We start from the raw sequence: 57,671 nt of genomic DNA, 5'->3' as shown, positions 1-57,671 counted from the left end.
GATCATGGCGGCATTTTCGAGATCGCGCGGAATGCCCTCGAAGAAGGAGACGAGCATCAGCGTGCAGACCGGCAGCGACAGCACCGTATAGGGCAGGATCAGCGCAATCCAGGTGTTGAGCAGGTTCAGCGCGCGCATGATCTCGAACAGCGGCACCAGCAGCGTGACCAGCGGGAAGGTGGACACCGCGATGATGGCGGACAGGATCAGGCCGCGATATTTCAGGTTGAGGCGCGCGAGAGCGTAAGCCGCAAGCACCGAAACCAGCAGGGTCAGGCAGGTGGAGAGAAGCGCCACCATGAAGCTGTTGAACAGGAAGACATGCAGCGGCTGATCGGAAAAGGCCTGCATGTAGTTGGCAACCGTCGGCGCATGCGGGAACCAGGTGATCGGCTTCACCGTCAGTTCGGCTTCGGTCTTCAGCGAGGTGAACAGGATCCACAGCGCCGGGAACATGCCGTTGACCAGAAGAATGGTGGCGGCGATGAAGCGCAGCGGCTTGCCGGCAAAGAAGGAGGCGGGACCTTCCGCAGTAACGTGGCTCATGGCTTACCCCTTGGTCCGGATGATGCGCAGATAGACGACGGTGACGCACATGGAGAGCAGGAACATCACCACGGCGAGTGCCGAACCGTAGCCGAGGTCGAGGAAGGACACCGTGTTCTGGTGGATGTACATGGCAAGCGTCGACGTCGAGGTGCCGGGGCCACCACCGGTCATCATGTAGGGAATGTCGAAGGTCTGCAGCGCGGTGATGGTGCGGAAGATGAGCGCCACGACGATGGCCGGCTTCAAAAGCGGCAGCGTGATCTCGAAGAACTGTCGCAGGCGCCCCGCACCATCCACGTCGGCCGCCTCGTAAAGCGAGCGGGGAATGGTCTGCAGACCGGCCAGAATGATCAGCGCCATGAAGGACGAGGTCTTCCAGATGATGGTGAGACAGATCGCGGCAAAGGCGAGATTGGGCGAGTTGAACCAGATGACGCCCGGAATGCCGAAGCGGTTCAGAACATCGTTCACCACGCCATATTCGGAGTGGAAGAACCAGGCGAAGATCAGGCCCGCGAATGAGAGCGGCAGCGCCCAGGGGATCAGCAGCGACAGTCGCACCGGCCATTGCGTGCGGAAGGGCAGGTTGGCAAGCAGCGCCAGAGCCATGCCGACCACCAGCGCGCCGGGAACCGTGATCAAGGTGATCAACACCGTATTCCAGGTGGTTTCCCAGAAAATCGGATCGTCGATCATCAGCTTGTAGTTCTCGAGACCGACGAATTCGGCCGGCAGGCCAGACGTCAGGGACAGCGAGAAGAAGCTGGTATAGGCCAGCCGCGCCACGGGATAGACGATGATCAGCGACAGCAGGATCGCGGCAGGCGCGAGAAGCAGCACGGCCAGCGCCCGGTCGCTCAGGTCCAGCATCCTGGTCCAGGCGGGCGGCTCTTTTTCGATCCGTTGGGTGGTGGTGAGGGTGGAGGTGGTCACCGTCGCAACTCCGGCGCTAGGGTCATCAGTCAACAGACATCCGCCGCCGCGGCCGAAAACGCCGCGTCGTCCGATGTCCAGGAGGGAAAGGGCAGGGAGTTTTCCGCGCCCCTTCCGGTTATGGTTCAGGCAGCAGCGGTCAGCGCAGGATGCGCTTCAGGCGGCTTTCGATCTGCGTCGCGCCATCTTCCGGGGTCATGACGCCGGCGAGAACGGCATTGACCGTGGTGCGGATCGTTTCGCTGACCTCGTTGTAGCGCGGCGTGACCGGGCGCGGCTTGGCGGTTTCGACGACCTGCTTGGCATCGGCGAACCACGGCGCGGCCTTCACCACATCGGCATCCTGATAGAGCGAGGCATAGGTCGGCAGCAGCGAACCGTTGATCGCCATGAACTTGGAGCTTTCCGGGCTGGAGAGGAACTGCACCAGCTTCTTGGCGGCATCCTGGTTCTTGGAATAGGCCGACACGCCCCACTCCCAGCCGCCGAGGCAGGTCGCCTGATCACCGCCGGTCATCGCGGGCAGACGCGTCACGCCGACCTTGCCGACCACGGCGGAATCCTTGCCCTGCGACTGTGCCCAGGCATAGGACCAGTTGACGGCGAAGACGACGTTGCCGGCCTGGAATTCCTTGCGGGTATCGTCGGTCGCCACTTCCGCAATGTTCTTCTTGGAAACGCCTTCATCGACGAAGCTCTTCCACAGCTTCAGCGACTTGACGGCGGCATCCTTGTCGAAGGTCAGCTTGCCGTTCTGGACGAGTGACTTGCCCTGGCTCCAGTAGGGCAGCAGGAAGGTGCAGACCGCGCCTTCGATCGCCTTGCCCTGGAAGGAGAGACCCTGCAGGTCGGCATTGTTCTCGCCGCCATTGATCTTCTTGACGGCAGCCTTCAGCTCGTCCCAGGTTTTGGGCGGCTGGATGCCGTATTTTTCCAGGAGATCCTTGCGGTAGTACAGGAACATGGAGTCGGCGAAGGCCGGCAGCGCCACGACCTTGCCATCCACCGTATTGGCTTCGGCATAGGCAGGCAGGTAGACCGACATGTCCTTGCCCTCGAACGGGCTCGTCCAGCCGGCCGCCGCGAACTGGGCCGGGCGGATGACGTCGAGGATCAGCACGTCGAGCGAGGAATCCTTCGCCGACATGATGGTGTTCAGATACTGGGCCTGCGCTTCAGAGGTATTGCCGCCGGTTTCGATGGTCACCTTGGTGCCGGGATTTGCCGCTTCGTACTTGTCGAGCACCTGGCGCCAGACCTGCGGCTGATGCTGGCTGGAAATATAGACCTTCAGTTCTTCGGCAAAGGCCGGAGCCGACAGGGCAAGCATGCTGGCGGACAGCAGCAGGCCGGTGATCATTGTCTTTTTCATGGTACCTCCCAGATTTGGCAGCCTTGGCGCGGGCTCCAACTCCCCCGCGTGCGGAGCATTGACGAGATCAGGCGCAGGCCGGGCACTTGACGCCCGGCCTGACGTGATTTCAGTGGATGGCGCGTTCGGTCGCGGCATCGAACAGGTGAACCTTCGACGGATCAAGACCGAGATGCAGAACCGCGCCCGGCTCGGGGCGCATGTCCGGCGGCAGGCGCGCCGTCAGCATGTCCGAACCGATCAGGAAATGCACGAGCGTATCGGAGCCCAGTGGCTCGACGACCTGAACCTTGGCGGTCAGCGTCATGGCCGGATCCGCCACGGTGACGAAATGCTCCGGGCGGATGCCGACGATCAGGTCGCGACCGTCCATGGCGCCCTGCCGGCCGCGCGCAAGCTTCGCCAGCGGCAGGCGATCGCCATTGGCGAAGGAGAGCGCATCGCCCTCGACCCTGGCCCTGGCGAAATTCATCGCCGGCGAACCGACGAAACCGCCGACAAACACGCTCTGCGGCTGGTTGTAGACCTCATCCGGCGTGCCGACCTGTTCGATATCGCCGCCGCGCAGGATGACGATGCGGTCCGCCAGCGTCATGGCCTCGACCTGGTCATGCGTGACATAGATGATGGTGGTACCGATCTGCTGATGCAGGCGCTTGATTTCGGTGCGCACCTGGCCGCGCAGCTTGGCATCGAGGTTGGACAGCGGCTCATCGAACAGGAAGACCTGCGGGCGACGCACGATGGCGCGCCCCATGGCCACGCGCTGGCGCTGGCCGCCGGAGAGCTGGCCGGGACGACGGTCGAGCAGGTGGCCGATGCCGAGCATGTCGGCCGCCTCGTTGATGCGGCCTTCCGCATCCTTCATCGAGACGCCGCGCACCTTCAGGCTGAACCCCATGTTCTCGCGCACGGTCTTGTGCGGATAGAGCGCATAATCCTGGAACACCATGGCAATGTCGCGCTCGCGCGGGGCAAGCTTGTTGACGACGCGCTCGCCGATGCGGATTTCGCCGCCGCTGATCGATTCGAGACCTGCGACCATGCGCAGCGTGGTGGACTTGCCGCAGCCGGACGGGCCGACGAACACGACGAATTCGCCATCCTGGATCTCCAGGTCGATGCCCTTGACGATTTTCAGCGAGCCGTAGCTCTTTTCAAGTTTGCGAAGGCTGACAGACGCCATTCGTTCCTCCCCTACGCAAAGGGCAAACTTCCCCCTGCCGCATTCCGATGGCGCGGATCATAGCGCTACGATTGATAAATGCAATGCCCAATCTGCTTTTCGACAAACAGCTGACAGAATGGCATAGTCGCGGTCAAAATTACCGTTATTTTTCATCAAATACGTGACATAGTGGGGAAAATTCGATTGCTGCCGCCTGACGAAGTGAGTAGATTTTGCCATCGCAGCGCTGCGTGGAGGAGACATGGCAGACCAGATCAGGCCGGAGCGGGAGCGACCGGTGCGCCGCCGGCGCAAGATGCAGAGCATCACCATGGCCGACGTGGCGGAACTCGCCAAGGTCTCGCCTTCAACCGTTTCGCTCTACCTCCGGCGGCCTGAAGCGGTGTCTGCCAGCGCCGGCAGCGCGATTGCGCGCGCCATCGACAAACTGAATTACGTGCCGAACCTTGTGGCAGGCGGGCTTGCCGCAGCCTCTTCGCGCGCGGTCTCCATCATCGTGCCTTCCGTGCGCAATGCCTTCTTTGCCGAAACGGTCTCCGCCATGCAGGCGGCGCTGCGCAAGGAGCGGCTGCAGGTGATTCTCGGCCATACGGAGTATGACGAGCGCGAGGAGGAGGATCTGGTGCGCACGGCGCTCTCCTGGGCGCCGGCGGCGATCGTGCTGACGGGCCTCTCGCACAGCGACGCCACGCGGCGCATGCTGAGCAAGACCACCGTGCCTGTCATCGAGATCTGGGAACTCGGCGGGCCGCAGATCGATACGGCCATCGGCTTCCATCACCAGCAGGTCGGAGCAGCGTCCGCCCGCCACCTGATCCAGCAGGGCCGGCGGCATCTTGCCTATCTCGGCGCGCGCATGCACGAGGACCGGCGCGCGCGGCTGCGCTGCGATGGCTTCGTGGCCGCCGCACAGGAGGCCGGCGTATCGGTCGAGGTGATACAGCACCCGGCCCCCGCCTCGGCCGAGGTCGGCGCCATGCTGATTTCTGAAACGCTGCAGCAGCATGCGTCCACCGACGGCGTGGCCTGCTCGAACGACCATGTGGCGCTCGGCGTGCTGTTCGAATGCGAGCGGCTCGGCCTTGCCGTGCCGGACAGGCTCGCCGTGGTCGGCTTCGGCGATCTGAGTTTCAGCGCCGCCTGCAATCCGCCGTTGACGACGATCCGCCCTTCCGGCGACCTGATCGGCAAGGAGGCGGCGCGGCTGATCATCGAGCATCTGGCCGGGCACGACATGCCCGAGCATGCAACGATCGACACCCGCTTCACGCTGCTGCATCGCCGCAGCAGCTGAAACGAACATTTGGCCGGCGATTGGCCGAACAGCAGGTCACGGCCGAGCAGCAAGCTCGTCGATCGTGACCAGCAACACGCTGCCGCTGCCATCGAACGAAACGGCATCGTCGTCCCCGTCCAGCAGCACGCAGTCCCAGGTTTCCAGTTCCATGCGGGTCGTTCCGTCTGCCAGCCATACCTGTCCCGTTACGCAGAACAGCACGCGCCGTGAGCATGACGGCGCGAGATCAAGTGGCAGCGCCATACGCTCGACGCGGTGGCTTGCCGAGACGCGGCGTGTCATCACATTGAGATCGATCACCGTGCCGTCCAGCAGCACCGCGAAGCTTGGCAGGTCTGCCGCGAAGGCGTGCGGCGGCGAGCTGCGCGTGAGCGACACGGATGCCTTGCCCTCGGTATCCAGAACGATACCCCGACCGGAGAGAATGGTCAGCGTGCGGTCGATACCCGGAAAGGCCGAAAAGGGACCGTCCGTGGCGACCGTTGCCATGCTGATGCGCCAGTCGAAACTGTCGAGCCCGGCAGCGGGCGGAAAGACGGCGATTTCCGCCGTCTCGCCCCCGCCGTTCTTCCAGGGCATGCGCCTGTAATCTTGCGCCCTCAGGATCTGCATCGTCAGTTGCCGAGAATGCCGGGCAGGCGCAGGCCCTTGTCCTTCGCGCAGTCGAGCGCGATGTCGTAGCCCGCATCGGCATGGCGCATGACGCCGGTGGCCGGATCGTTCCACAGCACGCGCTCCAGCCGGCGGGCGGCATCGTCGGTGCCGTCAGCGCAGATCACCATGCCGGAATGCTGGGAAAAGCCCATGCCGACGCCACCGCCGTGATGCAGCGACACCCAGGTGGCACCCGAGGCGCAGTTCAGAAGCGCGTTGAGGAGCGGCCAGTCGGACACAGCGTCCGAGCCGTCCTTCATCGCTTCCGTCTCGCGGTTGGGCGAGGCAACGGAGCCTGAATCGAGGTGGTCGCGACCAATCACCACTGGCGCCTTCAGTTCGCCGTTCCTGACCATCTCGTTGAAGGCGAGGCCGAGCTTGTGACGATCACCAAGGCCCACCCAGCAGATGCGGGCGGGAAGCCCCTGGAAGGCAATGCGCTCGCGCGCCATGTCCAGCCAGTTGTGCAGGTGCTTGTTATCAGGCAGCAGTTCCTTCACCTTGGCATCGGTTTTGTAGATGTCTTCCGGATCGCCGGAGAGAGCTGCCCAGCGGAAGGGGCCGACGCCACGGCAGAACAGCGGGCGGATATAGGCCGGCACGAAGCCCGGGAAGGCAAAGGCGTTCTCGAACCCTTCTTCCTTGGCGACCTGACGGATGTTGTTGCCGTAATCCAGCGTCGGAATGCCCATGTTCCAGAAGTCGACCATGGCCTGCACATGCACCTTCATCGAGGCGCGGGCGGCGGCTTCCACCGCCTTCGGGTCGCTTTCCTGCCTGGCGCGCCATTCGGCCACCGTCCAGTCGGAGGGCAGATAGCCATGGATCGGATCATGCGCCGAGGTCTGGTCGGTGACGATATCGGGCTTCACGCCGCGACGGACGAGTTCCGGGAAGATGTCCGCGGCATTGCCGACCAGCCCGACGGATTTTGCTTCGCCCGCCTTCGTCCACTGGTCGATCAGGGCGAGCGCCTCGTCCAGCGTATGGGCCTTGGCATCGACATAACGGGTGCGCAGGCGGAAATCGATGCGGGTCTCGTCGCATTCGACGGCAAGGCAGCAGGCGCCGGCCATGACGGCGGCAAGCGGCTGCGCGCCGCCCATGCCGCCGAGGCCGCCGGTCAGGATCCACTTACCCTTCAGATTGCCGTTATAGTGCTGGCGCCCGGCTTCCACGAAGGTTTCGTAGGTGCCCTGCACGATGCCCTGCGTGCCGATATAGATCCACGAACCGGCGGTCATCTGGCCGTACATGGCCAGCCCCTTCTTATCCAGCTCGTTGAAATGGTCCCAGGTGGCCCAGTGCGGCACGAGGTTGGAATTGGCGATCAGCACGCGCGGCGCATCCTTGTGGGTGCGGAACACGCCGACCGGCTTGCCGGACTGGACGATGAGGGTTTCTTCCTCCGTCAGCGTCTTCAGCGTCTCGACGATCGTGTCGAAATCGTTCCAGGTGCGGGCAGCGCGGCCGATGCCGCCATAGACCACCAGCTCGTGCGGGCGCTCCGCAACGTCAGGATCGAGATTGTTCATCAGCATGCGCAGAGGCGCTTCCGTCATCCAGCTCTTGGCCGTCAGTTCGGTGCCCTGCGGCGCGCGGACCTCGCGAATATTGTGGCGTGGATTGGTCATGGGTCGTCTCCCCTCAGCGTGTCAGATTAAGCGCGATCGCTTCGATGCGCTCCAGAATGGTCTTGAGATGGGCCCGAAGTTCACCGGCCTTCCCTTCATCATAGGCAAAGGGCGGTGCTTCGGTGGCTAGATGGCTGATCTGCGCGAGTTCCATCTGGATCGCGTGAACGCCCGCCTGCGGCGTGCCGTAATGGCGCGTCGTCCAGCCGCCCTTGAAGCGGCCGTTGAGAATGCTGCTATAGCCTTCGGCCCGGGCGGCAATGTCGGCCGTCGCCTGCTCGATCGCCGCATCGCAACTTTCGCCGGAATTGGTGCCGATGTTGAAATCCGGCAGCCGACCTTCGAACAGGAAGGGGATCAGCGAACGGATCGAGTGGCAGTCATAGAGCACCGCGACGCCATGCAGCGCCTTCACCCGCTCGATTTCGGCGGCAAGCGCGGCATGATAGGGGGCGTGGAAACCCGCCAGCCGTTCGGCGATATCCGCCTCCGTCGGCTGCTGTCCATCCTTCCAGATCGGCTGACCATCAAAATCCGTCTCCGGAATGAGGCCGGTGGTGTTCTGGCCCGGATAGAGGCTCGTTCCCGACGGATCGCGATTGGCATCGATCACGTAACGATGGAAAGTGGCGCGCACCGTCGTGGCATTCGGCAACAGGCCGGCATAGAGGTGATGGATGTGCCAGTCGGTATCGGCAAGCAGCTTGCCGTTGTCGTTCAGCCGATCCCAGATGGCCGGCGGAACCTCGGTTCCCGTATGCGGGAAGGCGAGGATGACGGGCGAGGTGCCGCGGGTGATTTCGAAGGTGCTGCTCATCAACGCTCTCCAGTCTTGTTACCGGGGATACCCCCCTCTGTCCTGCCGGACATCTCCCCCTCAAGGGGGGAGATCCGCAGACGGTGAGGGCCACGCACAAACGCATGGGACTGCAAATGACGGTCCACGGGCAGGAAACGCGGCGTGCGCACAGTATTGCCGCTGCCCCGTCGGCTCGCCCCGAATGCGTCTGACGGGCAAAGAGGGCGCTTCTTGCCGATCTCCCCCCGTGAGGGGGAGATGCCCGGCAGGGCAGAGGGGGGTAGGCCACGAGCGGTGCACATCATGACCTCACCCCTCCAGCCCCGGCAAAATACCGGCGGAGACGCTGGACACCAGCACGCCCTCTGCCACCATCCGGCCGGCGGCCTCCAGATCCGGGGCCATGTAGCGATCCTCTTCCAGCGTCGGGACGCTGGCGCGCAGGGCGGCCATGGCCTTCTGCAGTTCCGGGCTGGTTGTCAGCGGGCTACGAAATTCCACACCCTGCGCCGCCGTCAGCGCCTCGATGCCGATGATGGAAAACAGGTTATCGGTCATCTGCAGCAGACGCCGCGCACCGTGGCAGGCCATGGATACGTGGTCTTCCTGATTGGCGGAGGTGGGCGTCGAATCGACCGAGGCCGGATGCGCCATCTGCTTGTTTTCGCTCATCAGGGCTGCCGAGGTGACTTCCGCGATCATCAGGCCGGAATTCAACCCGGGCTTCTTCGCAAGGAAGGCCGGCAGGCCATAGGAGAGGGCGGGATCGACAAGAAGCGCGATGCGGCGCTGGGCAATCGCGCCGATTTCGCAGACGGCAATGGCGATCTGGTCAGCCGCGAAGGCGACGGGTTCCGCATGGAAATTGCCGCCGGAAACGACGCTCATGTCGGAGAGCACCAGCGGATTGTCGGTCACCGCATTGGCTTCGATTTCGAGCGTGCGGCCGGCCATGCGCAACAGATCGAGACACGCGCCATCCACCTGCGGCTGGCAGCGGATGCAATAGGGGTCCTGCACGCGCTCGTCCCCTTCCAGATGGCTCTGGCGGATGACGGAACCCTCCAGCAGGCCGCGCAGCGCCGCCGCCGTATCGATCTGGCCCTTGTGGCCACGCAGCGTATGGATGTCTTCGGTGAACGGCGCAGACGAGCCCATCGCCGCATCGGTCGAGAGCGCGCCGGTGATCAGCGCCGCCTTCGCGGCCCGGTGAGCGCGGAACAGACCGGCGAGCGCAAGCGCGGTGGAAGCCTGCGTGCCGTTGATCAGCGCCAGCCCTTCCTTGGCCGCCAGCACGACGGGCGTAAGGCCGGCCCGGCGCAAGGCCTCGGCACCGGACAGACGTTCGCCCTGATAAAAGGCTTCTGCCTCACCCATCATCACGGCGGCCATATGGGCGAGCGGAGCGAGGTCACCGGAAGCGCCGACCGAGCCCTTTTCCGGGATGAGCGGCGTCACCCCCTTGTCCAGCATGCCCTCGATCAGCCGCACCAGATCCAGCCGCACGCCGGAGGCGCCGCGGCCGAGCGACACGAGCTTCAACGCCATGATGAGACGCACGATGGAGTCCGGCAGCGGCTGCCCGACGCCGCAGCAATGCGACAGGATGAGATTGCGCTGGAGGGTCGCGGTATCGGCGGCATCGATCTTGATCGAGGCGAGCTTTCCGAAGCCGGTGTTGATGCCATAGACGGGCGCATTGCCAGCCGCGATCTGGGCAATGCGGGCGGCAGCCTTCTCGATGCCGGCATCGAAGCTGCGGTCCAACACGGCGGCTTCGCCGGTCCAGTAGATCTGCGCAAGCTCGGCCAGCGTCACACGGCCGGGATGAAGGGTGATGGTCATGCAAGAACTCCGGCAGAGGAAAAGGTCGTACGGCCGTTCCACACACGCTGGACGAGCGGGTTGAAGCCGATGCGGTAGACGAGTTCGGCGGGGCGCTCGATATCCCAGAGCGTGAAGTCGGCGGCCTTGCCGGCCTCCAGCGTGCCGGTTTCGTCTTGCAGCCCCAAGGCCTTCGCCGCCTCGCGCGTGACACCCGCCAGGCATTCCTCGACGGTGAGGCCAAACAGCGTGGCGCCCATGTTCATGGTCATCAGAAGCGAGGTCAGCGGCGAGGTGCCGGGATTGCTGTCGGTCGCAAGCGCAATCGACGCTCCCGCCGCCCGCAGCGCCTTCACGGGCGGGTGCTGCTTTTCGCGCAACGTGTAGAAAGCGCCGGGCAGCAGCACGGCGACGGTTCCGGCCTCAGCCAGTGCTGCAGCGTCCTCATCCGCCAGATATTCCAGATGATCGGCCGAGAGCGCCCCATAGGCGGCGGCAAGCCTCGCGCCCTTCAGGTCCGACAGCTGTTCGGCATGCAGCTTGACCGGCAGGCCAAGCGCCTTTGCCTCTTCGAACACACGGGCGATTTCGGCCGGCGAAAAGGCAATGCCTTCGCAGAAACCATCGACCGCATCGACAAGGCCTTCGGCATGGGCGGCCCGCAGGCCGGGGATCACGATCTCGCTGATGTAATCGCCATTGCGGCCCTTGTATTCGGGCGGCGTCGCGTGAGCGGCAAGCCATGTGGTGAGAATGCGCACGGGGCGGATCTCCCCCAGCCTGCGGGCCGCGCGCAGCATGTTCAGCTCACCCTCGATGCTGAGCGCATAGCCGGACTTGATCTCGACGGTGGAGGCACCCTCCGCGATCAACGTATCGAGACGGGGCAGGGCAGCGGCCACGAGCTGATCGACCGTCAGCGCATTGGTGGCCTTGACGGAGGAGACGATGCCGCCACCGGCGCGGGCGATCTCTTCATAGGTGGAGCCCGCGAGCCGCATCTCGAACTCCATGGCGCGGTTGCCGCCATAGACGAGATGCGTGTGGCAATCGATGAAAGAGGGCAGCAGCCAGCGCCCCTTGCAATCCATCGGTGTCGTACCCTCCGCCAGAGGGGCGGGAAGCCCGGCGAGCGGGCCGGCATAGGCAATGCGCCCATCGCGCACCAGAACCGCGCCATCCTCGACGAGCCCCAGCCCATCGCCCGCCTTCAGCGTTGCAAGACGGGCATTGCGCCACAGCGTAACCTGCAGCGCATCCTGTGATTTCGGTGAAAAATCGTCCCCGGCCATCGGTCTTTCGCCTTCTCTTGTGGCAAAAACATGTATATACATTATCGCCATCTCGCAAGGGAAATTTTGGAGCGAAACGCGGAAGGAAAGACAGGCATGCAGGCGATCCACGCGAAAAGCGCTTTGTTGCCAGAGGGTTGGAAAAGCGATGTACGGCTGACAATCGAAGACGGGCAGATTGCCTCCCTGGCAGCCGGCGTGCCGGCCGAGGCCGGCGACGAGCGCCAGGCCGTGCTGGTGCCGGCAATGCCCAACCTGCACAGCCACGCCTTCCAGCGCGCCATGGCAGGCCTCGCCGAGGTGCGGGGGCCGGGGGCCGACAGTTTCTGGAGCTGGCGCACGCTGATGTATCGTTTCGCGCTCTCCATGACGCCGGACCAGGTGGAGGCGGTGGCCGCCCAGCTCTATATGGAGATGCTGGAGGCTGGCTTCGGCCGGGTCGGCGAATTCCACTACCTGCATCACGACAAGGATGGCGGGCTCTACGCCAATATCGCGGAAATGGCCGAACGCATCGCAGCGGCAAGCCAGGAGACCGGTATCGGTCTGACGCTGCTGCCGGTCTTCTACGCGCATTCCGGCTTCGGCGGTGCGGCCCCCAATGAGGGACAACGTCGCTTCATTCACTCGCTGGACGAATTTTCACGCCAGATGGAAGCCTGCCGCGGCCTGACCGGGCGCCTCTCCGGCGCCCGGCTCGGGATCGCCCCCCACAGCCTGCGCGCCGTCACGGCCGCGGAGCTTTCGATGATTCTGCCTCTGGCGGGCGATGGACCCGTGCACATTCATGTCGCCGAACAGGTGAAGGAGGTCGAGGATTGCCTCGCCGCCACCGGCCGCCGCCCCGTTGAATGGCTACTGGACGAGGCACCGGTCGATCGCCGCTGGTGCCTGATCCATGCCACCCACATGACGACAAGGGAAACAGCACGCATGGCCGCCTCCGGCGCGGTGGCAGGGCTTTGCCCGATCACCGAAGCCAATCTCGGCGACGGCATCTTCAATGGTGAAACCTATCTCTCCGCCGGCGGCGCGCTGGGCATCGGCTCGGATTCGAACATCCGAATTTCCGTGGCCGAGGAATTGCGCCAGCTGGAATACTCGCAGCGTCTCGGCCTGAAAGCGCGCAACGTGGTGGCCGATACCGATGGCTCGACCGGGCGCAAGCTGTTCGAACGGACGCTGGCGGGCGGTGCGCAGGCGCTCGATGCGCCGGCCGGTCTCGCCCCGGGCGCCAGTGCCGATCTCGTTTCGCTCGATGTCGCCGGAATTCCCTATCTCGGCGAAGACCAGATTCTCGACCACTGGATCTTCGCCGGTGGCGTCGGGGTCGACAGCACCTGGATTTCCGGCAGGAAGCTGGTGGAAAAGGGTCGCCATTTCAGACGCGACGCGATAAGCCGCCGCTTCGAGACGGTGATGCGGGAACTGCTGGCCCAATGAACACGGACAAAGAGAAGACGCTGCACGGCCGCATTCTTGGTGATCTGGAGCGGCGCATTCTCTCGGGCGAATGGCCGCCGGGCTATCGTCTGCCGTTCGAGGTGGATCTTGCCATCCAGTATGGCTGTTCCCGCATGACCGCGAACAAGGTACTGACACAGCTCGCGCGGGCGGGCCTGATCGAGCGGCGCAAGAAATCCGGCAGCTTCGTCGCCCAGCCCGTGGCACAGTCCGCCGTGCTGGAAATCCATGATATCGAGACGGAGGTACGGTCCCTCAATCTGTCCTATGGCTACCGACTGGAGACGCGCAATCGCCGCATGGCGACCCGGCAGGATTGCACGCTGATGGAGCTTGCGGATGGCAGTGCCGTGCTGGAATGCGTGGCCGTGCATCTGGCCGGCGGCCGCCCCTTCTGCCTCGAATACCGGCTGATCAATCTTGCCACGGTTCCGGAGGCGGAGAGCGAGGATTTCAGCCTGATTGCGCCCGGGGCCTTCCTGATCAGCCGCGTGCCCTGGAATGCCGCCGAACACCGGATCCAGGCCGTCACCGCCGCTGCAGACGTGGCGACGAAGCTGGAGATCGCCCGCCACAGTGCCTGCCTCGTCATCGAACGTCGCACCTGGGGCGCGGGTGGCCCCGTCACCTTCGTGCGTTTCACCTATCCTGGCGATCGTCATGCCCTGGTGGCGCGCTTCCAGCCGGGCGGCTGAACGCGCACCCGAGCCAGCCTCCGCCTCAGCGCTTGCCCAGCAACAGCCGCGGCTCGAAGTGGTGCATGCTGTCGAAATCGGACAATTCCACCGGGCCAAGCTCGAGCTCGCCGATCAGCGGCGCGTACAGTTCCGTCTGCGCCCGGCTGAAGTCGACGATTTCGAGCGCCAGCGGCTCGGACACCCAGTCGATGAGATAGGCAAGCGAAATATGGAAGACATACTGCTCGAAATCCGCCTGCGGCATGCGGGTTGCGTCTGAGAGCGTGCGACGGGTCGTCCGCAGCGCCTCTTCCGCAGCAGGCGTCGCGCCGGCCACCGTCAGGCTGTGCGCGGCAAACAGATCGATGACGCGGATGGTCCGGCGGAGCGGCAGGTCTAGATCCCGCACGCGTTCGCCCAACGCCGCCGTCACCGCATCGCGGTCCAGCGGCCAGTCCAGCCCGTCCGGCCAGCCGGCGCCCGGGCATGTGAGAGGCGAGGTGCCCTGGAAGACCGTCATGTGGAAACTCGATGGCGGGAGGAAGGTGAAGAAGCGGTTGAACGCGCTGCGCTTGATCTCCTCCTGCAGGGCGCGGATCGCCTCGAAGGCCGCCGAGGTGCGGTCGATGTGGCAGATGAAGGTATTGCCCGGCCATTGCTGCACGCTGCCATCGGAATGGAATTTTCCGCCGCCGCCCGGAAGGGAGATGCCGCCGGGGCGAGGGGCGCTGGTCAGCCGTCCGGTGAGATAGGCGATGGGGTCGGGGCGCGAGGGGGCCATGATGCTGCTTTCGGATGTCGGCACGAAATGTGTTCCCAGCGTTGAAGACATGAAGCGCGACAACCCGTTTTCTGTGGCAAGGTGAGGGGTCTGCGTCATGAAAGGCGCGGCGGGTATGCCAAGCCTTCGCGACAAGGACTACACGTCCGGTGTGACAGGGATGTGCCGGGTGACGGGGGGCAAGGCCCGGCTTCCGCGATGCCGACGGCCGGCCGGTCAGTTCACCTCGTGCCGCGGCGCAGCCGTCAGGCTCGCATACATGCCGCTCGTGCGGAAATCGCTGGGATTGGTACCGTAGAGACGGCGGAAGACTTTCGAGAAGTAGTTGGGGTCATCGAAGCCGCACAGTGCCGCGACCTCCTTCACAGGCATGTCGGCCGTCTTCGTCAGCAGTTTCGCCGCACGACGCAGACGCTTCTGCAGCACGAATTCTGCCGGCGGCAGGCCTTCGCTCGCCGCAAAGATGCGGGAAAAATGCGCACGGCTGAGGCCCGCAACATCGGCAAGATCAGCCACCGTCAGCCGCTGGTCGAGATGGCCCTCGATATGTTCGAGCACGTGCTGGAGTGCACGATATTCCTGCGCATAGGTGGGATGGGAGCCGAAGACGTCGTCATAGAGCACCATGGCCGCCTCATAGGCGATGGCCGAAGCCGCGCCCGGCGTCTCGCCGCCGGTGACGAGCCGGTGGCAGCAGGAGGCCAGCCGGTCGATCGTCACGGGCTGCAGGTGCAGCACGGGGCCGGTGATCGCCAGGATCGAACGGTGAATGCGCAGTGCCTCCTCACCGTTCATCGACATCCAGAAGAATTCCCAGCGATCGCCCTTTTCCAGCCAGTAGCGATGGTTGTGCGGGATCAGCAGCAGCAGCGTCTCGCCAGGTTTCAACTGCATCGTCCGGGTCTCGTAGCGCAGATTGCCACGCCCCCCGATCGTGTGCTGCAGCACGGTGAAGGGGGCAAGGCCACGCCGGCGTCCGTCCCAGTCATAGCTGACGTCCGCGCGGATTTCATAGCCGGCGCTGGTCGGCATGGTGTGCAGCGTCTGGCGTCCGCGCGGCAGCGAAACGGTGCGCATGATCGGGCCTGCCGCCATCAGATCCTGGAGCACAAAATTACCCATGAAAGCATAATCCTTCTCTGTCCCCTCCGGAAAATATACGCATAATCAGTTTCCGAGGAGAAGCCAGAGGACAGCACGGATCGGAACTTTGACGCAGAATCCCGGTTTTCCGGCGGTTTTGTGTGAAAGCCTGTGCATGTCCGCACGGAGCGTGACCCGCCATCGTGACGGCTTGGATTTCGCAAGGAGGATGCGAGGGATGAGTTTCAAAATCGCTATCATCGGCGCCGGCAGCGTCGGGTTCACCAAGAAGCTGTTCACTGACATTCTGTGCGTGCCGGAATTCCGCGATGTCGAATTCGCGCTGACAGACATCAGCGAGCACAATCTCGGCATGATCCGCGAAATCCTGGAACGCATCGTGGAGGCGAACGGCCTGCCGACCCGGGTGACCGCCACCACGGACCGCCGCCGGGCGCTGGAAGGTGCGCGTTACATCATAAGCTGCGTGCGTGTCGGCGGGCTTGAGGCCTATGCGGAGGATATCCGCATTCCGCTCAAATACGGGATCGACCAATGCGTCGGTGATACGATCTGTGCGGGCGGCATTCTCTACGGCCAGCGCAACATCCCGGTCATCCTCGATTTCTGCAAGGATATCCGGGAGGTTGCGGCACCGGACGCAAAATTCCTGAACTATGCCAACCCGATGGCGATGAACACCTGGGCCGCCATAGAATACGGCAAGGTGGATACGATCGGCCTTTGCCACGGCGTGCAGCACGGTGCGGAACAGATTGCCGAGGTGCTGGGTGCAGCCTCGATCCGGGAACTGGACTATGTCTGCTCCGGCATCAACCACCAGACCTGGTTCGTCGATCTCAGGCTGAACGGCCGCAGGATCGGCAAGGACGAGCTGATTGCCGCCTTCGAGGCGCATCCGGTCTATTCGCAGCAGGAAAAGCTGCGCATCGACGTGCTGAAGCGTTTCGGCGTCTACTCGACCGAAAGCAACGGGCACCTCTCGGAATATCTGCCGTGGTATCGCAAGCGCCCGGAAGAAATCACCCGCTGGATCGACATGTCCGACTGGATTCATGGCGAAACCGGCGGTTACCTCCGGCACTCCACCGAAACCCGCAACTGGTTCGAGACGGAGTTCCCGCAATTCCTGGAGCAGGCGAAGAAGCCGATCGATCCCGCCCGCCGCTCCAACGAGCATGCCAGCCATATCCTGGAAGCGCTGGAGACCGGCCGTGTCTATCGCGGGCATTTCAACGTCAGGAATACAGGCGTGATCACCAACCTGCCGGCGGATGCGATCATCGAATCGCCCGGCTTCGTCGATCGCTTCGGCATCAACATGGTGTCGGGCATCACGCTGCCGGAAGCCTGCGCCGCCACCTGCATGGCCTCGATCAACGTACAGCGCATGTCGGTACACGCGGCCGTCACGGGTGACATCGACCTGCTGAAGCTTGCCGTGCTGCACGATCCGCTGGTCGGCGCCGTCGCGACGCCCGAGGAGGTCTGGCAGATGGTGGACGAGATGGTGGTCGCCGAGGCCCGCTGGCTGCCGCAATATGCTGATGCGGTTCCGGCCGCACGCGAGCGGCTGGCACAGGCGAAGGTCAAGACGCGCGACTGGGCGGGAGCTGCCCGCCGGCAGGTCCGGTCCATCGAGGAGTTGCGGGTTGAAAAGGCCACGATGAAGGCTGCCGTTTGAGAGGCGCCCCCGGCGCGCCGTGCGAGCAGCAAACGGACGCCGTCGGGATCTGACCAAGACGATCGGGATCTGCGGAAGGAGGAGTTCCGCAGATCCTGTCATGACGAGGAGCGGCGCGCCGGGGGCGACGCCGAAAGGGAGGAAGGACAGGATGCAATACCACGGAAAGATCAGCAGGATCGCCGCGCTCGGTCTTGGCGTTTCGGTCTTCGCACTTCAGGCGCAAGCCTTCGAGACCAGCCCGCCGCCGGAGCCGCCGCCGTTTCCCGCGCAGGGCAAGATCACCTATGTGCCGCGCGATTCCATTCTGGAGTTCAAGGCGCTGCCATCCTACAGCGAGCCGGCCTGGGTGGCCGACAAGTTCGAGAAGACAGGCAAGCTGCCGCCGCTCAAGGAGCGCCTGCCCGCAGAACCGCTCGTCTACAAGATCGGCAACATGCCGGATGGGGCAGGCGTTTATGGCGATACGATGCGCCATGTCATTGGCGGGCGCCCCGAAGGCTGGAACTATATGGCCGGCCAGAGCCAGGGTTGGGGCGGCATTGACATCGCTCTCTCGGAATGCCTGACCCGCACCGCGCCGCTGTTCCAGGTGGACGCCAAGGATACCGAGCCGCTGCCGAACCTCGCCAAGGGCTGGGAATGGTCGGCAGATGGCCACAAGCTCACCATGCATCTGGTGAAGGGCGCCAAATGGTCGGACGGGGTGCCCTTCACCGCCGATGACGTGATGTTCTACTGGGAGGACGGCGTCATCGACCCGAATGTCTCGCCGCTGGGCGGCGGCGCCTCGCCGGAAGCTTTTGGCGAAGGCACAACGCTGCGCAAGGTCGATGACTACACCGTCGAATGGACCTTCAAGGCCGCCTTCCCCAAGCAGTATCTTTATACCATGGCCTATCCGAATTTCTGCCCCGGACCGGCCCATCTGCTGAAGGCCAAGCATCCGAAATATTCGAAGAACACCTACGACCAGTTCAAGAACGCGTTTCCTCCGGAATATATGAACATGCCGGTGATGGGCGCCTGGGTGCCGGTGGCCTACCGGCCGGACGACATCATCGTGATGCGCCGCAACCCCTATTACTGGAAGGTGGACGAGAAGGGGCAGCAGCTGCCCTACCTCGATGAAGTCCACTTCAAGCTGTCCACCTGGGCCGATCGCGACGTGCAGGCGGTCGCGGGCTCCGGCGACATTTCCAACCTGGAGCAGCCGGAAAATTTCGTGGCTTCGCTGAAGCGTGCGGCCGAACCGAGCGCCCCGGCACGGCTTGCCTTCGGCCCGCGGCTGATCGGCTACAGCCTGCTGATGAACTTTTCCGCCAATGGCTGGGGTTCGCCGGACGAGCGCGAACAGGCGGTGCGCGAGCTGAACCGCAACCTGGAATTCCGCCAGGCCGTGACATCCGCCATCGACCGCAAGGCCGTCGGCGACAGCCTGGTCAAGGGGCCGTTCACCGCGATCTATCCGGGCGGGCTGTCCTCCGGCACCAGTTTCTACGACCGCGCCTCGACCGTCTATTATCCCTACAATCTGGAAGAGGCGAAGGCGGCACTGAAAAAGCTGGGGCTGGTCGATACCGACAATGACGGCTTCGTCAACTTCCCGAAGGGCACCGCCGGCGGCAAGAATGTCGAGATCGTGCTGCTCGTCAACAATGGCTACACCACCGACAAGAGCCTGGCGGAAGGGCTTGTCGGCCAGATGGCGAAGATCGGCATCCGCGTCGTCATCAATGCGCTCGATTCCAACCAGCGCGACGCCGCCCATTATGCAGGGCGCTTCGACTGGGCGGTCCGGCGCAACAGCTCGGAACTGGCCTCCGTCGTCCAGAACACCGAACAGCTGGCGCCGGTCGGCCCGCGCACCAGCTGGAACCACCGCGCGCCGGAAGGCAAGGACCTCGACATCCTGCCCTTCGAAAAGCAGATGGCCGATCTGGTGAACCGCTTCATCGCCTCGCAGGACAATGCCGAGCGGGCGGACCTGATGAAGCAGTACCAGAAGATCTCGACCCAGAACCTCTACACCATCGGCCTGACGGAATATCCGGGGGCGCTGATCATCAACAAGCGCTTCTCCAACATTCCGCCCGGCACGCCGATCTACATGTTCAACTGGGCGGAAGATTCGATCATGCGCGAGAGGGTCTGGGTCGCGGCCGACAAGCAGGGCAAGTACGAACTCTTCCCGCAGCAGCTGCCCGGCAAGCCGGGCGACGGTGGCCCGACCAACTAAGGCTCCTCCCTGAGAAAAGGACTGCCGGCCGCGCGTGGTGCGCGGCCGGACGGGACATCGGAAAGGTCGCGTCCCGCGGCCCTTGCAAGGCAGAGAGGAAGCCATGCCGAGATTTCTCCTGACGCGGATCGCCTCGGCCGTGCCGGTGCTGCTGATCCTGAGCATTGTCACCTTCGCGATCATCCAGGCGCCGCCCGGCGACTATGCCGATTACATCCGCTCGCAGCTGATGAACCAGGGTGGCGCCTCGTACGAACAGGCCGAGGCCCAGGCGCAGGCCTATCGCGTGGAACATGGCCTCGACCAGCCGATGGCGGTGCAATATCTCAACTGGATCACCGGCATCGTCACGCGCGGCGATTTCGGCTACAGCTTCTATTACAACAAGCCGGTGGCGGAGGTTGTCGGCGAACGCCTGCCACGCACGCTGGCGCTGGCGCTCGTCTGCCATATCCTGGCCTCCCTGTTCGGGATCACCTTCGGCATCTGGGCGGCAACGCGGCAATATTCCTGGGTCGACAACCTTCTCTCGGCCGTCTCCTTCCTCGGCATGACCATTCCGCGCTTCCTGATGGCGCTGGTGCTGGTCTACCTGATGGTCTTCCATTTCGACGTGTCGGAGATCGGCAGTTTCTTCTCGCCGCAATATGGCGGCGCGCCCTGGTCATGGGCAAAATTCGCGGACCTCGTGCACCATGTCTGGCCGGTGGTCGCCATCGCCGTGTTCGGCGGCCTCGCCTACAACATGCGCGTGATGCGCGGCAATCTGCTCGACACGCTGAACGCGCAGTATATCGAAACCGCCCGCGCCAAGGGCCTGCCGGAGAGCGCGGTGATCCTGCGCCATGCGGTGCCGAACGCGCTGCATCCGCTCGTCATGTATCAGGGTGTCGTTCTGCCCTACATGCTGAGCGGCGAAATCGAAACCGCCATCATCTTTGCGCTGCCGACCGTTGGCCCCGCCATCGTCGGCTCCATGGCGGTCGGCGATGTCTATGTGACCGCCACCTTCATGATGGTGCTCGCGGCAACGCTCGTGGTCGGCAACATCATCGCAGACCTGCTGCTTGCGCTGCTTGACCCGCGCGTGCGCCAATTCGGGAGAGCGTGAGATGCTGGCCATGAACGAGATCAAGACCGACACCCTTGCTGCGGACCGCGGCCATGCCTCCCGCCGCAGTGAAAGCTATGCCGCTCTGGTCTGGCGGCGCTTCCGCCGCTCCTTTACCGGCATGATGGGGCTCGTCCTCGTCGCGCTGCTGGTGCTGATTGCCGTGTTTGCCGATTTCGTCGCACCGATGAACCCGGTCGAGACACACGAAAGCTTCTCGCCGCCACAGGTCATCAGCTTTCGTGACAAGGAGGGCGGCTTCACCTGGCGTCCCCGCGTCTATGCGACCGCCGAGACCGGCGACCTGGACCCCGTGACCTTCCAGCCGGTGGTCGGACCGGATCTCGACCATCCGCGCCTCCTGGGCTTCTTCGTGAAGGGGGCGGAATACCGACTGTTCGGCCTCGTTGCCACCGACCGTCACCTCTTCGGCACCCTCGACGGCGAGCCCGTCCATGTCCTCGGCACCGACAAGTTCGGGCGTGACGTGCTGTCACGCGCCATCCACGGGTCGCGCATTTCACTGGCGATCGCGCTCAGCGTGGTCGCCATAGTCACACTCGTCGGCACGAGCGTCGGTCTGATTTCCGGCTATTTCGGCGGCGCGGCCGATGCCTGGATCCAGCGCTTCGTGGAGATCGTGCTGGCCTTCCCGCAGCTGCCGCTTTACCTGGCGCTGACCTCGCTGATCCCCGTGACGGCACCGACGCAGGTCTTCCTCACCTTCGTGGTGGTCGTCATGTCGGCGCTCGGCTGGGCGCAGATGTCGCGCGAGGTGCGCGGCAAGACGCTGGCGCTTGCTCGCATCGAATACGTGAGGGCCGCGATCGCGGTCGGCGCCACCGACCGGCGCATCATCTTCCAGCACATCCTGCCGAACGTGATGAGCCATGTGATCGTGGCGGTGACGCTGCATATCCCGACCGTCATCCTGCTCGAATCCTTCCTCGGCTTCCTGGGATTCGCGGTCAAGCCGCCGCTGATCTCCTGGGGCCTGATGCTGCAGGACACCGCCACCTATTCGGTGATCGGTTCCTATCCCTGGATTCTCTCGCCCGTCGCCTTCGTGCTCGTCGCCGTCTTCGCCTTCAATGCGCTGGGCGACGGTCTGCGCGATGCCGTCGATCCCTATTGAGGAGCCTGTCCATGGCTGTCGTCCGGTTGAACCCTCACGCCCCCGAAACCCGCCTCGACCATGAGGCCCGCAAGGGCGAGCCCATTCTCGATGCACGCCATGTCGCCGTCACCTTCAAGGTGGAGCATGGTCATGTGGAGGCGGTGAAGGACATTTCCTTCCAGCTCTACCGCGGTGAAACCATCGCCATCGTCGGCGAATCCGGCTCCGGCAAGTCGGTCACCGCCCGCACGGTGATGGGCCTTTTAACCAAGCGCGCGACGATCGCGCCAACGGCGCGGATCGCCTTCAATGGCGAGAACATCCTGAACTTCTCGCCGCGCGCACGCCGGGCATTGCGCGGCAACCGCATCTCGATGATCTTCCAGGAGCCGATGAGTTCGCTCAATCCGCTCTATACGATCGGCAGCCAGATCGTTGAAGCGATCCGCGTCCATTCGCGGATCGGCAAGGCGGAGGCCGAGGCGCGTGCGCTCGATCTCCTGCGCCAGGTGCAGATCCCGGAGCCGGAGGCGCGGCTGAAACAATATCCGCACCAGCTTTCCGGCGGCCAGCGGCAGCGCGTGATGATCGCCATGGCGCTGTCCAACGATCCGGACGTGCTGATCGCCGACGAACCGACGACGGCACTCGACGTGACGGTGCAGGCGCAGATCCTGCAGCTGATCCGCGATCTGCAGCAGGCGCGCGGCATGGCCGTGGTACTGATCACTCATGACCTCACCATCGTCAGAAAATTCTCCGACTACGTCTATGTGATGCAGCATGGCGAGATGCGCGAGCACAACACGACGGCAGAAATCTTTGTCCGCCCGCGCCATGCCTACACGAAGAAGCTGCTCGCCTCCGAGCCGCATGGCAGCGCCTCGCCGCTGCCGGACAATGCCCCACCGCTTCTGACGGCGCGCGGGGTCAAGGTGTCCTTCATGATGCGGCATGGCGGCTTCTTCAAGCCTGATCTGCGCGAACTGGTGGCGGTCGACAGCCTCGGCCTGACGCTCCGGCGCCACGAGACGCTGGGGATCGTCGGCGAGTCCGGCTCGGGCAAGACCACCTTCGGCCAGTCGCTGCTGCGTCTGAACGAGCCTGTAGCGGCCGAGATCACCTTCGATGGCGAGCGCGTCGATGGCCGCACGCGCAAGGAGATGCGCCCCTTGCGCGCCCGCATGCAGATCGTCTTCCAGGACCCGTTCGCCTCGCTCAATCCGCGCATGACGATCGGCCAGATCATCGAGGAGGGCCTGATCGTCAACGGGATCGGAAAAGGCCGGGCCGAACGGATGGAACGGGTGCAGGACGCACTGAACGCCGCCGGCATGCCGGTCGACATCCTTTCCCGCTTCCCGCACGAGTTTTCCGGCGGCCAGCGCCAGCGTATCGCGATTGCCCGCGCCATTGCGCTGGAACCGGAATTCATCCTGCTCGACGAGCCGACCTCGGCGCTGGACCTCTCCGTGCAGGCGCAGATCATCGATCTCCTGCGCAAGCTGCAGGACGAGCGGGGCCTCAGCTACCTCTTCATTTCCCACGATCTCAAGGTGGTGCGGGCGCTCTGCCACCGCGTCATCGTCATGCAGCACGGCCGGATCGTCGAGGAAGGCGCCGTGGCCGACGTGCTGTCCAACCCGAAGACCGACTACACCCGGCGGCTGGTCAAGGCCGCCTTCGACATTGCCTGATTGCAGGAGGAATGACATGGCAAGACAACCCAGGATCACGTTCATAGGCGCCGGCTCCACGGTGTTCATGAAGAACATCGTCGGCGACGTGCTGCAGAGGCCCGCCCTTTCGGAGGCCACCATTGCGCTGATGGACATCAATCCGCAGCGACTGGAAGAAAGCGCCATCGTCGTCAACAAGCTGATCGCGACGCTCGGCGTCAAGGCCAAGGCGGAAACCTATACCGATCAGCGCCGCGCCCTTCAGGGGGCCGATTTCGTCGTCGTCGCCTTCCAGATCGGCGGTTACGAGCCCTGCACCGTCACCGATTTCGAGATTCCGAAGAAATTTGGCCTGCGCCAGACGATTGCCGATACGCTCGGCGTCGGGGGCATCATGCGGGGGCTTCGCACCGTACCGCACCTCTGGAAGATCTGCGAGGACATGATGGCCGTCTGCCCCAGGGCCATCATGCTGCAATATGTGAACCCGATGGCGATCAACACCTGGGCGATCGCTGAAAAATACCCGGAGATCCGCCAGGTCGGGCTCTGCCACTCGGTGCAGGGCACGGCGATGGAACTCGCCCACGATCTCGACATCCCCTACGAGGAGATCCGCTATCGGTCCGCCGGCATCAACCACATGGCCTTCTTCCTGGAATTCGAACATCGACAGAAGGACGGCAGCTATCGCAGCCTCTATCCGGATCTCGTGCGCGCCTATCGCGAGGGCCGTGCACCCAAACCCGGCTGGAACCCGCGCTGCCCGAACAAGGTGCGCTACGAGATGCTGACCCGTCTCGGCTATTTCGTCACCGAAAGCTCGGAGCATTTTGCCGAATACACGCCCTATTTCATCAAGGAGGGCCGCGAGGATCTGATCGAGAAGTTCGGCATTCCGCTCGATGAATATCCCAAGCGCTGCATCGAGCAGATCGACCGCTGGAAGGCGCAGGCCGCCGAATACCGCTCCGCCGATCGCATCGAGGTCAAGCAGTCGAAGGAATATGCCTCATCGATCATCAACTCGGTGTGGACCGGCGAACCCTCTGTCATCTACGGCAACCAGCGCAACAATGGCTGCATCACCTCGCTGCCGACCGATTGCGCGGCGGAAGTGCCCTGCCTGGTGGACCATAACGGCATCCAGCCGACCTTCATCGGGGATTTGCCGCCGCAGCTGACGGCGCTGATCCGCACCAACATCAACGTGCAGGAACTGACGGTGCGGGCGCTGATCAGCGAAAACCGCGAGCACATCTATCATGCCGCGATGATGGACCCGCATACGTCCGCCGAACTCGACCTCGACCAGATCTGGTCGCTGGTCGATGACCTGCTCATTGCCCATCGCGACTGGCTGCCGGAATGGACGCAAAACCCCACGCTTCAGAAAAAGGCCAGCTGACGCATCCCGCAAACCCGAAGCCGGCGTGCGCCTATCGCGCGCCGGGTTCTGATCCGCACGCCGCGCCGATCCCGAGGCGGTCGGCCATGCGGATCAGATCGGCCACCGTGTCGGCCTGCATCTTGCGCATGACATGGCCGCGATGCACCTTCACGGTCACCTCACTGAGGCCGATCTCGGCGGCGATCTGCTTGTTGAGGCGGCCAACAACCACCCGCGCCATCACCTCGCGCTCGCGCGCCGTCAGCGTGGCGAAGCGTTCGCGCAGTTCGGAGGCCTGATCGTCCTGCCGCAGCCGCGCACGGTCTCGGTCCAGGGCCTCGCGGATCGCATCGAGCAGGTCCTGTTCGCGAAACGGCTTCAGCAGGAAGCTGACGGCACCGGCCTTCATCGCCTTGACCGACATCGGCACGTCACCATGGCCGGTGAGGAAAACGATCGGAATGCATCGGCCCATCGCCGCCAGCTCGTCCTGGAAATCGAGGCCGCTGGCATCGGGCATGCGGATATCGAGAACGAGGCAGCTCGGCCCGGTTACGGGCGGATGCGCGAGAAACGCCCGCGGCGAGGCAAAGCCGTGGCTGTCATAGCCGACGGAGCGCAGCAGGCTGTCGAGCCCGGCGCGAACGGATTCGTCGTCGTCGATCACATAGACCGTGGGGCGCTCACCCATCGGCTGTCTCTCCTTTCGAAACGGGGATGATTGGCAGGGTAAAGCCGAACACCGCGCCGTGGGGAAAATTGGCAGCGGCATAGATCCGGCCGCGATGGGCTTCGATGATCGAGCGGCTGATGGTCAGCCCCATGCCCATGCCCATCGGCTTGGTCGTCTGGAAGGCTTCGAACAGGCCGTCCGCACCGGAGCCGGGCAGGCCGGTGCCGGTATCGCGCACGCTGACGGTGATCGTGCGGTCGTCGCGTGCCGCGCAGACGAGCAGATCACGCCGCGCCGGATCGACGCCCGCCATGGCCTCGATGGCATTCATCAGGAAATTCAGCACCACCTGCTGCATCTGGATGCGGTCACCGGTGACCGGCGGCAGGTCGGTCGCAAATTCGGTCCTGAGCAGAATATCGTGGTTGCGCAGCTCGGCACGCACCAGCGCCAGCGCCTCGGAAATCACCTCGACGATATCGATGGGATCGCGCGAGGGAGGCACGCGGGCAATCAGCCGTCGCACGCGGCCAATCACCTCGCCGGCCCGCTCCGCATCCTGCACGATCCGCCGGATGGCGCTTTCGGCCTCTTCAAGGTTCGGCGGCGCGGCGGAGAGCCAGCGCAGGGCCGCATTGCCGTTGGCTGCAATCGCGGTGACCGGCTGGCTCACCTCATGCGCGATGGAGGTGCCAAGCTCGCCGATGGTGGTCAGCCGCGACATGCGTGCCAGTGCTGCCTGCGCCAGCCGTGTGCGCGCCTCCACCACCTCGATGCGCATGGTGAGGAATGTGGTGGCTCCGATGGCAAGCAGGCTCAGCACGCAGTTCATCAGGCCGGATTCCTGCGCGCCCCGTTTGGTCAGCACATAGCTGACGATGGTGAGAATGGCGCAGAGGCTGCCGACGGTCAGGATGGCGCGCGGCCTGCCGGCCCGCACCGAAACCAGAATGACGGCAGCATAGAGAACGGCAAAGGCAATCTCGCGGTCCGTCAGCGTATCGGCAACGAACACGCCACTGGCAAGAAGAGTGACTGAGAGCCACAGAAGCGGCGCCTCGATCAGATACCGCACCATGATCGCCCTCCCGTGCCGGCTGTTTTCTCGGTTCGCATCCGCAAGACAGTGTCACAGGCAATGGTCTTCCTGCAACGGTATCTCCCGACCTGTCCGGCAGGGGAAGACCGCTCCGGCGGGCCGTGACGGCCCGCCGGCTGCACGTGGCGGATCAGCTCGGATTTTCGAGCGTGAACAGATCCGCATCCTCGTCATAGGCGAAATATTCACCGTAACGCGCCCAGTTGGTCACGGCGCGCAGCGTGATGTCGGCCTGCTCTTCCGACATGTAATCCTCCAGCTCGTCGCGGAAGCGGCGGGCAGGCGCCCGGTGCGTCGGGCGCTCGTCCAGAATGCGTCGGATATGGGCGGCCAGCGGCACGAAGGTTGCCAGCTGCTGGGCAAACAGACGCTTGCGGTCGTCGACATCACTGTCGGAAAAATGCATGCCGGCAGGCGTCAGCCGGATCTCGCCGCTTTCCAGATCGGCGAAACGCAGCAGTTGCAGGGTTTCGGCAACGGGAAACAGGTCATCGATTTCCATGTGCAGATGCGCGGCCAGCGGCGAAAGCACCGCCTTCCCGTGACAGGGTTCGGCAGCCACCTTCTCGATCAGGCCCGACATCAGGTTGGTCGAGACGCGCGGCAGTTCGAGCGCGATGCCCGTGCCACGGAACAGGCCTTCACGGGTCGGCGCCGTGCTTCTGGCGGTCATGCGGGCATAGATGTCCTCCACCAGCATGCGGAAGGCCGGGTCGAGGCGGTTGCGCGGCTGCGGAAGGTCGACACGGATTTCGGCGACGACCCGGCCGGGATTGGAGCCGAAGATCAGGATGCGGTCGCACATCAGCACCGCTTCCTCGATGTTGTGCGTCACCATCAGGATCGATTCGATCGGCATGCGGCCTTCGCACCACAGATCGAGCAGGTCGGTGCGCAGCGTTTCGGCCGTCAGCACGTCGAGCGCCGAGAAGGGCTCGTCCATCAGAAGCACGCGCGGACGCACGACGAGCGCCCGGGCCAGCCCGACGCGCTGGCGCATGCCGCCGGAAAGTTCTTTCGGATAGGCGCTTTCGAAGCCATCGAGACCGATCAGGTCGATTGCGGCCAGCGCCCGCTTGCGCCGTTCCTCCGGGCCGACACCCTGTGCTTCGAGGCCAAGCTCTACATTCTGCAGAACGGTCAGCCAGGGAAACAGGGCAAAGCTCTGGAAGACGACGGAGATGCCGGCATTCGGACCGGTGACGGGGCGCCCCTCGAAGGTGATGTCACCGGTGCTCGGACGGATCAGGCCGGCAATGGCGCGCAGCAGTGTCGACTTGCCCGAACCGGAGCGGCCGAGCAGGCCGACGACCTCGGCGGGGCGAAGGTCGAGATCGACATTGTCGAGGACGACCAGCGAGCCGGCAGCGCCCTTGTCATAAACCTGGCAAACCTTTCGGGCCTGGACCAGCGGTGCAGCGGCGGTGATTTCGGTGTTGTTGAGGAGAACGGTGGTTTCCATGGTGATCACTCCCCGGAAGGATCAGTTGAGACGCAGGCGGCGTTCGGCAAAGACATAGAGCGGACGCCAGAGACCGCGGTTGAGCAGGGTGACGAAGAGGGACATCACGGCGATGCCGAGCACCACCCGCGGATAATCTCCCGCCTCGGTCGCCCGGGCGATGTAGGAACCGAGGCCGAAAGCCTCGAGCTTGGTATTGCCCCAGCTGACCACCTCGGCAACGATGCTGGCGTTCCAGGAGCCGCCGGACGCCGTCAGCGCGCCGGTGACATAATAGGGGAAGATCCCCGGCAGGATCGCCCGCCGCCACCAGAGCCAGGAGCGGACCTGATAGACCGACGAGGCTTCCTTGAGATCGGTCGGGAAGGCGCTCGCTCCGGCAATGACGTTGAACAGGATGTACCACTGGGTGCCGAGCACCATCAGCGGCGCCAGCCAGATGTTCGGGTCCACCCCGGTGCGCACGATGGCGACCACCGCAAAGGGAAAGAGCACATTGGCCGGAAAGGCCGCCAGGAACTGCGCCACCGGCTGCACCCGTTCGGCAACGGCTGGCCGCAGGCCGATCCACACACCGATCGGAACCCAGATGACGCTCGCGACCGCAATCAGCGCAATCACCCGCAGAAGGGTGACCACCCCGCCGGCAAAGGCTTCGCGGGCATCGGCAAGGGTCAGGGTCTGGCTGACATAGGCAAAGGCGGTCCACAGCCCCCAGGCACCGCCGGCCACGATCAGGCAGAGCCACGCCCAGTCCAGAACACGGCTGGTGCGCGCTTCGCTGCGGCCGGCAGACGGCGCGGACGGCATCACCGAGGGAAGCCGCATCAGCATCAGGCTCTGCCAGAGCCGGCCAAGCGGCCAGAACAGACGCTTCAGCAGGCGCGTGCGCTTGATGAGGCTGTAGACCCAGGATTCGGGCTTGTCCTGACCGGCGGTCTGCTCGACACGGAACTTGTCGGCCCAGGCCACGATGGGGCGGAACAGGAACTGGTCGTAAAGCAGGATGACGACGCCCATGGCGAAGACAGCCCAGCCGACGGCGGCGAAATCGCGCTTGTCGATCGCCACCGCCAGCCAGGAGCCGAGGCCCGGCAACTGGATCGTGGTGTTGCCGACGGTGATCGCTTCCGAGGCGACGACAAAGAACCAGCCGCCGGACATCGACATCATGGTGTTCCACACGAGACCGGGCGCAGCAAAGGGAGCTTCCAGCCGCCAGAAGCGCTGCCAGGCCGTCAGGCCGAAACCGCGGGCGACCTCCTGCAGGTCACGCGGCACCGTGCGCAGCGACTGGTAAAAGGAGAAGGCCATGTTCCAGGCCTGGCTGGTGAAGATCGCGAAGATCGACGCGCATTCGGCCCCGAGCTGGCTGCCGGGAAAGATGCCGATGAAGAAGGTCACCGTGAAGGTGAGGAAACCGAGCACCGGCACCGATTGCAGGATGTCGAGCGCCGGAATGATGATCATCTCGGCCCGCCGGCTTTTGGCGGCCAGAGTTGCTACCACGAAGGTAAAGACCAGCGAGGCGCCAATGGCCGCAAACATGCGCAGCGTTGTGCGCAGCGCATATTCCGGCAACCGCGCCGGATCGAGCACGAGCGGGGCCGAATCGAGCCCCTCGAGGGGTGCACGCATTTCGGCCGCGCCATGCAGGGCAAGCACCGCAATGGCGGCCAGGGCGGCGAGCGCCACCAGATCATAGAGGTTCGGCAGAATGCGGGCGCGCGCCAGGGCGGCAACGGCGCTGTGTCCGCGGCGATCATGGGAAAGAAAGACCATGTGAATCCTCATGGACGAAAGAAAGGTCGTGATCCGCCCCTGGCCTCAGGAAGAGGCTGATCAGGATGATGCGGCATGACCGTAAAGAAAGGGAGAAACATGCCGTCTGCGATCCTGCAGCGGACGGGATGCCGAGTGACGCCGGCGCGCGGCGGCTCAGACGACGCTGCACGATCGAGCGGGACAAAGGCACGCGCGAAGCTGTCGATACGGAAAAAGGAAGGCAAGGGCGGTTCGGCCGCCGTCAATAATCGTGGTGTTCATGGCTCACCTCTTCAGTCCGCCAGGGCGGGTCCGAGGGGCGAGCCGGACAGGCTAGGCCCGACCGGTCTGCACCCGACGGTTCGAGCCGTGGGCGGTCCAGGGTCTGATGATGACCATCCGGTGGCGGCCTGATGCCGCAACCGGACAGCGACTAGGGTAGCTGTCCATCTGCTTCTTGATCAGTTGTTGGCATCGTCGTCGCAGGCATGGTGCACTGCGAAGACAGGCCGGTCATGGCACGCGGGCGTAGCCCGGTCAATGAGGCCTTGGTGCAGGCCCGTTATACGGAGGTATAATCGCGCTCCGGTCGGCGGCGTAAGACCCCTGACAAACGGGGGGCCTGATCGTCAGGCAAGCCGACACCCGCAAATCTCATGCGATCAAAATGTTTCTGTTGCCTAGTTTGTAGCCATTGTTGAATTTGCCAAAACGATATGCATAACTGCCGATCACCCCGTGACGCGCAGAGCGGCCCCTTCCGGATTGCCCGTCGTCAGTACGTGAGAAGTGACTGCAATGCCATCGACAGACGCCGCGCCCTTGACCCCGCTTGCGCTCTCCGAGGATCTGCCACCGGCGACGGTGATGCCGATCTGGACGCCGGAGGGGCCGATGGCCCTCTGGCGCAGCGTCGGCGGCACGCTTTCGCTGGCCGCCGACCGGTGTCCGCATCGCGGCATGCGCCTGTCGCACGGCTTCGTGCGCGGCGAGGCGCTGTCGTGTATCTATCACGGCTGGAGCTACGATCAGGGCGGCCGCTGTCTGCGCATCCCCGCCCATCCGGATCTCGAGCCGCCGGCCTCGATCCGCGTGGCGACGGGCTCGGTGCTGGAAGCAGGCGGCGTGATCTGGCGCGCACGCGCGGACGATCCATCGCTGCCGCCCGATTTTCCGGGCTTTGTGCCGCTTCGCTCCCTGTCCTTTGCCGTCTCCCGCGATGTGATCTCTCGGACGCTTGGCGGCGAAAGCGCTGGGCCAGGGATCCTGAAGGGCACGCTTGCCGGCAGCGCCGTCATTCTGCTGTGCGCCGAGCAGGCCGAGGGCACCAGTCTCATCCACCTGCTGGCGCCGGCCGATGCGACGCTCGACCAGCGCATTGCCGTGTCGCGTGCCGCCGAAACGCTGCGCCGTGCGGCGGAAACCGGAACCACGGAGGCTGCGGCATGACAATCGGCGCAATGCGTGACGAATGGTATCCGGTCGGACTGCGCAGCAAGGTGGATGCGAACGGCCAGCAGACCCTGCTGATGGGTGAGCCGATCCGCCTCCATGAGAGCGAGGGCGGCGAGATTGTCGTCGAAACCGCCGATGGCCGGAGACTTCCGGTGGTCATCGGTCACGGCCATGTCTGGACCTCGCTCGGACAGCCGGACAAGCCGCTGTTTGCCATTCCGGAGGCCGACCAGCCCGGCCGGCGTCTGGTGGAGGTGGGTGTCGTGCGGGTGCGCTGCTCGCCGTTGCGCGCTGTCGAGAACTTTCTCGACATCGCCCATTTCCCCTTCGTCCATACCGACATCCTCGGCGCCGAACCGCATACGGAGGTGGAGCGCTACGAGGTGGAAATCCGCGAGCATGAAGACGAGGTCTGGGCGACCAAGGTGAAATTCTACCAGCCGCAGGCCGCCAAGTCCGCCGCCGGCGGCATCACCACCGATTACATGTACCGCGTGCCGGCGCCGACCTGCTCCGTGCTCTACAAGACCTGCCCTGCACGCCCCGGCGAATGGGACGTGATCACCCTCTTCGTGCAGCCGCTGACCGAGGAGCTCTGCGACGTCTGGCCCTGGATGGCGCTCTATGACGACGTCACCCCCATGACCGACCTCATCCATTTCCAGCAGATGATCTTCCTGCAGGACCGCTCGATCCTGGAAAACCAGATCCCGCGCCGCCTGCCACTCGATCCGGGCATGGAAATTCCCACCCGCGCCGATCTCACCTCCGTCGCCTATCGGCGCTGGCTGAAGCGGCACAATTATACCTATGGCGCGCAACTGGTGGCGCAATGAAGCTTTACGACTACATCCTCTCGCCGAGCTGCTACAAGGTGCGCCTGCTGGCGGCCCTTCTCGGCATTCCGCTGGAACTGCGCGCGGTGGATTTTCATCCGGGCGGCGAGCATCGTACCCCCGCGCTTCTGGCGCTGAATCCCGCCGGCTCGATCCCGATCCTGGAAGATGACGACCTGCGCCTGACGGAGAGTGCTGCCATGCTCGTCTATCTGGCGAGCCTCAAATCCTCGGACTGGCTCGGCCGCGACACGGCCGCCGAGGCTGCCCGCACCGAGCAGTGGCTTTCCTTCGCCCAGCGGCTGACCGCAAGCCTCGGCGGCGCGCGTCTCTGCGAAATGCTGCTGCGCCCCGGCGATCTGGCCGCCCTGCAGGCCGCCGGTATCGCGGCGCTGAGGGAGCTGGAAGCGGCGCTCGTCGAACAGCGCCTGCGCGGCGAGCGCTTCCTGGTCGCCGACAGGCCGACGATCGCCGACATTGCCTGCTTTCCCTATGTGGCACTGGCACCGGATGGCAGCGTGTCGCTTGATCCCTATCCGTCGATCCGCCTGTGGCTGCGGGCCGTCCGCGCCCTGCCGGGCTTCATCGAGATGCCGGGCATCCACCGCCTGCACGAGTTGAAGCCGGAGCCCGTTCATGGCGCGGAAGGGGAGCCTGCCTGACATGGTTACCCAACCGACAAGATATCTGCTGCGCGGCGCCGATGCGGTGATCGTCGATGACGGCACCGGGCAGACGGTTCTGCGTCATGTCGACCTTCTGACCGAGGGCCCGGCAATCCTTGCCATCGGGCCGAACCTTTCGGCAACGGAGGAAGCCACCGGCGCCGAGGTGATCGATGCTTCCGGATGGTTCGTCTATCCCGGCCTCGTCAACACCCACCACCATTTCTTCCAGACCTTCGTGCGCAACCGGGCCGATCTCGACTGGACGAAGCTGTCCGTCATCGAGTGGCTGGACCGCATCTATCCGGTGTTTTCACGGCTGAACGAGGACTGCTTCTACCATTCCTCGCTGACGGCGATGGCGGAACTGATCAAGCACGGCTGCACCACCGCCTTCGATCACCAGTACTGCTTTCCGCACCATGCCGGAAAGCGGCTGATCGACCGGCAGTTCGAGGCGGCAGACCTGCTCGGCATGCGCTTTCACGCCGGCCGGGGCGGCAATACTCTGCCGAAATCCGAAGGCTCGACCATTCCGGACGAGATGCTGGAAACCACCGACGAGTTCATCGCCGATTGCGCCCGCGTGATCGATACCTACCACGATGCCGCGCCCTTCAGCATGCGACAGGTGGTGGTCGCCCCCTGCCAGCCGGTGAACTGCTACCGCGAAACCTTCGTGGAAAGCGTTGCCCTTGCCCGTGACCGCGGCGTGATGATGCACACCCATGTCGGGGAAGGGGAAAGCCCGGTGATTGCCGCACGGCACGGCATGCGCACGGTGGATTACTGCGCCGAGCTTGGCTTTGCCGGGCCGGATGCCTTCTATGCGCATGGCTGGGAACTCTCGCATGCCGAGCTTGCCCGCATGGCGGCGGATGGCACCGGCCTCTCCCATTGTCCGGAGCCGGTCTATCTGGTCGGCGCGGAGGTGACGGACATTCCGGCCATGGCAGCACTCAACCTGCGCATCGGCCTTGGCTGCGATGGCGCCGCCTCCAACGACAATTCCAACCTGATGCACTGCATCCATTCCGGCTACATGCTGCAATGCCTCGTGGCCGCCACCCGCAGCCATCCGGTGCCGGAGCCTGCCGCCTTCCTCGCCTATGCGACAACGGGCGGTGCCTCGCTGCTCGGCCGCGCCGATATCGGCCGGCTTGCGCCCGGCTTGGCCGCCGATCTCTTCGCGATCGACACCCGCCGCATGGATTATGTCGGCACCCGTCACAACCCCTTGAGCCTGCTCGCCAAGGTCGGTGTCGGGATGACGACCGACATGACGATGATCAACGGCCGTATCGTCTGGAGGAAGGGCGAGTTTCCGGGCCTCGACGAGGCAAAGCTTGCGGCGGAGGCGGAAGCCGCCCTCGCCACGGTTCAATTCTGAGACGTTCACAAAACAGGGGAACAGGAATGTCCTATTCGATCACACGCAGACACCTGATGAAGAGCGCCGCAGCGACCGGCGTTGCGGCAACGCTTGGCAGCCGTCTCGCCACCGCTGCCGAACCGCTCGGCATCGCCCTCGTCGTGCCCTCGCCGATCGGTGACGTGGGCTGGGGCCATGCGCTGAAGGCCGGCCTTGAGCCGGTCAAGGCCGCCTATGGCGACAAGGTGAAGATCACCGTGCTGGAAAACATCGCGGAAGGCCCGGATGCCGACCGCATCATGAACAAGACGGTGGCGGACGGGAACCATTTCCTCGTCGCCGGCTCCTTCGGCTACCAGAACGGCGCCCTGCAGATCGCCCGCCGCAACCCGAAGGTTTCCGTGCTGCACGCCTCCGGCTTCCAGGTCGCGCCGAACTTCTCGCCCTTTGCCGCCAAATATTTCCAGGGCACCTACCTGATGGGCATGGCGGCCGCAGCCCTGTCCAAGACCGGCAAGCTCGGCTCCGTCTCGGCCTTCGCCATTCCGGAACTGATCACCTCCATCAATGCGTTTGCGCTCGGCGCGCAGGCGGTCAATCCGAATATCGAGATCTCCGTGGTCTGGGTCAATTCGTGGTTCGATCCGGCCAAGGAACAGGAAGCGGCCAAGGCGCTGATCGCGCAGAAATGCGACGTGATCTTCTCCAACGCGCAGGATACGCCTTCCGTCATCTCGCTCTGCGAAGAGCAGGGCGTCTATGCCTTCAACCTCAACTCCTCGATGAAGAAATACGCGCCGAAGACCTATCTCGGCTGCGTCGCCACGGACTGGTCGCCCTATTTCAAGGCCTCCGTCGATGCGCATCTGGCGGGCACATTCAAGGGCGCCAATGCCTTCCTCGGCGTGGCCGACAAGGTGGTCCAGGTCGTCGACTGGAACCCGGCCATCCCCGCCGACACCGTGGCGAAGATCAAGGACGTGGAAGGCAAGATTGCCGCCGGCAGCTTCTCGCCCTTCACCGGTCCGATCACCAAGGTGGATGGCAGTGTCGGCGTGGCCGCCGGCAAGACCATGGCCGATGGCGAGATCGTCGCGATGGACTGGCATGTCAAGGGTGTCGTGACGCCGCTGCCGAAGTGATCCATGACGGCGCCGCTTCTTTCCCTCCGCAACCTCACTAAAAGCTATGGTCCCGTGCGGGCCAATCGCGGCATTTCGCTGGAGGTCGGCGAGCGCTCCATTCACGCCATCCTGGGCGAGAACGGCGCCGGCAAGTCCACATTGATGAAGCTCATCTACGGCGTCGAGACGCCGGACGAGGGCGAGATGCTCTGGAAGGGCGCGCCCCTGCGCCTTTCCTCCCCCGCTTCGGCCCGCAAACGCGGCATCGGCATGGTGTTCCAGCATTTCTCGCTGTTCGAGACGCTGACGGTGATCGAGAACATCGCGCTGGTGGTGCCGGGGCAAAGGCGGGCGCTGCTGTCGCGCATCCGCGCGCTCGGCGAGGAATTCGGGCTCGAGGTCGATCCTCTCGCCCATGTGCATGCGCTGTCGGTCGGCGAGCGGCAGCGAGTGGAAATCATCCGCTGCCTGATGACCGATCCGAAACTGCTGATCCTCGACGAGCCGACCTCGGTGCTGCCGCCGCAGGCCGTGGAAAAACTGTTCGACACGCTGCGACGCCTGCGCGATGGCGGGGTCTCCATCCTGTTCATCTCGCACAAGCTGGAGGAAATCCGCGCGATCTGCGACCGGGCAACCATTCTGCGCAGCGGCGAAGTGACCGGCCATGTGGACCCGCGCGACCATGACGCGCATGATCTGGCACGCATGATGATCGGCCGCGACATGCCGGAACCGCTGCCCGTCACCGCGGCACCGGCCGGCGAAAAGCGGCTGGAACTGATCGGTCTCGAAGACACACCGGACGATCCGTTCGCCGTGGCGCTCTCCAGCGTCAACCTCACCCTGCGGGCCGGCGAGATCCTCGGCATTGCCGGCGTCTCCGGCAACGGACAGGCGGAACTGGCCGCCTTCATCTCGGGCGAGAGCAGGCTACCGGCCGCGCGGCGGGAACAGGTGCAGATGATGGGCCAGCCCGTCGGCCATCTCGGCCCGGCGGAGCGCAGACGACTCGGCTTTGCCTTCGTGCCGGAAGACCGACTCGGCCGGGGCGCCGTCCCGGAACTCTCGCTCACCCGCAACAGTCTGTTGACGGCGCATCCTCTCGGGCTTCAGCGGCACGGGCTGATCGACCGCGCCCGCGCCGCCGCCTTCACCGCAGACTGTATCCGCGATTTCGACGTGCGCACGCCCTCCGCCGAGGCCGAGGCCGGGGCGCTTTCCGGCGGCAACCTGCAGAAATTCATCGTCGGACGCGAGATCATGCTGAAACCGAAGTTGCTCTTCGTGGCGCAGCCCACCTGGGGCGTCGATATCGGCGCCGCCACAGACATCCGCCGCAAGCTGATGGCGCTACGCAACGAGGGGATGGCGATTCTCGTGATTTCCGAGGAGCTGGAGGAGCTATTCGACCTGTGCGACCAGATCCAGGTGCTACGAAAGGGAACGCTGAGCGCGCCGCTCAATGCCCGCGATACGAAGCCGGAGGAGATCGGTCGCTACATGATGGGCGCCGAAGCGGCACGGGAGGCGCTTTCCGCATGAGCATGCGCCTTGCCCTGCCGCATCTGGTGCGCCGCGAACGCGCCTCGCTTGCCGTCACGCTGCTGGCGCCGCTCGTTGCACTGTCTGGCGCGACCCTCGTCAACCTTCTGCTCTATGTGGCGATCGGCAAGCAGCCGGGCGCCGTGTTCCATGCCATGCTGCTGGAGCCCTTCCTGTCCTGGGCCTCCTTTTCCGAAGTGCTGCTGAAACTCGGGCCGCTGCTTCTGATCGCGCAGGGGCTCGCGATCGGCTTTCGCGCAAAAGTGTTCAATATCGGCGCCGAGGGCCAGTTCATTCTGGGGGCCATCTTCGCCTCCGCCATCCCGGTCTGGTATCCGCAGGCAACCGGCGGCTGGATATGGCCCTCCATGCTGCTCGCCGGCGCCATGGGCGGGGCGCTCTGGGCCGCCATCACCGCCTTCTGGCGCGTGCGGCTGAACGCCAACGAGATCCTCGTCTCGCTGATGCTGAGCCTCGTGGCCGCGCAGGTGCTGAACTATCTGCTGCTCGGCCCGTGGAAGGATCCGAACGGCTTCAATTTTCCGCAATCGGTGATGTTCCAGTACGATGCCATGCTGCCGCTCCTGTTCGAGGGAACCCGCGTCAACGTCTCGCTGCTGATCGCCTTCCTGCTGTCGGGCCTTGCCTTTGTCTTCATGCAGCGAAGCTTTCCCGGCTACCGGCTGGAGGTGGGCGGACTTGCGCCACGGGCCGCCGCCTATGCCGGCTTTTCGGAGGCACGCGCCATCTGGCTGTCGCTGCTGATCGGCGGCTTTGCCGCCGGTCTGGCGGGTGCGGCCGAAGTCGCAGGGCCGCTCGGCCAGCTACAGCGCTCCATCTCCACCGGCTACGGTTATTCGGCCATCATCGTCGCCTATCTCGGCGGCCTCCATCCGCTCGGCATCGTCCTGTCCGCGCTGGTGATGGCGGCGCTTTCCATCGGCGGCGACAATGCCATGGTTTCCGCCGATCTGCCGATTGCCGCCGTGCGGGTATTCCAGGGCAGCCTGCTGATTGCCTATCTGATCGCGATGGCCTTCGTTCGCTATCGCCTCGAATGGCCGTCGGCCAGCACACGGAGCAGGGCATGAACGCCATCGAATTCATCCTGGCCGGCATGCTGGCGGCTGCGACGCCCTTCCTGCTGGCGGCCCTCGGCGAACTGGTGGCCGAGCGGGCGGGTGTGCTTAATCTCGGCGTGGAGGGGCTGATGGCGCTGGGCGCCGCGCTCGCCTTCATCGTGGTCTATCACGGCGGCGGCCATCTGCTGGCCTTCGTCGTGGGCGGGCTGGGCGCCGCGCTGCTGGCGCTGATCTTTGCCTTCGTCACGCTCGGCCTTCAGGCCAATCAGGTGGCGGCGGGGCTTGCCATCGGCATCTTCGGGCAGGGCCTCTCCGCCCTGTTCGGCAAGACCTATGAGAGCCTGACGGTGAAGGGCCTGCCGAAACTCGCCCTGCCGGGTCTTGCGGATCTTCCCGTCGTCGGCGGACTGTTCGTGCAGGATATCGTCGTGTGGCTGTCGCTTCTCGCTACGCTTCTGATCTGGGCTGGCTTTGCTTTCTCGAAGGCCGGCCTGGTGCTGCGGGCCGTCGGCGAAAATCCGAAGGCGGCGCATTCCATCGGCTATCCGGTCATGCTGATCCGGCTGGCAGCCGTGCTGTTCGGCGGCGTGATGGCCGGGTTTGCCGGCGCCTATGCCTCGACGGTCTACACGCCGCTCTGGGCCGATGGCATGATTGCCGGCCGCGGCTGGATCGCGATCGCGCTTGTCGTGTTCGGCACCTGGCTGACGGGCCGCATCTTCCTCGGCGCCTGCCTGTTCGGGGCGGTGTCGCTGGCCGGGCTTGCCGCGCAGGCGGGCGGCGTGGAACTGCCCTCGCAACTGCTGGCGAGCCTGCCCTATCTGGTGACGATCCTGGTGCTCGGCATCATTTCGTCCAACCGGCGCCTGCTGAAGCTGAACGGCGTCGCCTCGCTCGGAGAGCCGTACAAGCCGTAAACGGGATGACGACGGGCGGCGCGCCGATGGCGGCCGCCCGCGCAGGAAACGGGTTCGTCAGCCGTGATTGATCATCACGTGCCGGACCACCGTGTAATCTTCCAGCGCATATTGCGACAGATCCTTGCCGTAGCCCGATTGTTTCAGGCCGCCATGCGGCATCTCGTTGACCAGCATGAAATGCGTGTTCACCCAGGTGCAGCCATAGCGCAGGCCGGCGGCCGCCTTCATCGCCTTCGACACATCCTTCGTCCAGACCGACGAGGCGAGACCGTAATCGGACTCGTTTGCCCAGGAAATCACATCGTCATCGTCGCCAAACGGCGTCACGGAAACGACCGGGCCGAATACCTCGCGGCGCACGATCTCGTCATCCTGCCGCGCGCCGGCCACCACCGTCGGCTGGTAATAGAAGCCCGGCCCGTCGAACAGCTGGCCGCCGGTGGCAATCTCGATGTGATCGGCTTCAGCGGCACGCTGAACGAAGCTTGCCACGCGGTCGCGCTGGCGCTGCGAGATCAGCGGGCCGATCTCGTTCAGGCTGTCATCGGCATCGGCATAATGCAGCGAGGCGACCGCGCTGCTGAGATCGGCAACGAACGTGTCGTAGACGGAGCGGTGGGCGTAGATGCGGCAGGCGGCCGTGCAATCCTGGCCGGCATTGTAGAAGCCGAAGGTGCGGATACCGGCAATCGCCGCCTCAAGATCCGCATCGCCATGGACGATGACGGGGGCCTTGCCGCCGAGTTCAAGATGCGTGCGCTTGACCGATTTCGCCGCCGCCTGCAGCACCTTCTTGCCGGTGGCGATATCGCCGGTGATCGAGATCATGTCGATACCGGGATGGTTGATCATCTGGTTGCCGACGCTTTCGCCGCGCCCGAGGATGATGTTGACCACGCCCTCCGGCAGGATGCCGGCAAGCAGTCTCGCCATTTTGAGTGCCGTCAGCGGCGTCTGTTCCGAGGGCTTGAACACAACCGTGTTGCCGCCGGCAATGGCGGGCGCCAGCTTCCAGGCCATCATCATCAGCGGATAGTTCCAGGGGGCGATCGAGCCTACCACGCCGATCGCGTCGCGGCGGATCATCGAGGTGAAGCCCGGCAGATATTCGCCGGCAAGCGTGCCCTGCTGGTTGCGGATCGCACCGGCAAAGAAACGGTAGCAATCGACAATGGCCGGAATCTCGTCATTGCGCACGGCGTTGATCGGCTTGCCGCAGTTCAGCGCCTCCAGCGCGGCAAAGGCATCCGCATCGGCCTCGATCGCATCGGCGATCTTCAGGAGATAGGCGGAACGCTCGGCGGGTGTGGTGCGCGACCAGCCGGCAAACGCGGTGCGGGCGGCGGCCACCGCCGCGTCGATCTGTCCGGGGCCGGCCTCCGGCAGTTCGGCGATCACGCCTGCCGTGCGGGGGTTCAGGATCTTCTCTTCGCGCTCCTCGCCGGCCACGAAGGAGGAGCCGATCAGCATTTGCGTGTCCATGTCCAGGGGTCCTTTCAGTCTGTTCATTTGCCGCTGCCGGCGGTGTCCTCGCCTTCACGCGTCAGCGCGTAGGCGAGAAGGATCGGCAGAAAGGTGACGAGCACGACGGCCATGGCGACGACATTGGTCACCGGCCGCTCGCGCGGGCGGATGAGTTCCTGAAGCATCCAGATCGGCAGCGTCTGCTGCTGACCGGCGGTGAAGGTGGTGACGATCACCTCGTCGAAGGACAGCGCGAAGGCCAGCATGCCGCCGGCGAGAAGCGCGGTCGCGATATTGGGCAGCACCACGTGGCGGAAGGTCTGGAAGCCATCGGCGCCGAGATCGTAGGAAGCCTCGATCAGCGAGACGGAGAGACGGCGGAAGCGCGCCACCGCATTGTTGTAGACCACCACGATGCAGAAGGTGGCGTGGCCGAGCACGATGGTCCAGAAGGAGAAGGGCAATTCCGCAAGACCGAAGGCGGAGCGCAGCGCGATGCCGGTGACGATGCCGGGCAGCGCAATCGGCAGGATGACCAGCAGCGACACCGCCTCCCGGCCGAAGAAGCGCGCCCGCGACAGCGCAGCGGCACACAGCGTTCCAAGCACCAGGGCAAGCAGGGTAGCGATCGCGGCGACCTTCAGCGACAGCATCAGCGCCTGCCACACATCCGGGCGCTCCCAGGCCACCGCCAGCCAGCGGGTGGTAAAACCCGGCGGCGGCCACTGGAAGCTGCGGGTTTCGGTGGTGAAGGCATAGACGAAGATCAGCAGGATCGGCAGATGCAGGAAGAGCAGCCCGGCGGCGGCCGCGATTTTCAGCAGGAGGGGGGCGGTCGACCGGTCATAGCGCATCGAAAGCTCCCATCTTCCTCGCAAGCCAGAGATAGAGCGCCATGATCAGCATGGGCACCACGGAGAAGGCGGCGGCAAGCGGAATGTTGCCGGCCGTGCCCTGCTGCATGTAGACGGCCTGGCCGATGAACAGGCGCGAGGTGCCGATGATGCCCGGCACGATGTAATCGCCAAGCGTCAGCGAGAAGGTGAAGATGGAGCCGGCGGCAATGCCCGGCAGCGCAAGCGGCAGCAGCACATGCCGGAAGGTCGCGCCGGGTGCCGCCCCCAGATCGTGCGAGGCCTCGATCAGACTTGCCGGCACCCGCTCCAGTGCTGCCTGGATCGGCAGGATCATGTAGGGCAGCCAGATATAGACGAAGACGAGGAAGGTGCCGGTGGCGCTGACGGACAGCGAATTGCCCCCCACCACCGGCAGCGACAGCCAGCCGTCCAGCAAGACACCGAGGCCGAGTTTCGCCGCAAGCCAGCTGACGATGCCTTCCTTGGAGAGGATCATTTTCCAGGCATAGATCTTGACGAGATAGCTCGACCAGAGCGGCAGCATGACACCGAGATAGAAGAAGGCCTTCCAGCGCCCCTTTGCATAGCGGGCCGCGTAATAGGCGACGGGAAAGGCGATGATGGCCGACGCAACCGTGACAAGCGCCGCCATGGTGACGGTGCGGGTGATGATGTCGAGGTTCGACGGCCGCAGCAATTCGGCATAGGTCAGAAGCGTGACCTCATGCGTCACCTGTCCGGTGAAATCGTCGATCGAGAAAAAGCTCTGCAGCAGCAGGGAGAACAGCGAGCCGACATAGATCAGGCCGAGCCAGAGGAGTGGCGGCAGAAGCAGCAGCAGGATGAGCAGGTTCGGCCGGCGCCACAGAAGGCCGGACAGGCGGGAGGAAAGGGGTTCTGCGCCGACGACAAGGCTCATGGCGCATCATCCAGCAGATTGAGCGCGCTGCGATCAAAGGAGAGCGTGATCGCGCTGCCCTCGCCCGGCACGCCGACGCCGGCAGGCAGATTGGCGTGCAGCATCTCGCTCTCCACCCGGACAGCCAGCCGGCGGAAGGCGCCGAGGAAACTCGATTGGACCAGCGTTCCCTCCAGCACCAGCCCGTCCTCCCATCGTCCGAGGCGAAGCAGTTCGGGCCGCAGGCTCGCCCAGCGCCGCTCCCCCGTCAGCCGGGCGGTGAGCGCCGGCGGCATAATGTTGGAGGAGCCGACGAAATCCGCAACGAAGCGGCTGCGCGGATTGTGGTAGATCTCTTCCGGCGTACCGGCCTGGACAATCCGTCCCTGATGGAAGACGGCGACGCGATCGGCCATCGACAGCGCCTCGACCTGATCATGGGTGACGAAGATGAAGGTGATGCCGAGCGCCTTCTGCAGCCCCTTCAACTCCTCCTGCATCGCCTCGCGCAGCTTCAGGTCGAGCGCGCCGAGCGGCTCGTCGAGCAACAGCACACTCGGCTTGTTGACCAGCGCACGGGCCAGCGCCACGCGCTGGCGCTGGCCGCCCGAAAGCTGCCCGGTGCGGCGCGCGCCATAGCCGGAGAGTTTTACCAGATCGAGCGCCTCTTCCGCCGCGCGACGCCGGGTTGCCCGATCCACGCCCTTCACCATCAGACCATAGGCGACATTGTCGAGAATGGTCATGTGCGGAAACAGGGCATAGTCCTGAAACACGGTGTTGACGGCGCGCCGCCAGGGCGGCAGTCCCGTCGCATCCCGGCCGTGAATGGCAATCGCGCCGCCGGTCGGCTGTTCGAAGCCGGCCATCAGCCGCAGGCAGGTGGTCTTGCCGGAGCCGGAGGGGCCGAGCATGGCGAAAAATTCGCCGGCCGGAATATCGAGATCGACGGCATCGACGGCACGCACGCTGCCGAAGTGGCGCGAGACAGCGCGAAAACTGACGGCTGAAGTCATAGGTCCTCCGCAATGGCCGATGAGGCCACAGGTTCGGGTCAGGCAGGCAGGGGGCTTTATGCGAGCAACTGCCGGATGGCTGGAAAGTGCAGAAGGAGGCGGCGAACCGTCTGCCGATCGGCGCGCCGCCCCGCAGAAAGCCTTACTGGCCGCCCATCACAGCGATGTAGTCGCTCACCCAGCGGCTATAGGGCACGCAGGTTCCCGTTTCGCACTTGGCCACCGGAGTCCGCCAGAACGAGATCTTCTGGAAATTGTCGAAGCCGTTGGTGGCGCAGCCGCTGTCGCCCAGCAGCGCGTTGCCCTTGCAGGCGGCGGGAACGGCGGGAACGGAGCCGAACCAGGCGGCAACATCGCCCTGTACTTTCGGCGTCAGCGAATGCTGCATCCACATATAGGCGCAGTTGGGGTGCGCGGCATTCACATGCATCATCGTGGTATCGGCCCAGCCGGTGGCACCTTCCTTTGGAATGGTGGAGGCAATCGGCTGCTTGTCCGCTTCCAGAAGGTTCACCTGATAGGGCCAGGAACCGGACGCGACCACACCCTCGTTCTTGAAGTCGTCGGTCTGCACCGTCGCATCATGCCAGTAGCGGCCAACCAGACTGCGCTGCCCCTTCAGAAGCTCGATCGCCGCCTTGTACTGGTCTTCGGTCAGCGCATAGGGATCCTTGATACCGAGGTCCGGCCTGGCGGACTTCAGGTAGAGCGCGGCATCGGCAATGTAGATCGGCCCGTCATAAGCCTGCACGCGGCCCTTGTTGGACTTGCCGTCCGGCAGCGTCATCTCCTTGAACACCACCTCCCAGCTCTCCGGCGCCTTGCCGCCGAAGGTCTTGGTGTTGTACATCAGGACGTTCGGCCCCCACTGGTAGGGCGTGCCGTAATGGACGCCGCCCACCGTGTGCCACGGCGCATTCTGCAGACGCTCGTCGACGCCGGACCAGGTCTTGATCAGGCCGACATTGACCGGCTGCACCTTGCCGCCGGCAATCAGGCGCAACGACGCATCGCCGGAGGCGGTGACGAGGTCGAAGCCGCCCTGGTTCATCAGGGTGACCATCTCGTCGGAGGTGGCGGCGGTCTTCACATTGACCTTGCAGCCGGTCTCCTTTTCGAAGCCGGTCACCCAGTCATAGGTCTTGTCGGTGTCACCGCGCTCCATGTAGCCGGCCCAGGCCACGATATCCACCTGCCCCTCGCCGGGGCCGATTGCGGTCTTCATCTCCGCCGAAAATGCGGGCTGCAGGGTGTTGGATAGCAGAACGACGGCGCTGCTGATGCGCAAGAAGGTCTTCATGATGTTCCCCTGTGTTCGGATTTGCCGATCTTGTTGGAGGGGATGATAACCAGCGCCTTCGGCTTCACAATTTCTTTTATCAAAAGCCCGGTATCGGAAAAACCGAATGCTCTCGTCCCTCGTTATCGGAGCCGCGGCGCGCGCTGGGTCTGGGCCAGAGAAATAAAGTTCTTCAGCGGCTGCGACAGGGTGAGGCCACGACGCCAGACGAGACCGACGTGGATTGCCGGCAGCGAGGCGGAAACGTCCCGCGTCTCGATGCGATCGCCTTCCAGCGACCAGGGCCGGTAGATCATGTCCGGCAGGATGGCAACACCGGCGCCGGTCGCCACAAGGCTGCGGACGGCCTCGACCGAGCGCGTGCGGAAGGCGACCCGCGGCCGCGCGCCGAAGACGGCGAGCAGCTTGCGCGTCGCCTCCTCGATCTCGTCGGTGGTGAGCATGATCAGCGGCTGTTCGGCAATCTGCTCGACGGTGATCGAAGGAAGTGCCGCGAGCGCATGGCCGGCCGGGAGCCACAGGTTGAAGGGCGACATGTCCAGGGTCTCGAACTGCAGCGCCTGCCGGTCGCGCAGATTGTTGAGCAGGATGACCGCCACATCGAGTTCGCCGCCGACCAGAAGGTGCTCCAGATAATTGCTCTCGTCCTCGACGGTACTGACCTCGACGCCGGGGAAGGCGCGGCGATAGCGGGCGAGCAGATCCGAGAGCACATAGCCGGCGACCAGCGAGGTGACACCAAGTTGCAGGGTGCCGGTCGTCTTTCCGGGATCCGAATCGAAGACCTGCCGCGCCTCGGCGACATTGACGAGGATCTTCGTCGCGTGGCGAAGAAACTGGTGGCCCTGCTGGGTAATGGCGAGGCCGCGCGGATGCCGCTCGAACAGCGACACGCCCAGATCCCGTTCCAGCTCCTTCACGGCTTCGGTGATCGAGGATTGCGAGATGGACAGCACATGCGCCGCGCCCGACACTGTGCCCTGCTCGGCCACCGCCACGAAATACTGCAACTGCCGCAGCGTGAACGCCATCTGCCCCTCATGCATCGCAGGCCGCCACCGGTGGCCGCTTCACAATCTCTATGACACGGAACCACAAGCGGTTCGAGACGGAGGAAGCCTTGGCCACCGCTCAGCGCGGCGCAAACACATCCACCGATTGGGAAAGCCCCCGCAGCGGAAAACTGCCGACATGCTCGACCTGCGTCTCCAGTTGACCAGCGCGGATGAAGGCTTCCGACATCAGGACGGGGCGATGAACGGTCTTGGTCAGGGTTTCCAGCCGGGAGGCGATATTGACGGTCGGGCCGATCACCGTGAAATCAAGACGCGAGGACGAACCGATATTGCCATACATGACATCGCCGCAGTGGACACCGATGCCATAGCGGAGCGCCGGCTGGTTCGCGGCTTCGCGCGATTGATTGAGCCGATCCATCGCGACCTGGACTTCCGCCAGAGCATCGAAGGCGTGCTGGCAGACATCCTCCCCCTCCAGCGGGAAGACGGCCAACAGCCCGTCGCCCATGAACTTGAGAATCTCGCCGCCATGCCGTTCGATCGGCTCGGACAGTGCGTCGAAGCACTGGTTCAGCATGCCGATCACATCGTCGCGTGGCCAGAGGTCCGAAATCTCCGTGAAATTGCGCACGTCGAAGATCATCACGACCGCCGAGAGGGTAACGCCGCTGCCGCGGCGCGTGGCGCCGGCCAGGATCTTTTCCCCCGCATGCGGGCCGACATAGGTGCGAAGCAGGGTACGGGCCAGCGCGTTCTTGATGCGCACCTCGCTGACCAGCGCCAGCACCGGCACCAGCGCCCGCAGAAGGGTGAGATGCTCCGGCGCAAATCCTCCGGGCGCATCGCTGGCAAAGGTTACGGCATGACGCTTTCCCAGCGTGTGCTGCAGCGGCATGGCGAGGTAATCGGTCAGCCCCTCCTGCCGCAGTTCCGCAAAGATCGGGTAGGGGCGGGCCGGATCATCGACCGTCAGGATCTGATGCACCTCCGCCACGCCATCATGCAGGTCGCGGATCGGGCTCATCAGGAATTCCGGCGAGTTCTCGACGCCATAGTCGACGGTATCGATCTCGGCCTCCGCAAAACCGGTACGCCACAGGATGCGTGCCCCCATCCATTGCGGATGATTGATACGGAAATGCAGGGTGGCGCGCGCCACCGGCACGCCGGCCAGGCGCAGCCGGTCGCACAGCGCGACAAACACGTTGTCGATGAAACGTTCGTCATGCGTCCGGGTCAGAAGCCAGGGGATGATGTTACGGGGATCGGCAACCTCCTTGCCTTCGGTGGTGTCGTGTGCCTCGCCCATGCTATCCCCCGTGAGAAGCGCCATCCGGATATCCGGTCGGTCAAAGAGCCGCCGCATGCGCTCCGACGCGCGCCGGATAGGTGGTCCGGCAGGCGGCTGGGTTCAAGAGGCAAAGTCGGGAGATCGCAGGAATCACCCGTCGGCCCTTTCCCGGAAGGGCCTGCGAACCTTCGGCAATGCACGGCAAAATCAGCCTTGCGGCACAACGCGGATAGACGACGGCGCTGAAAAATAATGTATAAAGAAGAAACAGTTGCCGGAGAAGGAACGGTTCGCCACGGCATGATCACGCAAGCGAGGCAGGGATTGAAGGCAGGCCGGCGATTGGCACGGGGGCAAAAGCGCGACGGTGACGGCGAACGGGGCGGCGCGGGCATCAGCCCGGAGGACATTGCCGACCACAATTCGCGTGTCGTGCTGGCGCTGCTGCGCCGGCACGGTGCGCTGACGCGCCAGGAACTTGCCGGCCATCTGAGCCTCACCGAACCCGCCATCACCGGCATTCTGAAGCGCCTGATTGCAGCGGGCGTGGTGGAGCAGGGTCAGCGCGACGTGGGTGACCGCTACAAGGCGGCCGAGTTTTCACTGGTGGCCGGAAGCGTTCACGGGCTGGGGCTCTGGCTGCGCCCGGACGTGGTGGATCTCGCCCTCGTCGATCTCAAGGGCCATCTCGTCCTGCAACAGACAGTACCGTCCGACAGGCTGGCGGACACAGTCGCCACGATCCGCGACCGGTGTGCCGAAAGCCTCAGCGGCATCGGCATTGCCTGCCATCCAGGCGTCGATGCCACAGAGATTGAGCGGATGCCCACGCTTTCCAATCTGGCATCCTTCGTGGTCAAGGATGTGGAAGCGGTCGTCACCGCGGAGCGTATTCTCGGTATCGGCGAGCCGGAGGGGGGCTTCGCGGTAATCCTGGTCGATGAAATCGTGCGCGCCGGCCTGATGACGGGCGGGCGATTCTTTCGCGGCGTGCATGGCCGCGCGGGCGGCATCGGCAGCATGCGACCAGGCCGCGAGGAACTGACGCTGGACGAGGTGGCGAGTGCCGCGGCCTATCACCGCCATGTTGAGACTTTCGGCGAGGCCTTCGCCGAGGACTGGATGCGGCGCGCCGCATCCCGCCTGCTCGATGCGGTGCTTGCGCTTGGCGGCTTCGTCTCCCCCGGGGCTGTCCTGATTGGCGGAAGCCTGCCGGACGCCGTGCTGGACACGGTCATTGCGATGATGATCGCCGAGCGGGAGCGCAAGGGCACCTATTTCGTGCCGGCTTCGTGGATCCCGCCCATCCGCAAACTGACCTTTGCGCAATGTGGCGTTGCCCGCGGCGCCGCCCTGCTGCCCTTTATGGAGCTTGCACTGCCGAAGACCCGCTGACCGCAAGGCCGGCCGGCAGCATGACGGTCGACATCGGCACACGGGTCTGCTGGCTTGAATCCGCAGAGGGCAGGCACAGGCGATGGGACAGCGGCATGGTGGCCGCCCCGAGCGCTGCGGCATCCTCGGAGATCGCCGTGCGATGCAGCGAGGGCGCCTCCATGCCGCGCCGCCCGATCTCGTCGCGGACATGGTTCAGGAGTTCATCGACCAGCAGCACCGGCAGGCGTCCGCCGATCAGAACCGCTTCCGGATCGACAACCATGCCGATATCGATGATGGCCTCCGCCAGCGTCACCGCAAAGCCCTTCAGCCAGGCGCTGACCCGCGCCCGCCCGGCCGGATCGAGGGTCAGCAGGTCCGAGGGACGGGTGACGGGGATGCCGTTTTCCTTCAGGTGGTGCAGCAGGTGAAACAGCGAATACATGTCACCGATCGGCCGCGTTTCACCGGCAAGCCCTTCCTCGGTGGCGACCACCGGCAGCCAGCTGACTTCGCCGCCAAGGCCGCCGGCCCCCTTGTGGCACATGCCGTTGATGACGAGGCTGCCGCCCAGACAGGCGTTGACGAGAATGTAGAAGAAGCTGTCGATCTGCGTGCCGAGACCGTATTCGATCTCGCCGAGTGCCGCCGCATTCGCATCATTGTCAATGAAGACGGGATGGTGGGTGAAACGGGCCAAAGCGGCGCGCACATCAAAGCCGCTCCATTCACGGTAGTGCGCGGGGCGTTCAAGAAAGTCGACCTCGCCCAGCCAGTCGGGAATGGCGAGGCCGATGCCGGCCAGCCGTGGTTCCGGAATGATCTTGCGGCGCAGGAAGGAGGAGATGGCCTCCTCCATCAGCCGGGTGAAATCCTTCGGCAGGAAGAAGCGCTGCTCGTGATGCATGCGGCCGCGGATATTGCCCACCGCATCGACGGCAACGATGGTGAGATGATCGCGGTCGATATTGGCACCGATGGCAAAGACGCCTTCCGGGTCGATTTCCAGTTCGATGGCGGGCTGGCCGCGCAAGCCTTGCCGGCGACGCGCCTCCATCACCAGCCCTTCGTCGAGCAGACGATCCACGATTCGCGTCACCGCCTGCTTGGTCAGCCGCGACTGGCGCGCCAGTTCGGTGCGCGAGATCGGCGCACCGCGATGAATGGCATTCAGGATGGTCGCACGGTTCTGCGCCGCCGCCTGTTCGCCATTCGAACCCAGATAGTTCAATTCTCTGTCCTTGTTTGTCCACCCGGGACGGTCTGCAACCGCCCCGGGATGATGCTGTAAATTCGCGCCCGACGGAAGAGGTGTTTCAGCGCTTGCGCAGACGCCAGCTCTTCACCTCGAAGGAGCGCAGGGCATCGGCGGGCACATCCGCCATCGGCTCCTCCAGAATGGTGAGCGGGCCTTCGGTCTGCCAGCCCTCCTGTGGCTTGACCTGCAGGGAGCCGCGCCGGCCGGCCGGCTCGTAAAGGCGCAGGACAAGACCATCGCCCTCCTCGCTCACCTTCAGCGCGGACAAGGCAGCCGGAATGCCCTCGACCGATACAGGCTGCCATTCTCCGCAGGCAAGGCCTGTCGCCTCGATGGCAAGCAGCGGCTGGTTCAGATCCTCGGCTTCTTCGCGCACGCCTGCCTCATGCCAGCTGCCTTCATGCGGCATCAGCGCATAGGTGAAGGCCTGATAGCCCTCGTCCGCCAGCGGATCCGGATAGACCGGCGCGCGCAGCAGCGACAGGCCGAGCTGGTTGCCGCGCATCGAATGCCCATACTTGGCGTCGTTGATCAGCGCCAGGCCGAAGCCAGGCTCGGCCAGATCGACGAAGCGGTGGGCGGGTGCCTCGAACATCGCGTCGTCCCAGGAGGTGTTGGTATGCGTCGGGCGCTCCACCACGCCATAGGCGCATTCGCAAACGGCGCGGGGGCTGCGCACGGCCACACCCGTCAGCGTGCGCAGGAGCACGCGGCGATCATGCCAGTCAAGCTCGGTGTGGATATCGAGGCGACGGGCATTGGCACCGAGCGACAGCGTCTGGGTGATGGTGGAATCGCGCCAGCGCCGGCGGATGCGGATGGCGGCGCGGTGCGGACCATTCTCCACCAGTTCGATGCTCTCGAAACCGGTGATCTCCTCGGCCTTTTCGGCATAATCGCCTTCCACGTCCCAGGCATCCCAGTTGCGCGGCTTGTCGGCGGGATAGGCAAACAGGCGGTTGCCGCCATCGTCCAGCGCCTCGCGGCCGCTCGGCTTGTGCAGCATGCTGGCAATCGAACCGTCCTCGGCCAGCGTCACCTTCAGCACCTCGTTTTCGAGGCTGCGGGCGGTGGCGACCAGACCGGGCTGCGGCCGAAGGGCAGAGACCGGCAGCACGGCGACGGAGAGCGGCGCAACCACCGTCTGCGCCCGCACGGGGCCGTCTGCCAGATCGAGACGCAGCGGGCGCGGCGACAGCGACGGGTTGACGACCAGCACATGGCCATCGTCACCGGCCGGCAGCTGGGCGCGGATCGCCTCGAGCCCGGCTTTCTGCGCCGCCTTCGCTTCCTCGATGACGCTGCCAAGTTCCGTGCTCGCATCGACATAGACTTCGGCGATGGAGGAGCCCGGCAGAATGTCGTGGAACTCGTTCTTCATCACCACGCGCCAGGCAGGTTCGAGCGATTGCGGACGCGCGCCACCCAGCAGATGGGCAAGGCTTGCGATCGTTTCGGCGGTGATCAGGCCGCGCTCCGCCTGGCGGTGCAGGCGCTTCACATCGCTCTGGCTGGTGAGCGTGGCGCGGTGCAGCTCCAGATAGATCTCACCCTGCCAGACATGCATCTTGCGCGAGGCGGCGGTGGCATGGGCGGCCTCGAAGAAATCCTCGACGCGGCTCCAGCGCGCCTGCGGAATGGCCGGGAAGACCCGCAGCTGTTCCTCGCGCAGGATCATTTCCGGTGTGACGCCGCCGCCGCCATCGCCATAACCGACGCACAGCAACGTGGTGTCGTGGCGATCCTTCTGGCGGAAATTCTTCCAGGTCGGCACGAAGCAGTCGGGCCGCACGAAGCCGTTATAGCCTTCCATCGGATTGTTGAAGGTGTGCGCCAGCACGCGGCTGCCGTCGAGACCCTCCCACCAGAAGAGATCGGCCGGAATGCGGTTCGATTCCGACCAGTTGACCTTGATCGTGAAGAAGCTCTTCATGCCGCCCTGCACCAGAAGCTGCGGCAGCGCGCCAGAGAAGCCGAAGCAATCCGGCAGCCAGCAGATGCTGTGGCGGGCGCCGAAGGTCTTTTCGAAATACCGCTGGCCGTAGAGAATCTGGCGGGCGAGGCTTTCGCCGGTCGGCATGTTGGTATCGGGCTCCACCCAGCAGCCGCCGAGCACCTCCCACTGGCCGGCCTTCACCCGCTCGACGATTCGCGCGAGGAGGGCCGGATCGTCTTCCTCAAGCTGCGCATAGTAATGCGCCGTCGACTGGTTGAAGCGGAAATCGCTCGAGCCTTCCATCAGCGACAGCGCGGTGTGGAAGGTGCGGCGCATCTTGCGGCGGGTCTCGCCATAGGGCCAGAGCCAGGCAAGGTCGATATGCGCATGGCCGGTGAGCGCGATCTGGCCCTGCGGCGGAAAGCGCTTCTGAAGTTCGGCAAGCTTTGCCATCAGCGCCGCATAGGCGGTGGCGACGGAGGCGCGCTGCGCCTCGTTCAGGCCCTCCGGGTTCTCCTTGTGCGGCGGCAGCTGCCAGATCCGCTGCTGCATCGTCTCCGGCGCGATGCGGGTCACGTAGTCCGCCGTGGCCGAGGGCCAGTCAAGGCTGTAGAAGCAGGTTTCTGCAGCCTCCAGCAGGTAGGGAACGGCGTCATGGCCATCGAGCACGCTGACGGCCTCCGCGATCTGGCGCAGCAGCAGCCAGAGCCGGTCGACCTCCTCGTCGATCCAGAACAGTTCCGCCCGTTCCAGGCAGGGCTTGCGGACCGGCTGGCCGAAGGGCAGGCGGGCGACCGTTTCCGTCGCAATCGAGAACCCGTGCGAGGGCAGGTGGAACTCGCGGTGATAGGGATCGAGCCCGTAGCTCTTCGCCTGGCCATCGGCGCCGGTGATGCTGATCAGGCTTTCGCCGCCGAGATCGAGATAGAGCCGCACATCTTCCAGAGGCCAATCGGCGGGAACCTCGCCGGAGACGGTGAAGTGTACGGTGCCGTTGCGATGCGGCCAGGCCTCGCGAAGCGCGATGGGGCTGCCGTCGAACTGCCAGCCCTCCAGAGGGCGCGTGGCGCGGGCGCGCCAGAATTGCAGTTCGGCGGTGCGCACCTGGAGCCGTTCGAGGCGCTGGGCAGAAGTCAGTATCATGGCAAAACTCATATTCGTCGTTGGAAGGGTCAGCCCTTGACGGCACCGGCCGTCAGGGCACCAAGGATCAGCCGCTGGAGCGCCAGGAAGGCGACGATGGCCGGCACCACGGAAACAAGGCAGGCGGCCGCCAGAAGCTGGATGGAAGAGTCGTTCTGCGTGCCGGCATACTGGAAGATGCCGACGCCGATGGGGGTGAGCGATTCCTTGGTGATCAGCAGGAAGGGCACGAGGAACTGCGACCAGCCGCCGATCACCGCAATGATGAAGGCGGATGCGATGCCGGGCGTGGAGAGCGGCAGCACCACGCGCAGGAACACGCCGAAGCGGTTGCAGCCGTCGATCATCGCCGCCTCGTCGAGGGCAGCCGGAATGCCGTCGATCGTCCCCTTCAGGATCCAGGTCACCATCGGCACCGAGAGCGCGATATAGACCATGGTGGCGCCGAAATGGCTGTCGGTGAGGCCGATCGAGGCCATGTAGCGGTAGAGCGGCACCATGATGACGAGCGGCGAGATCATCTGCACCGACAGAAGCGCCATCATCCAGGCGCCCTTGCCGCGGAAGCGGAAGCGCGAAAACGCGTAGGCTGCCGGCAGCGCAACGATCAGGCAGCCCACCGCCGACAGGCAGGACAGCTTCAGCGCGTTCCAGAGATAGGCGAGGAACTTGTCCGAGGACAGGATCATCGCGAAATTGTCGAGCGTCGGTGCCTTCGGAATGAAGCGGCTGACGCCGAGGAACACTTCCTTACGGGTGCGCAGCGCCAGCGACAGCAGCCACAGCAGCGGCCAGGCGAAGAAGACGAAGATCACCAGCATGAACAGATAGCTGAACAGGTCGCCGATGCGCTCTCTGGTCTTGGCGCTCATCGGTCCTCTCCCTTCGGCAGGAAGGCCGCGTAGACGAGCGCCAGACCAAGGCTGATGACCAGCATCAGGATGGAGAGCACCGCACCGCCGGCAAGGTCGTAATTGCGGAAGACGACATTGAACGTATAGAGCGACAGCACCTCGGTGGAGCGGCCGGGGCCGCCGCCGGTGAGCGAGATGATCGCATCGAAGGTGTTCAGCGTCTGGATGGTGATCAGGATCATGTTGACGAGGATCGCCGAGCGCAGCTGCGGCAGCGTCACATGGAAAAGCCGCTGCGGCGCGCTGGCGCCATCGACGGCGGCGGCCTCATACAGCACAGGATCGATCGCCTTCAGCGCGGCATACATCACCACCATGGAAAAGGCAGTGCCGCGCCAGACATTGGACATCACCACGGACCACATCACGAGGTCCGGATCGGACAGCCATTGCACCGGCGTGGCGCCCAGCATGCGCAGCACGCTGTTGAGACCGCCAAAAGGCGCTTCGTTGAACAGCATCTTCCAGATGATGCCGCCGGCAATGCCGGGCACGACCCAGGCAATCAGCGCAGTGGTGCGCACGATCGTCGTGCCGAACAGACGCCGCTTTTCGCCGCGCACCACGACGAGCGCAATCGCCAGCCCGAACAGCTGCTGGGAAAACACGCTGGCCAGGGTGAAGATCGCCGTCACGCCGAGGATGCCCGGAATTTCCGGCCGCGCCAGCGTCTGCGTGAGCGTCGCGAAGGTGTAACCGCCCTCTTCGCCGAGCAGCGTCGCGCGGGTCAGCGCCAGCCGGAACACGTCGAAGACGGGGTAGAGATAGAACAGGCCGAGCACGAGGATCAGCGGCAGCAGCCAGGGCGCGACCCGTGGCCGCGTCTGCCGGCGGCGGGCAAGGGCGCCCGCATGCGCAACGGTGGCGATTGCTGTGGTCATGGCGGTCATCCAGTCGGGCAATGCATGGAAGGGGAAGGGCGGGCCATGTCCAAGCCCGTCCTCCCGTCGTCATGTCGCCGTCAGAGGCGCTTGAAGGCATCCGTGGCGGCCTTGAAGGCATCGTCCACGGCAGCTTCGGTCGGCTGCGAGCCGGTCAGGACCTTGCCCATCATGATCTGGATCTGGTTGGAGATTTCCGGATAGACCGGCGCGCCGGGGCGGGCCTGACCCACCTTCAGTGCGGCAGCGAAGGCCTTGTTCGCCTCCGTCGCGAAAACCGGATACTTGTCATAGAGATCGGCGCGGGTCGGCAGCTGCTCCTGCAGCGCATTGGCCGGGCCCATATAGATCTCGCGGGCCAGATTGGCGCACATTTCCACCTTGGCCGGATCCTTGGAGAAGGACGCGACCGTCCAGCCGCCGGTGCCGGTGGAGCGCTGTTCCTTCGTCGGGCCGGGCAGCATCGAGAAGGTCCAGTTGGCGAAATCGCCGGCGTCGAGCGTGCTCTTCAGCTGGGCGAGCTGCCAGTTGCCGCCGACGAACAGCGCGGTGGTGCCGGCCGCGGCAGCGGCATTGAAATCGTCGTAGTTGCCGATGGTCGCCACGCGCTTCGGTGCCGCGCCGCTTTCCACCAGACCGCGGTAGTAATCGACCGCCTTGACGAACTTGGCACGGTTCTCGCCCTCGCCGAAGATCGGCTTGCCGGCATCGTCCACCAGCTTGCCGCCTTCCGCCCAGAAATTGGCCAGCCAGTCGAAGGTCGTGCCTTCGAAGCGGCCGCCATTGAACAGGATGCCTTCCATGCCCTGCTTGACGGAGGCAAGGGCTGCCGTCTTCGTGTCGTCCCAGGTCTGCGGCGCCTCGGCAATCACGGCCTTGTTGCGGTAGAGAACGCGCAGGTCGGTCGCCCACCACCAGGCATAGATCTTGCCGTCCGTGCCGGTAATGCCCTCGCGGATGAAGGGGAAGAGCTGGTCGATTTCGTCCTTGTTGAAATAGGGCGCGAAGGACTGCAACACACCGGACTTCTTGAACAGCGGCAGCACGAAGGAATCGACGGCGGCGCAATCGGGGGCATTGCCGGACTTCGCCTGCTCCAGGAGGCGGGCCTGTTCCTGGCCGATATCGCCCGACATCATCTGCAGTTCGACCTTCCAGCCAGGATGGCGCGCCACATACTCGCGGAACAGCTTGCCGTAACCATCGGCAACGGCCGGATCGTTGTTGCGCGGGCCGTCCGTCGTCATGCGGAAGGTCAGCGTCTTCGGCGCATTGTCCGGGCCGACCGTATTGCCGGTAATCGTATTGCCTGCGGCAATCGCCGGCAGGGCAACGCCCAGCGCCAGCACGGCGGCGAGGCTCGTCAAGGATGCGGTTCTCATCATACGGGTTCTCCTCCCTCGAAAACGGCCGGTTCACCGGCCTTGTGGCGCAGGAAAACGCGCAGGCGACCTTGGGCCACCCGATCCGCTCCTCCCGGCACCAGCGACCCGCCCGTCTCCTCAACAACGGTCTTTGCAGGTCACGGAAAATAGATTAAATCACTTTTGTTTTGTGTCAAGCACCAGCCTGGGAGGAAAACATGGCACAGGTCGAAATCGCCGCTCTGCGCAAGAGCTACGGCGCGCTGGAGGTGATCCACGGAGTGAATGTGTCGATCGCCGACGGGGAATTCGTGGCGCTTGTCGGCCCCTCCGGCTGCGGCAAATCCACGCTTCTGAGAATGGTGGCGGGGCTGGAGGAGATTACGGGCGGGGATATCAGCGTCGACGGCAAGCTGATCAACGATCTTGCCCCGCGCGACCGCGACATCGCCATGGTGTTCCAGAACTACGCGCTGTATCCGCACATGACGGTGGCGAAGAACATGGGCTTTGCCCTGAAGCTGCAGGGGCTTTCGACGGGCGAGATCGACCGGCGGGTGAAAGCTGCCGCCGGCATTCTCGATCTCGACGCCTATCTTGGCCGCAAGCCGGCAGCGCTCTCCGGCGGCCAGCGCCAGCGTGTCGCCATGGGCCGCGCCATCGTGCGGGCGCCGAAGGTGTTTCTGTTCGACGAGCCGCTGTCCAACCTCGACGCCAAGCTTCGCGTGCAGATGCGCGCGGAAATCCGCGAGCTCCAGAAGCGGCTTGGAACCACCACCATCTACGTCACCCACGATCAGGTGGAGGCCATGACCATGGCCGACAAGATCGTCGTGCTGCAGCAGGGGCGGGTGGAGCAGATCGGCGCGCCGCTCGATCTCTATCATCGCCCGGCCAATCTCTTCGTCGCCACCTTCATCGGATCGCCGCAGATGAACCTGATCACCGGCGAGGCCGCCACGCATCTTGGCGCAACGACGCTCGGCATCCGCCCGGAGCATCTCGTCGTCTCCGGCGAGGGAGAGGGCTGGAAGGGTCGCATCCTGTCGGCCGAATATCTCGGCAGCGATACCTATCTCGACGTGGACACCGAAACGGCCGGTCGCCTGCAGGTGCGCACCGAGGGCGCCTTTGCTCCACGGCCGGGCGATACGGTGTGGCTGAAGCCGGCAGACGGTCACATGCACCGCTTCGATGCGGAGGGCCGCGCGCTGCGATCCTGAACGGCAGGATGCAGCCATGCGCTCCCTCGCCGCCATGCGCTCGCCCACCGACATGCACCTGGATCGCCGCAACGTTCATTATTTGAGAACAGTGCGGCGATCATCGTTTCTATTTCAATAAACAAAAGAGGGGCTATCTTCGCGTCATGGCGATGCCGCAACGGCATCGCCCCCGATACAGGGAGCAGCCAAATGACCCTCATCCACGAAAACATGTCGCGCGGCCACACCGATACCGGCTGGCTGAACAGCTACCACACCTTTTCCTTCGGGGGCTTCAAGGACCCGACCCGCATGGGGTTCGGCGCGCTGCGGGTGATCAACGAGGATCGCATCGCCCCGGGCTCCGGCTTCTCCGAGCATGGCCATGCGGATATGGATATCCTGACGCTGGTGCTGTCGGGCAGGCTGCGCCACGCGGATACGCTCGGCAATACGGTGACGATTGCGCCCGGCGAAGCCCAGCTGATGCACGCCGGCTCCGGTGTCAGGCATTCGGAAATGAACGCCTCCGCGAAGGAACCGGCGCATTTCCTGCAGATCTGGCTCATTCCGGAGGCACGCGGCCTGGCGCCGCGCTACCAGCAGGCGAGCTTGCCCGATGCCGCCACGAGCCGCGACTGGACGACGATCGCCGCTCCCGTCGGCGCGGGCGCACCGCTGGAGCTGTACTCCGAGACGCGGCTTTCTCTGGCAAGGCCTGCAGCCGGTGACCGGCTCACCATTCCACAGCATCCGGGTCGTCTGACCTTCCTGCACATCATCGAAGGCCTCGCGATGGTCGATGGCGAAAGGTTGACCGGCGGCGACGGTATCCAGCTCGGCGCCGATGCGCTGCCGGATCTCGAATGGATTACCGACGGCCAGGCGCTGCTGTTCGACATGCGCCGGTGAGATCCAAACACGGAAAAGCTGCCGGGCGCGTCCGCGCCGGGCAGTTTTTC

47 protein-coding genes (1 of these 47 running past the window's edge) are annotated in these 57,671 nt (G+C 64.6%); 20 read left to right on the top strand and 27 right to left on the bottom strand.

Going from position 1 to position 57,671, the window contains the following annotated elements; translation table 11 throughout:
* The 4 genes from FNA46_RS22555 to FNA46_RS22540 all read right to left on the bottom strand — a co-directional run.
* A protein-coding gene (locus FNA46_RS22555; protein WP_143127471.1) for a carbohydrate ABC transporter permease crosses the window boundary here: on the bottom strand, window positions 1–546 show its 5' portion. The gene continues 309 nt to the left of window position 1, outside the view; the window shows 546 of its 855 coding nt (coding positions 1–546); its start codon is at window positions 544–546; its stop codon lies off the left edge, out of view.
* A gap of 3 nt (window positions 547–549) precedes the next feature.
* On the bottom strand, window positions 550–1,419 hold the full coding sequence (locus tag FNA46_RS22550) for a carbohydrate ABC transporter permease (RefSeq protein WP_143127477.1): 870 nt from the start codon (window positions 1,417–1,419) through the stop codon (window positions 550–552).
* 202 nt (window positions 1,420–1,621) lie between these two features.
* Window positions 1,622–2,854: an ABC transporter substrate-binding protein gene (locus FNA46_RS22545; RefSeq protein WP_143127470.1), complete on the bottom strand. Its 1,233-nt coding sequence runs from the start codon at window positions 2,852–2,854 to the stop codon at window positions 1,622–1,624.
* Between the two features lie 109 nt (window positions 2,855–2,963).
* Window positions 2,964–4,040 (bottom strand): ABC transporter ATP-binding protein, encoded by a 1,077-nt coding sequence (locus tag FNA46_RS22540; protein WP_143127469.1) that lies wholly within the window; start codon window positions 4,038–4,040, stop codon window positions 2,964–2,966.
* Between the two features lie 244 nt (window positions 4,041–4,284).
* Between FNA46_RS22540 and FNA46_RS22535 the strand changes: the two genes are divergently transcribed.
* A complete protein-coding gene (locus tag FNA46_RS22535) occupies window positions 4,285–5,337 on the top strand; it encodes a LacI family DNA-binding transcriptional regulator (RefSeq protein WP_244618065.1) in 1,053 nt (350 codons plus the stop codon).
* Between the two features lie 36 nt (window positions 5,338–5,373).
* Here FNA46_RS22535 and FNA46_RS22530 read toward each other — a convergent pair whose 3' ends face one another.
* From FNA46_RS22530 to hutI, 5 genes are all read right to left on the bottom strand, one after another.
* A complete protein-coding gene (locus tag FNA46_RS22530; RefSeq protein WP_425468795.1) occupies window positions 5,374–5,919 on the bottom strand; it encodes a HutD/Ves family protein in 546 nt (181 codons plus the stop codon).
* Window positions 5,920–5,954: 35 nt separating this feature from the next.
* Window positions 5,955–7,628, bottom strand: coding sequence for a urocanate hydratase (gene hutU / locus FNA46_RS22525; RefSeq protein ID WP_143127467.1), 1,674 nt, complete (start codon window positions 7,626–7,628; stop codon window positions 5,955–5,957).
* A 13-nt stretch (window positions 7,629–7,641) separates the two neighbouring features.
* Window positions 7,642–8,445, bottom strand: coding sequence for an N-formylglutamate deformylase (gene hutG / locus FNA46_RS22520; RefSeq protein ID WP_143127466.1), 804 nt, complete (start codon window positions 8,443–8,445; stop codon window positions 7,642–7,644).
* A 291-nt stretch (window positions 8,446–8,736) separates the two neighbouring features.
* Entirely contained in the window at window positions 8,737–10,272 is a 1,536-nt protein-coding gene (gene hutH / locus FNA46_RS22515) for a histidine ammonia-lyase (protein ID WP_143127465.1), read from the bottom strand.
* Window positions 10,269–11,543 (bottom strand): imidazolonepropionase, encoded by a 1,275-nt coding sequence (gene hutI / locus FNA46_RS22510; RefSeq protein WP_143127464.1) that lies wholly within the window; start codon window positions 11,541–11,543, stop codon window positions 10,269–10,271. The genes hutH and hutI overlap by 4 nt, the downstream gene beginning before the upstream one ends.
* A 96-nt stretch (window positions 11,544–11,639) precedes the next feature.
* Here hutI and FNA46_RS22505 point away from each other — a divergent pair, with 96 nt between their 5' ends.
* Both FNA46_RS22505 and hutC read left to right on the top strand, forming a co-directional pair.
* Complete coding sequence (locus FNA46_RS22505) at window positions 11,640–12,986, top strand: formimidoylglutamate deiminase (protein ID WP_143127463.1); 1,347 nt, start codon at window positions 11,640–11,642, stop codon at window positions 12,984–12,986.
* Complete coding sequence (hutC, locus tag FNA46_RS22500) at window positions 12,983–13,702, top strand: histidine utilization transcriptional repressor HutC (RefSeq protein WP_143127462.1); 720 nt, start codon at window positions 12,983–12,985, stop codon at window positions 13,700–13,702. Before FNA46_RS22505 ends, hutC begins: the two co-directional genes overlap by 4 nt.
* Window positions 13,703–13,727: 25 nt before the next feature.
* Here the strand turns inward: hutC and FNA46_RS22495 are convergent, their stop codons facing one another.
* Entirely contained in the window at window positions 13,728–14,489 is a 762-nt protein-coding gene (locus tag FNA46_RS22495) for a DUF1868 domain-containing protein (protein WP_185969960.1), read from the bottom strand.
* 192 nt (window positions 14,490–14,681) lie between these two features.
* Window positions 14,682–15,587 carry an AraC family transcriptional regulator gene (locus FNA46_RS22490; protein ID WP_143127460.1) on the bottom strand — a complete coding sequence of 302 codons (906 nt, stop codon included), beginning with the start codon at window positions 15,585–15,587 and terminating at the stop codon, window positions 14,682–14,684.
* A gap of 199 nt (window positions 15,588–15,786) precedes the next feature.
* Between FNA46_RS22490 and melA (FNA46_RS22485) the strand changes: the two genes are divergently transcribed.
* The 6 genes from melA (FNA46_RS22485) to melA (FNA46_RS22460) all read left to right on the top strand — a co-directional run bounded on the left by melA (FNA46_RS22485) (window position 15,787) and on the right by melA (FNA46_RS22460) (window position 24,807).
* The gene (gene melA, locus FNA46_RS22485) at window positions 15,787–17,253 is read left to right on the top strand and encodes an alpha-glucosidase/alpha-galactosidase (RefSeq protein WP_143127459.1); all 1,467 of its coding nucleotides are present in this window, start codon (window positions 15,787–15,789) and stop codon (window positions 17,251–17,253) included.
* A gap of 151 nt (window positions 17,254–17,404) precedes the next feature.
* Window positions 17,405–19,492 (top strand): ABC transporter substrate-binding protein, encoded by a 2,088-nt coding sequence (locus tag FNA46_RS22480; RefSeq protein ID WP_143127458.1) that lies wholly within the window; start codon window positions 17,405–17,407, stop codon window positions 19,490–19,492.
* 103 nt (window positions 19,493–19,595) lie between these two features.
* Window positions 19,596–20,603 (top strand): ABC transporter permease, encoded by a 1,008-nt coding sequence (locus FNA46_RS22475; protein WP_143127457.1) that lies wholly within the window; start codon window positions 19,596–19,598, stop codon window positions 20,601–20,603.
* Between the two features lie 10 nt (window positions 20,604–20,613).
* Window positions 20,614–21,738, top strand: a complete 1,125-nt coding sequence (locus tag FNA46_RS22470) for an ABC transporter permease (RefSeq protein WP_425468796.1) — start codon at window positions 20,614–20,616, stop codon at window positions 21,736–21,738.
* A gap of 11 nt (window positions 21,739–21,749) precedes the next feature.
* A complete protein-coding gene (locus FNA46_RS22465) occupies window positions 21,750–23,417 on the top strand; it encodes an ABC transporter ATP-binding protein (RefSeq protein WP_143127455.1) in 1,668 nt (555 codons plus the stop codon).
* Window positions 23,418–23,433: 16 nt separating this feature from the next.
* On the top strand, window positions 23,434–24,807 hold the full coding sequence (gene melA, locus FNA46_RS22460) for an alpha-glucosidase/alpha-galactosidase (RefSeq protein ID WP_143127454.1): 1,374 nt from the start codon (window positions 23,434–23,436) through the stop codon (window positions 24,805–24,807).
* Between the two features lie 31 nt (window positions 24,808–24,838).
* On the opposite strand, the gene FNA46_RS22455 is transcribed toward melA (FNA46_RS22460), so the two are convergent.
* From FNA46_RS22455 to FNA46_RS22440, 4 genes are all read right to left on the bottom strand, one after another.
* Window positions 24,839–25,480: a response regulator transcription factor gene (locus FNA46_RS22455; RefSeq protein WP_143127453.1), complete on the bottom strand. Its 642-nt coding sequence runs from the start codon at window positions 25,478–25,480 to the stop codon at window positions 24,839–24,841.
* A complete protein-coding gene (locus FNA46_RS22450; protein WP_143127452.1) occupies window positions 25,473–26,540 on the bottom strand; it encodes a sensor histidine kinase in 1,068 nt (355 codons plus the stop codon). Before FNA46_RS22450 ends, FNA46_RS22455 begins: the two co-directional genes overlap by 8 nt.
* A gap of 151 nt (window positions 26,541–26,691) precedes the next feature.
* Window positions 26,692–28,023 carry an ABC transporter ATP-binding protein gene (locus FNA46_RS22445; RefSeq protein ID WP_143127451.1) on the bottom strand — a complete coding sequence of 444 codons (1,332 nt, stop codon included), beginning with the start codon at window positions 28,021–28,023 and terminating at the stop codon, window positions 26,692–26,694.
* A 21-nt stretch (window positions 28,024–28,044) separates the two neighbouring features.
* The gene (locus FNA46_RS22440; RefSeq protein WP_143127450.1) at window positions 28,045–29,805 is read right to left on the bottom strand and encodes an ABC transporter permease; all 1,761 of its coding nucleotides are present in this window, start codon (window positions 29,803–29,805) and stop codon (window positions 28,045–28,047) included.
* A gap of 780 nt (window positions 29,806–30,585) precedes the next feature.
* On the opposite strand from FNA46_RS22440, the gene FNA46_RS22435 reads away from it, so the two are divergent.
* From FNA46_RS22435 to FNA46_RS22400, 8 genes are read left to right on the top strand one after another with little or no spacing between them, the layout of a single operon-like run.
* Entirely contained in the window at window positions 30,586–31,236 is a 651-nt protein-coding gene (locus FNA46_RS22435) for a Rieske 2Fe-2S domain-containing protein (RefSeq protein ID WP_143127449.1), read from the top strand.
* Window positions 31,233–32,078, top strand: coding sequence for an aromatic ring-hydroxylating oxygenase subunit alpha (locus FNA46_RS22430; protein WP_143127448.1), 846 nt, complete (start codon window positions 31,233–31,235; stop codon window positions 32,076–32,078). The genes FNA46_RS22435 and FNA46_RS22430 overlap by 4 nt, the downstream gene beginning before the upstream one ends.
* On the top strand, window positions 32,075–32,740 hold the full coding sequence (locus FNA46_RS22425) for a glutathione S-transferase family protein (RefSeq protein WP_143127447.1): 666 nt from the start codon (window positions 32,075–32,077) through the stop codon (window positions 32,738–32,740). The genes FNA46_RS22430 and FNA46_RS22425 overlap by 4 nt, the downstream gene beginning before the upstream one ends.
* A 1-nt stretch (window position 32,741) precedes the next feature.
* On the top strand, window positions 32,742–34,133 hold the full coding sequence (locus tag FNA46_RS22420) for an amidohydrolase (protein ID WP_143127446.1): 1,392 nt from the start codon (window positions 32,742–32,744) through the stop codon (window positions 34,131–34,133).
* Window positions 34,134–34,159: 26 nt separating this feature from the next.
* Entirely contained in the window at window positions 34,160–35,257 is a 1,098-nt protein-coding gene (locus FNA46_RS22415; RefSeq protein WP_143127445.1) for a BMP family ABC transporter substrate-binding protein, read from the top strand.
* A 3-nt stretch (window positions 35,258–35,260) separates the two neighbouring features.
* Window positions 35,261–36,784 carry an ABC transporter ATP-binding protein gene (locus tag FNA46_RS22410; protein WP_143127444.1) on the top strand — a complete coding sequence of 508 codons (1,524 nt, stop codon included), beginning with the start codon at window positions 35,261–35,263 and terminating at the stop codon, window positions 36,782–36,784.
* Window positions 36,781–37,875, top strand: coding sequence for an ABC transporter permease (locus FNA46_RS22405; protein WP_143127443.1), 1,095 nt, complete (start codon window positions 36,781–36,783; stop codon window positions 37,873–37,875). Before FNA46_RS22410 ends, FNA46_RS22405 begins: the two co-directional genes overlap by 4 nt.
* Window positions 37,872–38,783 (top strand): ABC transporter permease, encoded by a 912-nt coding sequence (locus FNA46_RS22400; RefSeq protein WP_143127442.1) that lies wholly within the window; start codon window positions 37,872–37,874, stop codon window positions 38,781–38,783. Before FNA46_RS22405 ends, FNA46_RS22400 begins: the two co-directional genes overlap by 4 nt.
* 57 nt (window positions 38,784–38,840) lie before the next feature.
* Here the strand turns inward: FNA46_RS22400 and FNA46_RS22395 are convergent, their stop codons facing one another.
* The 7 genes from FNA46_RS22395 to FNA46_RS22365 form a co-directional block, all read right to left on the bottom strand.
* A complete protein-coding gene (locus FNA46_RS22395) occupies window positions 38,841–40,268 on the bottom strand; it encodes a gamma-aminobutyraldehyde dehydrogenase (RefSeq protein ID WP_143127441.1) in 1,428 nt (475 codons plus the stop codon).
* 23 nt (window positions 40,269–40,291) lie between these two features.
* On the bottom strand, window positions 40,292–41,104 hold the full coding sequence (locus FNA46_RS22390) for an ABC transporter permease (RefSeq protein WP_143127440.1): 813 nt from the start codon (window positions 41,102–41,104) through the stop codon (window positions 40,292–40,294).
* Entirely contained in the window at window positions 41,094–42,026 is a 933-nt protein-coding gene (locus tag FNA46_RS22385) for an ABC transporter permease (protein WP_143127439.1), read from the bottom strand. Before FNA46_RS22385 ends, FNA46_RS22390 begins: the two co-directional genes overlap by 11 nt.
* Window positions 42,023–43,021 carry an ABC transporter ATP-binding protein gene (locus tag FNA46_RS22380; protein ID WP_143127438.1) on the bottom strand — a complete coding sequence of 333 codons (999 nt, stop codon included), beginning with the start codon at window positions 43,019–43,021 and terminating at the stop codon, window positions 42,023–42,025. The genes FNA46_RS22385 and FNA46_RS22380 overlap by 4 nt, the downstream gene beginning before the upstream one ends.
* Window positions 43,022–43,163: 142 nt before the next feature.
* Window positions 43,164–44,321 (bottom strand): ABC transporter substrate-binding protein, encoded by a 1,158-nt coding sequence (locus tag FNA46_RS22375; RefSeq protein ID WP_143127437.1) that lies wholly within the window; start codon window positions 44,319–44,321, stop codon window positions 43,164–43,166.
* 122 nt (window positions 44,322–44,443) lie between these two features.
* Window positions 44,444–45,352 (bottom strand): LysR substrate-binding domain-containing protein, encoded by a 909-nt coding sequence (locus tag FNA46_RS22370; protein ID WP_143127436.1) that lies wholly within the window; start codon window positions 45,350–45,352, stop codon window positions 44,444–44,446.
* A 100-nt stretch (window positions 45,353–45,452) separates the two neighbouring features.
* On the bottom strand, window positions 45,453–46,673 hold the full coding sequence (locus FNA46_RS22365) for an adenylate/guanylate cyclase domain-containing protein (RefSeq protein ID WP_143127435.1): 1,221 nt from the start codon (window positions 46,671–46,673) through the stop codon (window positions 45,453–45,455).
* 300 nt (window positions 46,674–46,973) lie between these two features.
* Here FNA46_RS22365 and FNA46_RS22360 point away from each other — a divergent pair, with 300 nt between their 5' ends.
* Entirely contained in the window at window positions 46,974–48,026 is a 1,053-nt protein-coding gene (locus FNA46_RS22360) for a MarR family transcriptional regulator (protein WP_246103298.1), read from the top strand.
* Here the strand turns inward: FNA46_RS22360 and FNA46_RS22355 are convergent.
* From FNA46_RS22355 to FNA46_RS22335, 5 genes are all read right to left on the bottom strand, one after another.
* Entirely contained in the window at window positions 47,995–49,239 is a 1,245-nt protein-coding gene (locus FNA46_RS22355) for an ROK family transcriptional regulator (RefSeq protein ID WP_143127433.1), read from the bottom strand. The genes FNA46_RS22360 and FNA46_RS22355 overlap by 32 nt on opposite strands.
* 85 nt (window positions 49,240–49,324) lie before the next feature.
* Window positions 49,325–52,345 carry an alpha-mannosidase gene (locus FNA46_RS22350; RefSeq protein WP_143127432.1) on the bottom strand — a complete coding sequence of 1,007 codons (3,021 nt, stop codon included), beginning with the start codon at window positions 52,343–52,345 and terminating at the stop codon, window positions 49,325–49,327.
* A 29-nt stretch (window positions 52,346–52,374) separates the two neighbouring features.
* Window positions 52,375–53,217 carry a carbohydrate ABC transporter permease gene (locus tag FNA46_RS22345; protein ID WP_143127431.1) on the bottom strand — a complete coding sequence of 281 codons (843 nt, stop codon included), beginning with the start codon at window positions 53,215–53,217 and terminating at the stop codon, window positions 52,375–52,377.
* Complete coding sequence (locus FNA46_RS22340) at window positions 53,214–54,149, bottom strand: carbohydrate ABC transporter permease (RefSeq protein ID WP_246103296.1); 936 nt, start codon at window positions 54,147–54,149, stop codon at window positions 53,214–53,216. Before FNA46_RS22340 ends, FNA46_RS22345 begins: the two co-directional genes overlap by 4 nt.
* A gap of 71 nt (window positions 54,150–54,220) precedes the next feature.
* The gene (locus FNA46_RS22335; protein WP_143127475.1) at window positions 54,221–55,522 is read right to left on the bottom strand and encodes an extracellular solute-binding protein; all 1,302 of its coding nucleotides are present in this window, start codon (window positions 55,520–55,522) and stop codon (window positions 54,221–54,223) included.
* A 200-nt stretch (window positions 55,523–55,722) separates the two neighbouring features.
* On the opposite strand from FNA46_RS22335, the gene FNA46_RS22330 reads away from it, so the two are divergent.
* Window positions 55,723–56,727, top strand: a complete 1,005-nt coding sequence (locus tag FNA46_RS22330) for an ABC transporter ATP-binding protein (protein WP_143127429.1) — start codon at window positions 55,723–55,725, stop codon at window positions 56,725–56,727.
* Between the two features lie 192 nt (window positions 56,728–56,919).
* On the top strand, window positions 56,920–57,621 hold the full coding sequence (locus tag FNA46_RS22325) for a pirin family protein (RefSeq protein ID WP_143127428.1): 702 nt from the start codon (window positions 56,920–56,922) through the stop codon (window positions 57,619–57,621).
* Window positions 57,622–57,671: the final 50 nt, after the last annotated feature.

The sequence above is a fragment of the Affinirhizobium straminoryzae genome, from assembly GCF_007004135.1.
Classification (GTDB): Bacteria; Pseudomonadota; Alphaproteobacteria; order Rhizobiales; family Rhizobiaceae; genus Neorhizobium; species Neorhizobium straminoryzae.
Note: the sequence above shows the minus strand (reverse complement) of the source record. Positions and strands in the feature narration are given on the sequence as shown.

Coding starts and splice junctions, on each gene's coding strand:
- FNA46_RS22490 (WP_143127460.1), bottom strand. CDS start 15,587: ATGGGTAATTTTGTGCTCCAGGATCTGATGGCGGCAGGCCCGATCATG.
- FNA46_RS22440 (WP_143127450.1), bottom strand. CDS start 29,805: ATGGTCTTTCTTTCCCATGATCGCCGCGGACACAGCGCCGTTGCCGCC.
- hutC (WP_143127462.1), top strand. CDS start 12,983: ATGAACACGGACAAAGAGAAGACGCTGCACGGCCGCATTCTTGGTGAT.
- FNA46_RS22550 (WP_143127477.1), bottom strand. CDS start 1,419: ATGCTGGACCTGAGCGACCGGGCGCTGGCCGTGCTGCTTCTCGCGCCT.
- FNA46_RS22365 (WP_143127435.1), bottom strand. CDS start 46,673: ATGGCGCTTCTCACGGGGGATAGCATGGGCGAGGCACACGACACCACC.
- FNA46_RS22465 (WP_143127455.1), top strand. CDS start 21,750: ATGGCTGTCGTCCGGTTGAACCCTCACGCCCCCGAAACCCGCCTCGAC.
- FNA46_RS22425 (WP_143127447.1), top strand. CDS start 32,075: ATGAAGCTTTACGACTACATCCTCTCGCCGAGCTGCTACAAGGTGCGC.
- FNA46_RS22530 (WP_425468795.1), bottom strand. CDS start 5,919: ATGCCCTGGAAGAACGGCGGGGGCGAGACGGCGGAAATCGCCGTCTTT.
- FNA46_RS22470 (WP_425468796.1), top strand. CDS start 20,614: ATGAACGAGATCAAGACCGACACCCTTGCTGCGGACCGCGGCCATGCC.
- FNA46_RS22325 (WP_143127428.1), top strand. CDS start 56,920: ATGACCCTCATCCACGAAAACATGTCGCGCGGCCACACCGATACCGGC.
- FNA46_RS22385 (WP_143127439.1), bottom strand. CDS start 42,026: ATGAGCCTTGTCGTCGGCGCAGAACCCCTTTCCTCCCGCCTGTCCGGC.
- FNA46_RS22375 (WP_143127437.1), bottom strand. CDS start 44,321: ATGAAGACCTTCTTGCGCATCAGCAGCGCCGTCGTTCTGCTATCCAAC.
- FNA46_RS22420 (WP_143127446.1), top strand. CDS start 32,742: ATGGTTACCCAACCGACAAGATATCTGCTGCGCGGCGCCGATGCGGTG.
- FNA46_RS22410 (WP_143127444.1), top strand. CDS start 35,261: ATGACGGCGCCGCTTCTTTCCCTCCGCAACCTCACTAAAAGCTATGGT.
- FNA46_RS22505 (WP_143127463.1), top strand. CDS start 11,640: ATGCAGGCGATCCACGCGAAAAGCGCTTTGTTGCCAGAGGGTTGGAAA.
- melA (WP_143127454.1), top strand. CDS start 23,434: ATGGCAAGACAACCCAGGATCACGTTCATAGGCGCCGGCTCCACGGTG.
- FNA46_RS22330 (WP_143127429.1), top strand. CDS start 55,723: ATGGCACAGGTCGAAATCGCCGCTCTGCGCAAGAGCTACGGCGCGCTG.
- FNA46_RS22390 (WP_143127440.1), bottom strand. CDS start 41,104: ATGCGCTATGACCGGTCGACCGCCCCCCTCCTGCTGAAAATCGCGGCC.
- FNA46_RS22415 (WP_143127445.1), top strand. CDS start 34,160: ATGTCCTATTCGATCACACGCAGACACCTGATGAAGAGCGCCGCAGCG.
- FNA46_RS22450 (WP_143127452.1), bottom strand. CDS start 26,540: ATGGTGCGGTATCTGATCGAGGCGCCGCTTCTGTGGCTCTCAGTCACT.
- hutH (WP_143127465.1), bottom strand. CDS start 10,272: ATGACCATCACCCTTCATCCCGGCCGTGTGACGCTGGCCGAGCTTGCG.
- FNA46_RS22345 (WP_143127431.1), bottom strand. CDS start 53,217: ATGAGCGCCAAGACCAGAGAGCGCATCGGCGACCTGTTCAGCTATCTG.
- FNA46_RS22445 (WP_143127451.1), bottom strand. CDS start 28,023: ATGGAAACCACCGTTCTCCTCAACAACACCGAAATCACCGCCGCTGCA.
- FNA46_RS22400 (WP_143127442.1), top strand. CDS start 37,872: ATGAACGCCATCGAATTCATCCTGGCCGGCATGCTGGCGGCTGCGACG.
- FNA46_RS22540 (WP_143127469.1), bottom strand. CDS start 4,040: ATGGCGTCTGTCAGCCTTCGCAAACTTGAAAAGAGCTACGGCTCGCTG.
- FNA46_RS22370 (WP_143127436.1), bottom strand. CDS start 45,352: ATGGCGTTCACGCTGCGGCAGTTGCAGTATTTCGTGGCGGTGGCCGAG.
- FNA46_RS22435 (WP_143127449.1), top strand. CDS start 30,586: ATGCCATCGACAGACGCCGCGCCCTTGACCCCGCTTGCGCTCTCCGAG.
- FNA46_RS22335 (WP_143127475.1), bottom strand. CDS start 55,522: ATGAGAACCGCATCCTTGACGAGCCTCGCCGCCGTGCTGGCGCTGGGC.
- FNA46_RS22430 (WP_143127448.1), top strand. CDS start 31,233: ATGACAATCGGCGCAATGCGTGACGAATGGTATCCGGTCGGACTGCGC.
- FNA46_RS22350 (WP_143127432.1), bottom strand. CDS start 52,345: ATGATACTGACTTCTGCCCAGCGCCTCGAACGGCTCCAGGTGCGCACC.
- FNA46_RS22475 (WP_143127457.1), top strand. CDS start 19,596: ATGCCGAGATTTCTCCTGACGCGGATCGCCTCGGCCGTGCCGGTGCTG.
- FNA46_RS22340 (WP_246103296.1), bottom strand. CDS start 54,149: ATGACCGCCATGACCACAGCAATCGCCACCGTTGCGCATGCGGGCGCC.
- FNA46_RS22380 (WP_143127438.1), bottom strand. CDS start 43,021: ATGACTTCAGCCGTCAGTTTTCGCGCTGTCTCGCGCCACTTCGGCAGC.
- FNA46_RS22480 (WP_143127458.1), top strand. CDS start 17,405: ATGCAATACCACGGAAAGATCAGCAGGATCGCCGCGCTCGGTCTTGGC.
- hutU (WP_143127467.1), bottom strand. CDS start 7,628: ATGACCAATCCACGCCACAATATTCGCGAGGTCCGCGCGCCGCAGGGC.
- FNA46_RS22395 (WP_143127441.1), bottom strand. CDS start 40,268: ATGGACACGCAAATGCTGATCGGCTCCTCCTTCGTGGCCGGCGAGGAG.
- FNA46_RS22405 (WP_143127443.1), top strand. CDS start 36,781: ATGAGCATGCGCCTTGCCCTGCCGCATCTGGTGCGCCGCGAACGCGCC.
- hutG (WP_143127466.1), bottom strand. CDS start 8,445: ATGAGCAGCACCTTCGAAATCACCCGCGGCACCTCGCCCGTCATCCTC.
- FNA46_RS22455 (WP_143127453.1), bottom strand. CDS start 25,480: ATGGGTGAGCGCCCCACGGTCTATGTGATCGACGACGACGAATCCGTT.
- melA (WP_143127459.1), top strand. CDS start 15,787: ATGAGTTTCAAAATCGCTATCATCGGCGCCGGCAGCGTCGGGTTCACC.
- FNA46_RS22545 (WP_143127470.1), bottom strand. CDS start 2,854: ATGAAAAAGACAATGATCACCGGCCTGCTGCTGTCCGCCAGCATGCTT.
- FNA46_RS22535 (WP_244618065.1), top strand. CDS start 4,285: ATGGCAGACCAGATCAGGCCGGAGCGGGAGCGACCGGTGCGCCGCCGG.
- hutI (WP_143127464.1), bottom strand. CDS start 11,543: ATGGCCGGGGACGATTTTTCACCGAAATCACAGGATGCGCTGCAGGTT.